This is a genomic window from Mycolicibacterium helvum (assembly GCF_010731895.1).
GTDB classification, from domain to species: domain Bacteria; phylum Actinomycetota; class Actinomycetes; order Mycobacteriales; family Mycobacteriaceae; genus Mycobacterium; species Mycobacterium helvum.
Window position 1 is genome coordinate 3,841,742 of record NZ_AP022596.1, and the last position, 56,683, is coordinate 3,898,424.

Below are 56,683 nucleotides of genomic sequence, written 5' to 3' on the forward strand. Positions count from 1 at the left end.
ACCGTCCCTATCGGGCGGATCAGGTGCTCAGCGTTTCCAACGGCACCTTGAACTTCTTTCTGCACAACGTCGACGGCAAACCCGCCGGTGCCAATCCCTCCCCGGTGCTGCCCGACGGTACCCAGTATCAGACGTACGGACGCTACTCGGCGCGGTTGAAGGTGGACACCCCCACGCTGAGCGAGTACCACATCGCCTTCCTGCTGTGGCCGAAGTCCGAGCTGTGGCCGAACGACGGCGAAATAGATTTCCCGGAAGGCGCACTGTCGTCGACGTCGCACGCGTACGCCCACTACGCCCGATCCACCGGCGGTCAGGACGGCGTCGACACCGGGGTGTCATTCACAGACTGGCATGTGTACACCCTCGAATGGCTTCCCGGTCACGTCCGGTTCTATCTCGACGACGATCTTGTGCTGGACAGCACCAAGTACGTACCGAGCAAGCCCATGCGCTGGCAACTGCAAACCGAAACCGACGGGAATGGGACAAACACCGGTCATCTGCTGGTCGATTGGGTTTCGATATGGTCATACGCGGGTGGCTAGCGCCACAAGAACTCGCGTCAGCTAATCGGTAGGCTGGCTCGATGTTACAACGCCTCGAAAGTTCCCCGGCGCCGCCGGGGAGCTCCAGACGGCGTGCCGCGCGACACCTCCTCGCCAGCCGAAATCTCCCGGTCTGGACTCCGCTGATAGTCGCGGCCTCGGCAGCGGTGGTCGCCGCATCGTTCACGGTGACCGTGCTGTCCTCCTACGGCGCCGCGGAGGTGCTGCCCCCGGCGATACGCGCCGTTGTCGGCGTGCTCGCGGTCCTGACAATGCCCGGCCTCCCTATCGTCGCGCTGCTGAGACTGCCGACTAACGGGGTTTTCGCCAGCGTTGCGATATCGCTGTCGCTAGCTGTCAATGTGCTTCTGGCCCAATTGAACTACGCCGGATCTTTGCATCAGCCCTACCTGGTGCAGTACACGGTTCTGGCGATCGGCGGTGTCGCCGCCGGCGCGTTGGCGCGCCGATGGCGTCGCGAGAACCAGGAACGTGACGGCCCGCCGAACTCGACGAGGGCCGCCATGTCGGCGGTGCTGCGCTGGACGCGACGCCAACTGGCGTCGACCGGCGGCCGCAGGGTCAGCGTGAGCCTGCTGGTCGCCGCGGCGCTGCTGTTCTTCTCCGCGGTCCACCGGCTCGACGTCGACGCGGCGGGCAGCCTTGGGCTAGTCGGCGTGCTCGGAATGGACTATTTCGCGGGATTAGCGGTGCTGTCCGCGCTGCTGGTGCTCGAGTACCGGCGCGCAGCGCTCGATCGGCCCGTGATTGCGCTCTCCAACGTCGCCCTGACCACCTACATCACCATGCCTGTCGCATGGTCGATGGGCACCGCACCGTTCGTGACGGCCTACGTGCACCGCATGATCACGAACTGGCTGGTGCAGCTGGGCGGTCTACCGCCGCCGGTCGATGCCCGGATCAGTTGGGCGGGGTTCTTCTCGGCAGGAGCGAACCTGGCGACGACCACCGGCGTGAACGATTCCGCAATCTTCCTCGTCAGCGCGTCGTTGGTGATGGGCATTTGCCTCATGTTTCCGGTTCATGCGGTTGGGCTGGCCATCACCGGAAGCCGGCGCATCGCCTGGCTGGGCGTCACGATGCTCACCCTGTTCAACTGGTACCAGCAGGACTACTTCGCGCCCCAGGCCGTCGCGATGCAGTTCTACGCAACGATTTTGGCCGTATTGTTCTGGCAGTTACGGGTTTCCAATGTTCCGCAGCTTTGCGGCGGCCGCCTGAGGCGACTGAGGACCGCATGGATGCGGATACCGGGCCGGGTGCCCGGGCGGGACGCGTCCTCCACGCTGGCCATCGAGCTCGTGCTGGTGGTGATCCTGGCCGCGATGGTGGTCGCCCACCAGCTGACCCCATTGGCCTCGATCGGGGCACTGCTGATCTTTGCGATCTGCGGGCTGACTCGCTACAACCTGCTGTGGCTGGCCGCGGCGGTGCTGTTCATCGCGTGGTTCTGCTACGGCGCCTACCCCTACTGGCAGGGTCACCTCGGTCAGGTCATCGCCGACATCGGTGGCGTCGATCAGAATCTGAATTCCAGTGTGTCGGAAAAGATCACCGGCGATCCCGTCTACAGCCGAATGCAACTGCTCCGCATTGTCGCCGCGCTGGTGCTGATGGGTATGGCCGGTATCGGGTGGCTCCGATTGCGTCGAATAAGCGGAAGCAGGCCGATATTGGCGGTGGCCGTCGCGTTGGCTCCGTTCGGCCTCGTCTTGCTGCAAAGCTACGGCGGGGAGGTGGCGATTCGGGCCTTCCTGTACGCCTCGCCGGTGCTCTCACCGCTGGCGGCGCTATCCGTCATGCCGCTCCTGCGTCCACGCACCGCACGAATCACGTGGCGTCGGCTGACCGGTGCGGCTTCCTGGTGTGTGCTGTTCGCGTTGGCCTTGTTGGTGATCGCCAACCGCGGCCTGAACATCTCGTTTGAACGAACGATGCCGCACGAGGAGAAGATTGCCAGCGAGCTCGTTGCCCAAATTCACGACTACGGGTTGGGGTACTGGGGACAGGGCGCGCTCTACGGGGTGCCGAGAACCTTCGAACTGGAGGACCGGTGCTTTGTCTCAGCCGAGGAACTGGCCAATTGCACGGCAACGCCTGATGTGGAGTTCTTTTCCAACACCGAACAAGACGAGAATTTCATCCATTACAGCCTCGGAGTCAGTCGTGCGATGGCCGACAAGGCGATCGACCTTCTTCGGACGGAGAAGGGGTATCAGACCATCTATGACTCAGGCGGCATCGTGGTGCTCAAGCGGCCCGAAGCCCCATTCGTCAGGTTGGGAGTCGACGGATGATTGCGATCGCGTTGTTCGTCACCTCAGGCGTGCTGTTCCTGTTGGCCGCATACCGGCGCGAACAGGGGATCCCTGAAGCTGGGGCTCGGCGACCCGACCACACCACCGCATTCCTGCGACTGCAGGCATTGTGCGCGGCCGTGGGTGCGATCGCGGTCTCGGTCGTCCATATGATCACTGTCGTCTCCTAAGGCCCGCCCGCCGCGGCATCCGGATTAGCTACGTTGCGCGATTAAGAGGCCGACACGATGCGTGGCATCGGCCCACACGCGGTTTGTTCAGGTAACTTTTTGATTGCAAGTGCGGGATTAGCGATCGCAGTGACGGCCAGATCGAAGGCCACGCTAAGCCGCTGTTTTTGCCGAAATTTTCGGGAAAGGGCAATCGGGACATGGGTGCTCATGCCCGTGACAGCAGATCCGAGGTTATCTGCGTCAACGGCCATGGGAATCCCGACGGCAATTACTTTTGCGGCGAATGCGGTGTGCTCGTTGAATCGGGAGTCGTCGTCTGCCTGGCCGGCCACGCCAACGCCGACTATCAGCGATTCTGCGGAGAGTGTGGTGCGCCGCTGGCGGCACCGCCCGGGGTCGAGCCGGTGGCGTCGACCGCACGCTGGTCCTTCGATCCCACCGGGCGGCACCAATGCCGTTACTGGGACGGGGTCAAATGGACCAACAACATCGCCGACGTCGGTGGGCTCGGCACTGATCCGTACAGCAGGGGAGCGAACCGGCTCGCCGAGACGTGGGTAGGGCTGGCCGCGGGATTGGTCACCGTGGCGCTGCTCGCCGGCGCGGGTGCCGACGTCTGGGTGCAGCTGTCCCGGGACGCAGCGAAACAGACCGCAACCACGCAGGTCTCCACGACGACATCGACGCCCACGACCACTGACTCCGCTGCGGCATCGTCGTCCGCCGCGCCCCCGCTGCCCCCGCCCCCGGAACCCCCACCCGTCGTGCGTGGAACGGCTGTCATTGCGACCCCGTGTCTGGCAGGCAGCACCAACGGCACTACCGCTGACAATTCGGTCGCCTATTGCGAGCGTCTCCAAGGCACCGAGACGTTCATGTGGTCGCTGAATCCTGGTGAGATTCCGACTCCCGCGATCGGCCAGGGCCAGGATCCGGCAGTGGCGGTGTGCATGGTGCAGACCGAGCGCACCGAGTTGGACTGCATCGAGTACCTCAAACGCCCCAGTGACCCCGGAGAGCCTGGTCCGCCCGCGTGACCACGAGCTAGTCGATAGGGTTTGCGGCATGGGCTATCCCGAAAACGTGCTGGCCGCCAACGAGCAGGTCGTGTTGCATCGCCACCCGCACTGGAAGCGCTTGGTCGGCCCGATCCTCGTGCTGCTGATCGCCACCGTCGTTGCGTCATTCGTGGCCGCACTGGTCAACAACACCAACTGGGACACCACCGCCAAGAAGGTGCTCTTCGGCGTCATCGCGGCGATCTGGCTGATCCTGGTCGGCTGGCTGACGTTGTGGAAGTTCTTGAATTGGCTCACAACACATTTCGTGATCACCGACCGGCGGGTGATGTTCCGCCACGGGCTGCTGACCCGCTCGGGCATCGATATTCCGTTGGCGCGCATCAACAGTGTGGAGTTCCGGCACGGTTTGCTCGACCGCATGCTGCGCACCGGCACCCTGATCATCGAGTCGGCGAGCCAAGATCCCCTTGAATTCCACGACATTCCCCGCGTGGAGCGGGTGCACTCACTGCTGTATCACGAAGTTTTCGACACTCTGGGCGCCGAAGAGTCGCCCAGCTGACGCGGTGTCCGACGCCGCCGCAGCGGCGTTACAGTGCCGCCGGCCTCGTACTCTTCCTCCAGCGCTTCGGCGATACCGCCACCGGTGAGCGTGGACTCCAGCGCCTTGTCATGGCTCGGACCGAACTCGTCGGGGAACACCCAGCGGCGGAACGCCCAGAAACGGAACGCCATCTGCAGCAGGTTGCCGACGAGATAGGCCGAGAGGAAGTCGGCGATGTTCTCGACGGTCAGTGAGACGTGCGGTACGCGCAGTTCCAGCACATAGCTGGAGAACCACAGCGGAGCCATGCTCAACAGCACGCCGACACCGCTGACCGCGAAGAACAGCAGCGCTTCGTGGTGCCGCTCGCGGCCGCCGCGGTTACGGAAACTCCATTCCCGGTTCAGCACGTAGGAGGCGATCACCGCGACGATGCCCGCGATCACCTTGGCGGTGACCGGCTTGGGCTCGAGGATCGTCAGCTTCAGCGTGTAGAAGATCGCCGAGTCGATGATGAACGTCGTCGCACCGACGATCGCGAACTTGATGAGCTCGTGATGCCGCTCGGCGAACGGCCGGATCGGTCGGGGCAGCCGAGCGATCGTGGCATCAGCAAAAGACACAAGGAACAAGTCTACGGAAGTCACCGCACGTGTGCGTACTCGCGCAGGTCTGACACCATGATGGCCGTGTCGAACAGCCCCAAACCCCCTATCGTCGCCATGGTCGGCGGCGGGCAGCTGGCCAGGATGACCCACCAGTCGGCGATCGCGCTGGGCCAGAGCCTGCGGGTACTGGCGGTCAGCCCTGATGACCCCGCTGCCCAGGTGACTCCCGACGTGGTGATCGGTTCTCACACCGACCTCGAAGCGCTGCGCAGCGCGGCTGCGGGCGCCGCCGCGCTGACCTTTGATCACGAGCACGTGCCGACCGAGATGCTCGACACGCTGATCGCCGAGGGCGTGGCGGTCTTTCCGCCGCCCGAAGCCCTGATACACGCCCAGGACAAGCTGGTGATGCGGCGCAAGTTGGCGGCCCTGGGCGCCCCGATCCCGCGGTTCGCCGCCGTGACCAGCCTCGACGACGTCGACGCATTCGCCGCGGAGATCGACGGACCGGTGGTGATCAAGACCGTCCGCGGTGGATACGACGGCCGCGGCGTGGTGCTCGCCAGGGACCTGGCACACGCCAGGGAGGCCGTCGCGGGCTATCTGGCCGACAACGTGCCGGTGCTGCTCGAGGAGCGGGTGTCGATGCGCCGCGAACTCTCGGCGCTGGTGGCCCGCTCACCGTTCGGTCAGGGCGCGGCGTGGCCCATCGTGGAGACCGTGCAGCAGGACGGGATTTGCGTCACGGTTGTCGCTCCCGCACAGGGCCTGTCCGAGGACCTGGCCGGGGCAGCCGAGCAGCTGGGCCTGCGACTGGCCGACGAGCTGGGAGTCGTCGGTGTGCTGGCCGTCGAACTGTTCGAGACGACCGAGGGCACGCTGCTGGTCAACGAATTGGCGATGCGTCCGCACAATTCCGGGCACTGGACCATGGACGGCGCGGTGACCAGCCAGTTCGAGCAGCATCTGCGGGCCGTCCTGGACTATCCGCTGGGCGACACCCGGCCGATCGCGCCGGTCACGGTGATGGCCAACGTGCTGGGCGCCCCTTCGGCGCCGGCGATGGGCGTCGACGAGCGGCTGCACCACCTGTTCGGCCGGATTCCGGAGGCGAAGGTCCACCTGTACGGCAAGGAGGAACGCCCGGGCCGCAAGGTGGGCCACGTGAACGTTGTCGGCGCGGGCGACTGTGACCCGAATCGGGTGCGTGAACGTGCCGAGCGGGCGGCACACTGGTTGTCGCACGCAGAGTGGACGGACGGATGGGATGGGCATGCCTAACAGCACTCCTCTGGTCGGCTTGATCATGGGGTCGGATAGCGACTGGCCGGTGATGGAGGCCGCCGCCGAGGCGCTGGCCGAGTTCGAAGTGCCGTTCGAGGTCGGCGTCGTGTCCGCGCATCGCACGCCGGGCCGGATGCTGGACTATGCGCGCGGGGCGGCCGCCCGCGACATTAAGGTGATCATCGCCGGGGCCGGCGGTGCGGCCCATCTACCCGGGATGGTGGCCTCGGCCACACCGCTTCCGGTGATCGGGGTGCCCGTGCCGCTGGCCAAGCTCGACGGATTGGATTCGTTGCTGTCGATCGTGCAGATGCCGGCCGGTGTGCCGGTGGCCACCGTCTCGATCGGTGGCGCCCGCAACGCCGGGCTGCTGGCGGTGCGCATCCTGGCCGCATCGGACGACGCGTTGCGCAAGCGCATGGAGAGCTTTCAGGAGGACCTGGAGGCCCTGGTCCTGGAGAAGGATCGGGCGTTGCGGGAGCGATTACTCGGTGAGTGAAGCCCCGGGTAAAGTTACCGACGAGTAGCAAGGAGGCTGTGATGGCGGGAAATCTGGATTTCGACGTGTTCAAGTTGCCCGAGGAGCATGACGAGCTGCGGGCGGCGATTCGGGCGCTGGCCGAGAAAGAGATCGCGCCGTACGCGGCCGATTGCGACGAGAAGTCGCGTTTCCCCCAGGAGGCGTTGGATGCGCTGAACGCCTCGGGCTTCAACGCGGTCCACGTGCCCGAGGAGTACGGCGGCCAGGGCGCCGATTCGGTCGCGGCGTGCATCGTGATCGAGGAGGTCGCCCGGGTCGACGCGTCGGCCTCGCTGATCCCGGCGGTGAACAAGCTGGGCACGATGGGGTTGATCCTGCGCGGATCGGAGGAGCTGAAGAACAAGGTGCTGCCCTCGATCGCCTCGGGTGGGGCGATGGCGTCGTACGCCTTGTCCGAGCGGGAGGCCGGCAGCGATGCGGCGTCCATGCGTACCCGCGCCAAGGCTGACGGCGACGACTGGATCCTCAACGGCGCCAAGGCGTGGATCACCAACGGCGGCAAGTCATCCTGGTACACGGTGATGGCAGTGACCGATCCGGACAAGGGTGCCAACGGCATTTCGGCGTTCATGGTGCACATCGACGACGAGGGCTTCACGATCGGGCCCAAGGAGCGCAAGCTCGGGATCAAGGGTTCGCCTACCACCGAGTTGTATTTCGAGAACTGCCGCATCCCCGGGGACCGGATCATCGGCGATCCGGGAACCGGGTTCAAGACCGCGCTGGCCACGCTGGATCACACCCGCCCGACCATCGGTGCGCAGGCCGTCGGTATCGCGCAGGGCGCGGTGGACGCCGCGATCGCATATACCAAGGACCGCAAGCAGTTCGGCACATCGATCAGCACCTTCCAGGGTGTGCAGTTCATGCTCGCCGACATGGCGATGAAGGTCGAGGCCGCCCGGCTGATGGTGTATTCGGCTGCGGCCCGCGCCGAGCGCGGTGAACCCAACCTGGGGTTCATCTCGGCGGCGTCGAAGTGCTTCGCCTCCGATGTCGCCATGGAGGTCACCACCGATGCCGTGCAGCTCTTCGGCGGCGCGGGGTACACCGTGGACTTCCCGGTGGAGCGAATGATGCGCGACGCCAAGATCACTCAGATCTACGAGGGCACCAACCAGATTCAGCGGGTCGTGATGAGCCGCGCGCTGCTGCGCTAGTCGGCGGGCCGAAGGTGGGTGATATCGCCCGCCGAAACCGTCGTGACCCCGGTGCCGGTGTCGATGACCAGGCGTCCCTGGGCGTCGATTTCCGTTGCGGTGCCGAAGATCTCGTGATCGCCCGGGAGAATCGCCCGAACCCGGCTGCCCAGTGTCAGGCTGCGCTGCCGGTAGTCGGCCACCAGTGCGGGGTCGGGGCCTTTCGCGGCCTGCCAGCGCCCGATGCGGGTGGTCAGTTCACGCAGGATCGTTGCGGCCAGGGCGTCGCGGTCGAGCATCGTGGCGCCCAGCATCTGCAGTGAGGTGGCGCGGGGGTCGGGTGCCTCCTGGGCGGTCAGCGTGACGTTGAGTCCGAGGCCCACCACGATGACCGGGTCGGGGGCGGCCACCTCGGCCAGGATGCCGGCGAGCTTGCCGGTTCCCACCAGGACGTCGTTGGGCCACTTCACGCCGGCCTCGACGCCGGTGCTGTCGCGGATCGCGTCGACCAATGCCACGCCGGTGAGCAGCGGCAACCAGCCCCAGTTCTCGGTCGGGACGCCGTTTGCGGCAACTCCGACAGACAGGGCGATCTGCGAGCGCGGGGGAGCAGACCAGCTGCGGCCATGGCGGCCGCGCCCGGCGCTCTGATGTTCGGCGAGCAAGACTGCGCCGCGAATGTCCTCGCCCGCGGCATGGCGGGCCAACAGGTCGGCGTTGGTCGAGCCAGTCTCGGCGACGACGTCGACGCGGCGCAGCGGGCCGTCGGGGCCGACGAGGCCGCGGATGGCAGCAGCGGTCGACAATGGCGGGCGATCAGGCTGCGGGTTCACCCCGAGCAGCCTAGCGGGGCTGGGCCGATTCGCGTTGGCGCCGACCCCAACGCAGTTGCGGGCGTTGGGGTCTCATGCGGGTGTGGGCGTCGGCGCACCCAGTAACTCGGCGTTGAGGATGCTAATGAGGCTGGCTCTGGCCGTTTCTACCCTGGAAGGCCTGGCCTGTGAGTGCGGTGGCGGTTCCGCCTCTGCCGCCAGAGGACACCGGCAGACCGCCGTTGCCGCCGTCGCCGGCGAACGCGTTACCGGTGATGATCGTTGCATCGCCCCCGTTGCCTACCGCCGGGACCTCCCTCCGCGCGCGGGGTCGCCGTGCGGCCGCTCGACGACTGGGCTGACCTGGAGCTGGTCGTGTCGGCAAAGGCCATGGGCGCGGCGGCGATCATCGTGCCCACGCCCAACGCCACGGCAAGCACACCCAAGCGACCGATGTAGCGCCCGTAGCCGCGCCGAGGTCAGCGGAAACGCGGTTCCGCAAAGTTTCGAGACGATGTCATCGCGGTGTCATGTAGTCGGCGTTGCATGAATAGGGAACTCACTGAACACCAGCGTGAGCCGGATGGGCCCGATGCGGTTACGGAGTTCGGCGAACGTGCGTGCCCGCAGGTGGTCCTGCTCCTCGACGGTCATCGTGCCGGTGTAGGACACCCGCAGGTCTATCTCGGTGGTCTTTCCCCGGCTGATCGCCAGCACGTCGACCAGGGTCAGTTCATGGTCGAGTTCGTCCGCGTGCTCCTCGGACACGGCGGTGATCGCCGCACGCACCGCGCTGTCGAGAGCGGGGTCGGCCCGCCGCCCGGAGAGCCGCCCAAACTCAAGGCGGATCTGCCGGATGGGCTCGCCGACCAGCAGGGCGCACAGGATCAGCACGATGATGCTGTCGGCGATGTCTTTGATGTTGAAGTTCGCCGACGTCAGGAACGTTCCCTCGGGCAGGATTGCGACGAGAATCAACGAGGCGCAGATGCCGCCGCTGATGAGCGCCTCCATCTTCGCGGCGGTGGCTTCGACCCGCAGCAGGGCAGACGCTCCGTTCACTGAGCGATTGTTGCGCTCGTGGTTCCATTTGAGGCCGAAGCAGATCACCACACACGCGCCGGTATAGACCGCGGCGAGTCCGAACTCCGGCTCGCTGCCTTCGCGGGTGACCAGGTAGTCGATCACCTTGATCGAGTTCGTCACCACGCCGACGATCACCACACCGAGGATCATCAGCGAACGGAACAGCGCGTAAAGATTCTCCAATGCCATTCGCCCGTAAGGGCTTTCGGCGTCAGGTTGCTTGGACGACGTCACTGCAAGGCGCGCCGCGATGAACGCGGCGGCGGCGTTGATCAACGAGATGACGCCGTCTAGCTGGGTGGCAGACACTCGGGTGATGGCGTACACGGCAAAGCCGAGCACCGCCAGGCCGATCATCGTGACCATATAGGTGAACAGGCTGCGCCGCTCGGCTCGAAGAACGAGAGCCTCCGAGGCGTCGGTCATCGCGTCAGCCTAACGGTTGCATTCGGCCACCACCTGCTAGCTCAGACCAGGTCCCGAGTCACCTTTTCAGTGACCCGGCGCCGCCCCAGTGACGCCGGGTCGGGATTGGCCACCTGAACCAGCGACGCGCCTGCGGCGAACACCGCCAACAGATTCGCCACCAACTCGTCCGGGGTGGACCACGGCAGCGACGACATCACCCGATCGCTCGCGCTCACCCCGGCCGCGGCCGCCGATTCCGAAGCAGACGCCAGCACCTCATCGGCTGACCGGCCGGACAGCGCCGGACCGGGGTTGGGCTCGGTAATGAACTGGTCGCCGTGCACCCGCACCGCGGTCGCGTAATCGGTGACGCCGATCGGAAGGTCAGCGACGGGCTTGCCGAAAGGGTCCAGCGATAGCACCGCGACCTCACCTCCGGCCACCGCCTCGTCGGCCTCATCGAGGCGCTCGGCCGTGCACAGTGCGAGATCGGTGGGACCGCTGAGCACCACCTCGGCGCCGATCCACCACACACCCAACAGCACCGCCGCGGTCTGCCAGTGTGCCGGCAGCAGCACCGCCACCCGGCTACCCGGCCCGGCGCCGAGCTCGTCGCGTAACAGGTTGGCGGTCTTGGCCGCCCAGTTGGCGAGCGTCACCGTCGACAGCTCGATCCGCTCGCCCGTCGCGTCGTCGTAGTACGTGATCCGCGGGCCCATCGGGTCGGACTTCAACAGCGGATTGAGCAGCGCCGCAGTCAGGTTCGCCATCAGTTGACGCACTTGGGGTCATCAGACCCCGCAGTGATGATCGGTGACGGCGGGGGAGCGGTGCCGTCACCAGCCTGGCCGGCGGCCTGGCTAACCGCAGCGGACGTCGGCAGCGATCCCTCCAGGCCCGAACCCGGCCCGCTGTAGTCGCTGGACAGCACCACCCGCACAGTGCCCGCCGGAATACCCTCGGTGGCCACCACGGGCAGCCCGCCGAGCTCCTTGGCGACGGCCTGGGCGCCGAGGTCGTCATCCTTGGCGGCCTGCACTTGACTGCGGATCACATGATCCTTGTCGTTGTTGCCGATAGAGCCAGCACCAAAACCCTTGGTGCTCAGTACGTCTGACACTGCACCGGCCAGGCCGTTGATATCGGTGTCGTTGACTACGTCAACCTTCGTCTGTTCCGGGGTGTAGGTGATCTTTTCGGTCTTGCCCTCGGCCTGATCGTGCAGCAGGCCGGCTACCCACTCCTGCACCTGTGAGGGATCGACCCGGACCACCGACTGCATGCCGTCGTCGCTCCAGCCGGCTTCGTCGAGCACCGGGATCGTCGCGAATGCGACGTTGCCGCCCGCCAGATTCTCGAGCTGCTTGATGAAATCCATGATGTCCCAGCCTGATGAGAGCACAACCGAGCGCTGAATCGCGTCCTGCAGCCGGTTCAGGGTCGACGGGCTGGTCAGCGTCTTACCCGAAATCACCTGGTGGGCCAGGGAAGCCATCACTACCTGCTGGCGCACCACCCGGTCCAGGTCGCCACGCGGCAGGTCGTGACGCTGGCGGACGAAACTCAATGCCTGGGGTCCGTTGAGCTTCTGCCAGCCGGCCGGAAAGTCGGCGCCGGAGAGTGGTTCGTAAACCGCATCTTTCAGGCAGACATCGACGCCGCCGAGCGCATCGGTGATCAGTGAGAAGCCGAGCAGGCCGATCTCGGCGTAGTGGTCGACGGTGACGCCAGTCAGGTCGGCGACGGTCTTGATGAGCGCCTCGCGGCCCGCCTCGACGGCTTTGGGCTCGGCCTCGGCTGGGTCCATGCCCTGCTGCTCGACCAGCTGCTTCATCTTGTCCAGCTTCACCTGGCCGTAGACGCCGTTGATCTTCGTCTTGTCCAGGCCCGGGGCCTTGACGTAGGAGTCACGGGGAATCGAGATCGCCGTCGCCGACTTCCCGTTGTTCGGGATGCGGACCAGGATGATCGTGTCGGTGTTGGTCGACACATCGTCGCCGGCGTGCAGTGTCGCGAGCTCGTCCTCGGACAGCGGGTTGCCGTGCGCATCGGTGCGGCTGTCCATACCGACCAGCAGGATGTCGATCGCGCCGTCCTGTCCGCCGCCGCCGAGCGCGGCGGTGTTGATGTGGAAGATGCCGTTCTCGAAGGAGCGGATCTTGCCCCACGCGACGCCGGTGCCGACCATCACCGCCACCGCGATCAACGCGAGCACGGTACGGGCCACCCGCCGGGCGCCCGTCAGTGCTTCGGAGTCAGCAGGCATCAGCTCAGGCTACTGGCGAGATGGGCGCAAGCCGGGTAGCCGAAACCGGCGTGCCAGACTCGTAATCGTGGCGTCAAGGATCGTGATCACGGGTGCTGGCGGCCAGGTTGGGCGGTTTCTCGCAGGTGAGGCGGCTCGCCGGGGCCGTGAGGTCAGCGCGCTCACCCACCAGCAGTGGGACATAACCGACCCGGCCGCCGCCGAGCGGCACATCGCCGCGGGGGACCTGGTGGTCAACTGCGCGGCGATCGCGAACGTCGACACCGCGCAAGCCGACCCCGACACCGCCTACGCGATCAACGCCACCGGGCCCGAGACCGTCGCGCACGCCTGTGCCCGGGTCGGCGCGCAGCTGATACACCTCTCCACGGATTACGTCTTCGACGGTCGGCAGCGGCACCCCTACGAGGTCGGCGATGACGCCGCGCCGCTGAGCGTCTACGGACGCACCAAGCTGGCCGGTGAGCTGGCCGTATTGGCGGCGATGCCCGATGCCCACGTCGTGCGCACCTCCTGGGTCTACACCGGTGGCTCTGGAAACGATGTCGTGGCAGGCCTGCGCCGGGCGGCCGCCACCGACCGCACGATCGACGCCGTCGACGACCAGACCGGGTCGCCCACCTACGTCAAAGACCTCGTCGACGCGTTGCTCGAAATCGGCGAGGGCCGCGTCAGCGAGCCCGTCCTGCACGTCGCCAACGACGGCGCATGCACCCGTTACGAGCAGGCCAGGGCGGTGTTCGAAGAACTGGGCGCCGACCCGCAGCGGGTGCGACCGGTGAGCGCCACACAGTCCGCTGGCCGGGCGCCGCGCCCGGCGTTTTCGGCACTGGCAACAGCGATGTCGGTGCGGGCTGGATTGAGCCCGCTGCGGCCGTGGCGCGCGGCGTTGGCCGAGGCGCTTGGTCAACCCGTCAACAGCGGACAGTTACCCTCTACGCCGTGACGTCGAGCCGCCCCCTGACCGTGGTGACGGTGACGTACTCCCCGGGCTCACATCTGGATCGCTTCCTGTCTTCGTTGACGGTGGCCACCGACCGTCCGGTGACGGTGGTGCTGGCCGATAACGGCTCCACCGACGGAGCACCCGAGGAAGCCGTCGAGCGCTATCCCGGCACCCGGCTGCTGCGGACCGGCGGAAACCTCGGCTATGGCAGCGCCGTCAACCGCGGGGTGGCCACCGCGCCGGCCGACGACGAGTTCGTGATCGTGGCCAACCCGGACGTGGTGTGGGGTCCGAACAGCATCGACGAACTGCTGGCTGCCGCCGAGCGCTGGCCGCGCGCCGGGACGCTGGGGCCGCTGATCCGCGACCCAGACGGCGCGGTCTACCCGTCGGCGCGCCACCTGCCCAGCCTGATGCGGGGCGGCATGCACGCCGTCGTCGGCTTGGTCTGGAAGCAGAACCCGTGGACGCGGGCCTATCGCCAGGAGTATCTCGAGCCCACCGAGCGGCCGGTGGGTTGGCTCTCAGGAGCCTGTCTGCTGATCCGCCGCGCGGCGTTCGACCAGGTCAGAGGGTTCGACGAGCGGTACTTCATGTATATGGAAGACGTTGACCTCGGCGACCGATTGGGCGGCGCGGGCTGGCTCAACGTGTACGTGCCATCGGCAGAGATCCTGCACGACAAGGGGCACTCAACTGGCCGCGACCCGGCCAGCAACCTGCGCGCGCATCACGAAAGCACCTACATTTATCTATCCGATCGCCATTTTGGCTGGTGGCGGGCGCCCCTTCGCTGGACGATGAGGGGCGCGCTGAAGGTTCGGGCGCGCGCGGCGGTGCGTAAGTCCCGGCGGGAGCTGGCGAGAAGTTAGGGGGCCCTGCGTGAGTGAAGTTGATCCGTCGAAGGTCGATGCGGTGATCCTCGTCGGCGGGAAGGGAACCCGACTGCGGCCGTTGACGGTGTCGGCCGCCAAGCCGATGCTGCCCACCGCCGGGCTGCCGTTTCTGACCCACCTGCTGTCGCGCATCGCCGACGCCGGGATCGAGCATGTCATCCTTGGCACCTCGTTCAAGGCGGCAACATTCGAATCCGAGTTCGGCGACGGCTCGAAGCTGGGCCTGCAGATCGAATACGTCGTCGAAGAGCATCCGCTGGGCACCGGCGGTGGCATCGCCAATGTGGTGCCGAGGCTGCGTAACGACACGGTCATGGTCTTCAACGGTGACGTGCTGTCCGGCATGGATCTGCGTTCGATGCTGGCCAGCCACCACGAGTCGCAGGCCGATCTGACGCTGCACCTCGTGCGGGTGAGTGACCCGCGGGCGTTCGGCTGTGTGCCTACCGATGCCGACGGCCGCGTGCAAGCCTTCCTGGAGAAGACCGAGGACCCGCCGACCGACCAGATCAATGCCGGCACCTACATCTTCAAACGCGAGATCGTCGAACAGATCCCGCGCGGGCGGGAAGTGTCGGTGGAGCGCGAGGTGTTCCCGGCACTGCTGGCCGACGGGGTGAAGGTGTGCGGCTATGTCGATTCCAGCTACTGGCGCGACATGGGCACACCGGAGGACTTCGTGCGGGGCTCGGCCGATCTGGTTCGTGGCCTGGCGCCCTCGCCCGCGCTCGGCGGACGACGCGGCGAGAGCCTGGTGCACGACGGCGCATCGGTGTCGCCCGGGGCGGTGTTGATCGGCGGGACGGTGGTCGGCCGCGGCGCCGAGATCGGGCCTGGGGTCCGTCTGGACGGTGCGGTCATTTTCGACGGGGCGCACATCGAGGCGGGCTCGGTGGTGGAGCGCTCGATCATCGGCTCCGGCGCCCGGATCGGGCCGCGGGCGCTGCTGCGCGACGCCATCATCGGCGACGGCGCCAACATCGGGGCGCGGTGTGAACTGCTCCGCGGTGCGCGGGTGTGGCCCGGGGTGGTGATCCCCGACTGCGGAATCCGCTACTCGTCGGATATCTAGCTCGAGCGCGAGCGGGCGACTGCCACCAGGTGCGCCACCGCCGCGTCGATGCCGTCGGGCAGCGCGTCGACTGGCCACCACCGCAGATCCAGTGATTCGTCACTGATCGTGATGTCGGCGTCCGCGGGCGCATGGGCGATGAATTGCAGATCCAGATGGCGGGTCGGCACGCCCAGTGAGCACGTGAGCGCGTGCACGTGAATGGCGCCCAGCGCCGCGTCGATGCGCAGGCCGTCGATCCCGGATTCCTCGGTCGCTTCGCGCATGGCCGCGGCGACGATGTCGCTGTCGGTCGGCTCGCAGTGTCCTCCGAGCTGAACCCACCGGCCCAGCCGCGGGTGCAGGGTGAGCAGAATTTCATCGCCGGAGTCCGAGACCACCAGGGCGGAGGCGGTGATATGGCCTGGGACGCAGGCGCGCTCGCACGCGTCGGTGCGTGCCAGCAGGAATGCCAGGACGGCTTGGCGTAGTGCGTCCTGTCCGGCGTCGGGAGCGTCCCACGCCGTCAGCAGCTCGATCGCCGAATCCCGCACAGCCGAGTACGTCACCGCCGTACCAGCAGGTCGCCGACGGGCGCCGGATCGCGGGGCCCGGGTGGGTCCACCGGATAGCCGATCGCGACGGCGCCCAGTGGCTCCCAATCCGTTGGCAGCTCGAGGGTTTCGCGCACGAGTTCGGCGGCGAAGATGGTCGAGCCGATCCAGCAGCTGCCCACGCCGCGGACCGCGAGCGCGACCAGCAGCGCCTGCACCGCCGCGCCGACCGCGACGGTGAACATGGTGTGCTCGGCCTCGGTGCGGGCCGCATCCGGATAGCTGTGCGCGCCTTCGGGCACCAGGAAGGGGATCACGACCTCGGGTGCGTCATAGAGGATCTGTCCGCGCCCGATGCGCCGCTCGACCGCGTCGGCGGGCTTGCCGTCGGCGGTCAGGTCAGCGCGCCAGGCATCTTTCATGGCGTCCAGCAATGCGGTGCGACGGTCGCGATCGGCCAACCAGACGAACCGCACCGGCCGGGTATGGTGCGGGGCCGGCGCGGTGAGCGCCTCGGCGACCGCTTCCTCGATGAGCCCGGCGTCGACGGGTTCGGCCGCGAACTGGCGTACCGACCGGCGCAGCAGTTGGGCTTGGCGGCGGCCGAGGTCGATCGACTCGGCGGTGCCCAGCCAGAACAGATCGTCCTCGCCGCCGCGCAGCAGTCGCGCTGCGGTGGATCCGTCGTCGTCGAGTTCGAGTCCGCGGACCACTGCGACGGGCACCGCGGTCAGCTTGCCTTTGACAAGGTCGGCGGCGGCGGCGATTTCGTCGGCGACGGCCACCTCGGTGACCACCAGCTCGTTGCCGTGTCTGTCGACGGCGCCGGCGTAGCCGTAGAGAACCGGCAGCCCGGACGAGCCGATCGCGGCATCGGTTTGCCCGTTTCGCCAGGCACGACCCATGGTGTCGGTGACCAGCACCGCGACGTTCACACCCAGCCGGTCGTGTAGCGCTGTGCGCAGTGCGGCGGCACTTCCGTCTGGATCGATGGGCAGCAGCGCCAATTCGGTTGCGCCCACGTTGGAGCCGTCGACGCCGGCGGCCGCCTGCACGATGCCGTTGCGGTTCTCGGTGATCAGCGTGCGGCCTTTGCGGGCCAGTACTCGTACCGCCTCGGTGTCGATGAGTGTGCGGCGCAGTGCATCTCGCTCTTCCGGATCTGACGGTGCCGCGACGATGCGACCCTCGCATTTCGACATCGCCTTGCTGGTGACGACGACGATGTCGCCGTCGCGCAACCACGGGGCGGCCTCGGCGAGCGCGGCGGCAAGGTCGTCGCCTGGGCGGAATTCGGGAAGCCCGGTGACGGGCAGGATTTCGACGGGTGCGGCACTGCCATGGTCGCCGCTCGGCGGCGCCGTCGGACTCGAGCCGAGGCTCACCGCGTTACCCCTGCCAATTCCAGCCCGGCGCGCACCATATCGGCGGTGGCCGAGGGGTCGGACATGAGCAGGGGTATCGATTTCACCGTCACCCCGGGGATTTCGGCCTGATCGCCCTGCGAGATCAACCAGTAGTCCAGGATTCCGGTCGCCGACCGTGCTCCGTAGTGCCGGGCAACGGCTTGCGAGGAGGTTTCGACGCCGATCACCGACAGGCATTCGTCGGCCATGCCCCGCAAGGGCTTTCCGCCGATGATGGGGGAGTACCCGATCACCGGCGCGGGCGTGGACCGCAGCGCTGCGCGGACGCCCGGGATGGCCAGGATCGCACCGACGCTCACCACCGGGTTCGACGGCGCCAGCATGACGACGTCGGCGTCGGTGATCGCATCGACGACTCCGGGCCCGGCAGTGGCGTTTTCGGAGCCCACGAACGCGAAGCTGTGCGTGGGCACCTGGGCCCGGTAGCGCACCCACCACTCCTGGAAGTGAATGGCCTTGCGGTCGCCGGAGTCTGGATCATCGATAACGACGTGGGTTTCGCACCGGTCGTCGCTGGCAGGCAGCAGCGTGGCGCCGGGGTTCCAGCGGTCGCAGAGTGCCGCAGTCACCTGGGAAAGCGGATATCCGGCTCGCAGCATTTGGCTTCTCACCAAATGTGTGGCCAAATCTCGGTCGCCCAAACCGAACCAGTCCGGTTGCACGCCGTAGGCCGCCAATTCCTCTTTCGCATTCCACGTCTCGTTGCGATGTCCCCAGCCGCGCTCGGTATCGATACCTCCACCTAAGGTGTACATGCAGGTGTCGAGGTCCGGGCAGATTCGCACGCCGTGCATCCATGCGTCGTCGCCGATGTTGACCACAGCCGTCAGTGCGTGATCAAGATCGCCTGTGGCTCCGGATATCTGGCCGGCGAACTGACCAAGCCCGAGCAATCGCTGCACACCCAGCAGGAAGCGGGCACCCCCTACGCCGCCGACCAGAACGGTGATCTTCACACCGACCGACACTAGGCGGTCAGCCCTTTCGGCGGCGCACGCGGTCACAATCGGGTCACTCCCAAGACACGCCGGTGCATCGACTCGCCGAATTGTCCGAGGAAAGTGGTATTAATTTCGGTTCCATCGCTTGACCGGGCAGGCGCGGACGTGTCTAATCACATCAGTGTCATTTCCCGGTCGGACCTGCCGGTTTTGGTGTCCCAGACCGTGATTCGACCAGGTGTTCGAATTGAGTGGGCACACTTCAATAGTGGGCGACATGCAAAGATCTACGAAACCAGGTGAAGGAGGCGGAAATGTCCTATGAGCACGTAATCGGCGCGATGGGGTTGCCGCAGTCCATTACCGGCTCGCAGACGATGGGGGTAATGGCACGCGCTCACCTGAGTTTGGTGCCGGACCCGATCATCGACGCGACGCCGGATACGGCCGAAGATGAAGACCAGTGGCAGGAACGCGCCCTGTGCGCGCAGACCGATCCCGAAGCGTTCTTTCCGGAAAAGGGTGGTTCCACCCGCGAAGCCAAGCGCATCTGCCTGGGTTGTGAGGTCAAGGACGCGTGCCTCGACTACGCCCTGGCCCATGATGAGCGCTTCGGCATCTGGGGCGGGCTCTCCGAGCGGGAGCGTCGTCGCCTCAAGCGCGGCATCATCTGACGCGCTTGCGCGCCTAATCCTCTTCCATACTCGGGTCGATGACTGACGGCTCGACCCCGAGGTAGGTGGCCACCTGTGCCACCAATATTTCGTGCAGAAGATCCGTCAGGTCGATCGAGTCCTTGGCCCGCCGCTCGATCGGCTTGCGAAACACCACAATTCGGGCCCGCGTGGAGTTACCGCGAACATCGACCCCGGCCGGGATCAGCCGGGCCAGTGCGATAGGCCCATCGGCAACCACTTCAGCCGGCCATTGCACACTGTCGGGATCCTTCGGTGCCATGCGCGGGATCTCGTCAACGGCGACGTCCAACCCGGTGAGCCGTTGCTGCCAGCGCCGCTCGATCGGCTCGTAAGCTTCCAGCACCGCCATGTCGAATCGCTCCGCTCGGCTGCGCCAGCCCGGCACCGTCGGCGGGAGCAGTGGCCCCCGCATCTCACGTCCCCGGCGGGATCCCGGGCCGCCGCCGGACCGGCCACCTCGCCGGGAGCTGCGGGAATCGGGCACGACAGTGATCGTAACGGTTGTGAATCGGCGGCCTTGCGGCTGCGCGTGTCCGCGAGTCACCGGTGAATGAACCGCGATAACCTCACGGGCGTGAATGTTCCCCGTCGCTGCTGCCGGCCTGGGTGCCCCCATTATGCGGTGGCGACGCTGACGTTCGTCTATTCCGATTCCACCGCCGTCGTCGGCCCGTTGGCGACCACTCGCGAGCCGCATTCGTGGGACCTGTGCGTCGGTCATGCCAACCGGATCACCGCGCCCATCGGGTGGGATCTGGTTCGCCATGCCGGCCCGCTGCCCGAGTACCCCGACGAGGACGACCTGGTGGCCCTTGCCGACGCTGTCCGGGAGGGCCGTGACGGAATGTCGGCCCGGCCGCCGGTCGCCGGTTTCTCCGATCCCGGGGGTGCGGTACACGCACCGGCGACCAGTGCTCCGATGATGCCGTCGGCCGCGCATCGGCCGGCCGCCGCGGGTCGTCGGCGTGGGCACCTGCGCGTACTGCCGGACCCGACCGACTGACACGATAGCGGCCCGTACCGGGGCGCTGAAACAGATAGGCTGGCGGCCAAAGAGTCCCTCTCGGTCAGGAGATCCGCCATGTCGAGGCCCGCCGCCGCGGTCCGCAGTGTGATCAAGGCATATGACGTGCGTGGCCTGGTCGGCAAGGAGATCGACGAGGACTTCGTCACCGACGTCGCTGCGGCGTTCGCCCGCCTCATCCGGGCCGAGGGTGGCGAGCGGGTGGCCATCGGCTACGACATGCGGGAAAGCTCGCCGGCTTTGGCCAAGGCCTTCGCCGAGGGGGTGACCGCGCAGGGCCTCGATGTCGTGCGCATCGGGCTGGCGTCCACCGATCAGCTGTATTTCGCTTCGGGATTTCTGAGCTGCGCCGGTGCGATGTTCACCGCCAGCCACAATCCCGCCGCCTATAACGGCATCAAGCTGTGTCGTGCCGGGGCCAAGCCCGTCGGCGAGGACACTGGTCTGGCGCTGATCCGCGACGAGGTGATCGCCGGCGTACCCGGCTACGACGGCAAGCGCGGTGAGGTCCGCGATCAGGACGTGCTGGCCGACTACGGCCAATTCCTGCGCTCGCTGGTCGACATGGCCGAGTTGCGGCCGCTGCGGGTTGCCGTCGACGCCGGTAACGGCATGGCCGGGCACACCACGCCCGCGGTCCTGGGAGCGATCTCGGCGCTGACGGTGGAGCCGCTGTACTTCGAGCTCGACGGGTCGTTCCCCAACCACGAAGCCAATCCGCTGGAGCCGTCCAATCTGGTTGATCTGCAGAAGTTCGTGGTCGAGACAGGCGCTGACATCGGGCTGGCGTTCGATGGGGATGCCGACCGCTGTTTCGTCGTCGACGAGCGGGGCGGTCCGGTCTCGCCCTCGGCGGTCACCGCACTGGTGGCGGGCCGCGAGCTCAGTCGAGAGATCGGTGCGACGGTGATCCACAACCTGATCACCTCGCGCGCGGTGCCCGAGCTGGTCATCGAGCGAGGCGGCACACCCGTGCGTTCGCGGGTCGGGCACTCCTATATCAAGGCACTGATGGCCGATACCGGAGCGATCTTCGGTGGCGAGCATTCGGCGCACTACTACTTCCGCGACTTCTGGGGCGCCGACTCGGGCATGCTGGCCGCGCTGCACGTATTGGCCGCACTGGGCGAACAGGATCGCCCGCTGTCGGAACTGATGGCCAACTATGAGCGCTACGAAGCCTCAGGTGAGCTCAACTTCCGGGTAGTGGATGCACCGGCCTGTGTCGAGTCGGTGCTGAAAGACTTTGGCAATCAAGTTGTTTCGCTGGACCACCTGGACGGGGTGACGATCGATCTCGGCGAGGGCGCGTGGTTCAACCTGCGCACCTCCAACACCGAACCGCTGCTGCGTCTCAACGTCGAAGCCCGCAGCGCCGAGGAGGTCGCCGAGATCGTCCGCCGGGTTTCCGAGGATATCGCGGCGCAACCGGACGGGGCGACGTGAGCGCCGCGCACGCCACCCTCGATCTCGACGACACCGAGGGCTTGCTGGAGGCCGACCGCGACGGACTGCTGCGGGCCGCGGCGATGGCGGGTGCGCAGGTGCGTGCCACCGCGGCCGCCGTCGACGAGGGCGGGTTGGCGCAGGTGGCGGGCGGCGCTCGGCCGCGAACGGTGATCTGGGTGGGTGGCCGCGGCGCCGCCGAGAGTGCGGGCGCGATGCTGGCCGCCACGTTGAGCGGGGTTGCGGGCGAACCGATCGTGGTGGCTTCGGAATCTCCGCCCTGGATCGGACCGCTCGACGTTCTCGTGGTAGCCGGCGACGACGCCGGGGACCCGACATTGGTGACCGCGGCAGCGACGGCGGTGCGGCGTGGTGCGCGGGTGGTCGTCGCGGCGCCCTACGAGGGACCACTGCGCGATGCCACCGCCGGCCGCGCCGCGGTGCTGGAACCGCGGTTGTGGGCGCCAGATGAATTCGGGTTGAGCCGCTACCTTGCCGCTGGGCTGGCCGTCTTGCAGGCCGTCGATCCGGCTCTGCAGACCGACCTTTCCGCCTTGGCCGACGAGCTCGACGCCGAGGCGTTGCGCAACAGTGCCGGCCGCGAAGTCGTCACCAACCCGGCAAAAGCTTTGGCCGAGCGGATGTCCGGCCGGCAGGTGGTGCTCGCCGGTGACAGTGTGGCCACGCTGGTGCTGGCCCGGCATGCCGCCGCGGTGCTGCTGCGACTGGCCGGTAAGGCAGTCGCCGCGGCTGGGTTGTCCGACGTTCTCGCTGCGTTACGTACTGGTGTGGCAACCCAATTCGGCGACCCGGTGGACGCGCTGTTCCACGACGATGAGCTGGACGGCCCGCTATCTCGGGGCCCGAGGGTACTGGCGCTGACCCTGGACGCCGAACGTCCGGTGGTCGCCGCGCGGGTGAGCGGATACGACGATATCGATTTGGTGGGGGTCGAAGACATCGGGGCAGCGGGGGCGGTTCCCGTCCCCAGTGGGCGAGCCGAGCAACAGCTCGCGACGCTGGCCGTGCGATTGCAGATGGCTGCGGTTTATTTGAGATTGGTGGGGGGATAACTTCGGCGTGGAATTGCTACGAGGGGCGACGCGCACCTACGCGTGGGGTTCTCGGACGGCCATAGCGGAGTTCACCGGACGGCCGTCGCCGACCGCTCATCCCGAGGCTGAGCTGTGGTTCGGTGCTCATCCCGCAGATCCGGCATGGCTGGAGACCCCGGACGGGGAGCGGTCATTGCTGGACGCCGTGCAGTCGGATCCCGACGGTCAGCTGGGGCCGGCGGTGCGGGGCCGCTTCGGGGACGTGCTGCCGTTTCTGGTGAAGGTGCTGGCGGCCGAGGAGCCGCTGTCGCTGCAGGCCCACCCCAGCGCTGAACAGGCCGTCGAGGGTTATGTGCGGGAAGATCGGCTGGGCGTGCCGCTCAAATCGCCGATCCGCAACTACCGCGACCGCAATCACAAGCCTGAGTTGCTGGTGGCCCTCAGCGAATTCGACGCCCTCGGCGGCTTTCGGCCGGCCGCTCGGTCGGTTGCGATGATGCGAGCTCTGGCGGTGTCGGACCTTGATCCGTTCATCGCGCTGCTGTCCGGCCAGTCCGAAGCCGACGGGCTGCGAGCGCTGTTCACCACCTGGATCACCGCACCGCAACCCGACCTGGATGTGCTGATCCCCGCCGTGCTCGACGGCGCGGTGGCTTATGTGCGCTCCGGTGATACGGAATTCGCCGCCGAGGCCAGGACCCTGCTGGAGCTGGGGGAGCGCTATCCCGGTGACGCCGGCGTGCTGGCCGCCATGCTGCTCAACCGGATCACGCTGGCCCCGGGCGAGGCGATCTTCATGCCCGCAGGCAACCTGCACAGCTATATCCATGGTGTGGGCATGGAGATAATGGCCAACTCCGACAACGTGCTTCGTGGCGGTCTGACCCCCAAGCACGTGGACGTCCCTGAGCTGCTCCGGGTGCTGGACTTCACTCCCGCCGACGAGGAGACGCTGCGCACGCCCACCCATCGGGACGGCATCGCACTGGTTTACGACGCCCCGGCGGTGGAGTTCGCCACGTGCGTCCTCACGCTCGACGGGGACGACCTGGGCCACGAGATCGACGCGCCGTCTCGTCATGACGGTCCACAGATCCTGGTCTGCACCGAGGGCTCGGTGGTGGTGCGCGCCAAATCCGACGTGGTGGTATTGGACCGCGGGTCTGCGGCCTGGGTGGCCGCCGATGACGGCCCGATCCGGCTGGAGGCGGCTGCGCCCGCCAAGCTGTTTCGGGCTACGGTTGGCCTCTAGCTAGGAGGGCAACAGATGTCGACCGAGGGCAGCACCAAGGCGATCCTGGCCGCGCTGGCCGCCAACGCGGGTATTGCGGCCGCGAAGTTCGTCGGGTACTTCATCACCGGCAGCTCGTCGATGCTGGCCGAAGCGGTGCACTCGGTGGCTGATACGTCCAATCAGGGATTGCTGCTGTTCGGTCAGCGCGAGGCCCGCAAGGAGCCTGACAGCCTGCACCAGTTCGGGTATGGCCGCAGCCGGTACTTCTATTCGTTCGTCGTCGCCCTGGTGTTGTTCAGCCTCGGCTCGATCTTCGCCCTGTACGAGGGCTATCACAAGATCAGTCACCCGGCGCCGCTCACCTCACCGCTCGTGGCGATCGTGATCCTGGTGGTGGCAATCGGTTTGGAGTCCTTCAGCTTTCGCACGGCGATGGTGGAATCGCGCCCGCTGAAGGGCAAGAGCAGCTGGTGGCAATTCATCCGCCGTTCGCGCAGTCCGGAGCTGCCGGTGGTGCTGCTCGAAGACACCGGCGCGCTGATCGGTCTGGTCTTTGCGCTCGCCGGCGTCGGCTTGACGGTTCTGACCGACAACCCGGTATGGGACGGCATCGGCACGGCTCTGATCGGTGTGCTGCTGGGTGTGATCGCGGTGATCCTGATGGTCGAGATGCACAGCCTGCTGATCGGTGAGGGGGCCACGGCCGACGAATGCCGGGCCATTCGGGATGCACTGGAGCAGACCGCCAATATCGACCGGGTCATTCACCTGCGCACGCAGTACCTCGGCCCGGAGGAGATGCTCGTCGGAGCCAAGATCGCGCTGGCCGCGCGGACTGATCTGGCCACGGTCGCTGCCACAATCGATGCGGCCGAGGCCGCCATACGCGCGGTGGTGCCCGCGGCGCAGGTCATCTATCTGGAGCCCGATCTGGATCGCGCGCTGGCGCGGTAGCCCGCCGCCGACCCCGATGACGGTCGCGTGTTCGCGTTACGCAATTCCGCCGGGTTGTCCCTCGCCGACCACGTAGCCTGCTGCAACACCGGCTAACTGGGGTACTCGGGGGAGATGCAGATGATCCAAAACTGGCGGACGAAGTCGGTGGAGCAATCGATCCTCGATACCGACGAGCCGGGCACCCGGCTCCGCAAGAATCTGACCTGGTGGGACCTGACGGTCTTCGGCGTCTCGGTCGTCGTCGGCGCCGGTATCTTCACCGTGACCGCGTCGACCTTCGGCAACATCACCGGCCCGGCGATCTCGGTGTCGTTCATCATCGCCGCGGCGACCTGCGGTCTGGCCGCGCTGTGCTACGCCGAATTCGCCTCGACGCTGCCGGTGGCGGGCAGTGCCTACACGTTCTCCTATGCGACGTTCGGTGAGTTCATCGCGTGGATCATCGGCTGGGATCTGATCCTGGAGTTCGCGGTCGGGGCTGCCGTGGTGGCCAAGGGCTGGTCGAGTTACCTGGGCACCGTCTTCGGGTTCTCCGGCGGCATCACGGCCATCGGACCAGTCGACTTCGACTGGGGCGCGATGATCATCATCGCGGTGGTCGCCACGCTGCTGGTGCTGGGCACCAAGCTGTCGTCGAACTTCTCCGCGGTGATCACGGCCATCAAGGTTGCGGTGGTGGCGTTCGTCGTCATCGTCGGGGCCTTCTACATCAGGGCGGCCAACTTCTCCCCGTTCATCCCGCCGTCGGAAACCGGCAAGGGCGGGGCAGGAACCGGCGTCAACCAGTCGGTGTTCTCCCTGCTGACCGGTGCGGACAGCAGCCACTACGGCTGGTATGGCGTGCTGGCTGGCGCGTCGATCGTGTTCTTCGCGTTCATCGGCTTCGACGTGGTGGCCACGACGGCCGAGGAGACCAAGAACCCGCAGCGCGACGTCGCCAGGGGAATCCTCGCGTCGCTGGCCATCGTCACGGTGCTCTATGTGTCGGTGTCGATCGTGTTGTCGGGCATGGTCAGCTATGCCGATCTGCGCGACAAGGGCGGGGACGGCCACGCCAACCTCGCCACCGCGTTCGCGCTCAACGGTGTGGACTGGGCGGCCAAGGTGATCTCGGTCGGGGCGCTGGCCGGGCTGACGACCGTGGTCATGGTGCTGATACTGGGGCTGTCGCGGGTGTTGTTCGCCATGTCTCGGGACGGTCTGCTGCCGCGCGAGCTGGCCAAGACGGGAAGCCGCGGCACGCCGGTGCGGATCACCGTGCTGGTCGCTGTGCTGACGGCGGTGGCGGCCACTGTTTTTCCGATGTCCAAGCTCGAAGAGATGGTCAACGTCGGGACGCTGTTCGCGTTCATCCTGGTTTCTGCCGGTGTGATCGTGCTGCGCCGCACCCGCCCCGATCTGGACCGCGGGTTCCGGGTGCCTTTGGTTCCCCTGCTGCCCATCCTCTCGATCGTCGCTTGCGGCTGGCTGATGCTCAACCTGACGGCCCTGACCTGGATCAGGTTCGTCGTGTGGATGGTCATCGGGGTGGCGTTCTACCTGCTCTACAGCCGCCGGCACTCGGTGCTCGCGCAGCGGGAGGCCGCGCACACTGCCTGATTTACAAATTAGTGTCTTTTGTCTAGACACCCGACAAATTCGCCTCTATAGTCAAGCCATCAACGGTGATGGCACTCACATGGAGGTAACTGTCGTGACGTCTCAACTGGACGCCCCCGCCACCGGCGCGTCGTCGGCGCAATGGCGTGACAAGAAGCGCTACCTGTGGCTGATGGGCCTGATCGCGCCGACCGCGCTGTTCGTGGTGCTGCCGGTCGTCTGGGGTCTCAACCAGCTCGGCTGGACTGCCGCCTCCCAGATCTTCTTCTGGGTCGGCCCGGCCCTGATTTACGTGTTGTTGCCGGCGCTGGACCTGAAGTTCGGCCGTGACGGCCAGAACCCGCCCGACGAGCTGATGGAGTACCTGGAGAACGACAAGTACTACCGGTATTGCACGTACCTGTTCATCCCGTTCCAGTTCGCCAGCCTCATCTTCGGCGCCTACATGTTCACCGCGTCGAACCTGAGCTGGCTTGGGTACGAGGGCAGCCTGAGCTGGTTCGCCAAGATCGGTCTGGCGCTGTCGGTGGGTGTGCTGGGTGGTACCGGCATCAACACCGCCCACGAGCTGGGGCACAAGAAGGACGCACTCGAGCGGTGGCTGTCGAAGATCACGCTGTCCCAGACCTTCTACGGCCACTTCTACATCGAGCACAACCGCGGTCACCACGTCCGTGTCGCCACGCCGGAGGATCCCGCGTCGTCACGATTTGGGGAGACCTTCTGGGAGTTCTTGCCGCGCAGCGTGTTCGGTAGTGCGCGGTCTGCGGTCACACTCGAGGCCGCGCGTATTCGTCGACTCGGCAAGAGTCCATGGGATCCGCGGACCTGGCTGGGCAACGACGTGTTGAACGCCTGGCTGATGTCGGTGGTGCTGTTCGGTGCGCTCATCGCGGTGTTCGGCCCGGCGGTGATCCCCTTCCTCGTCATTCAGGCGGTCTTCGGGTTCTCGATGCTGGAGTCGGTGAACTACCTCGAGCACTACGGGCTGCTGCGCCAGAAGAACGACAGCGGTCGCTATGAGCGGTGCGCGCCAAAGCACAGCTGGAACTCCGATCACCTGGTGACCAACCTGTTCCTGTACCACCTGCAGCGGCACAGCGACCACCACGCAAATCCGACCCGGCGTTACCAGACGCTGCGCAGTATGGCCGAAGCACCCGAATTGCCCAGCGGCTACGCGACATTGATCGGGGTGACCTACTTCCCGTGGGTGTGGCGAAAGATGATGGACCACCGGGTGCTCGAGCACTACAACGGTGACATCACCAAGGTGAATATCGATCCCCGCCGTCGGGCGAAGATCCTGGCCCGTTATGGAGCCGCCGCATGAGTTCCTACCGTTGTCCGGTCTGCGATTACGTGTACGACGAGGCGAAAGGTGCTGCGCGGGAGGGATTTCCGCCTGGCACAGCCTGGAGTGCGGTTCCCGACGACTGGTGCTGCCCCGACTGCGGGGTGCGGGAGAAAGTGGACTTCGAAGAAATGGGAGTAAAGACGTGAGCAGCGGTGAACGCTTGCGCGAAGAGCAGACGGCCGCGTTCCGGCTGTTCATCTGCGTGCAGTGCGGATTCGAGTACGACGAGGCCAAAGGCTGGCCGGAAGACGGCATCGCGCCAGGCACCCGGTGGGACGACATCCCGGAGGACTGGAGCTGCCCGGACTGCGGCGCGGCGAAGTCAGACTTCGAGATGGTGGAGATTGCGAGGCCGTGACCAGTACTCTCCCGCTTGTGAAGAGGTCTCGGGTTCCCTATCCCGAAGCCTCTCGCGCGCTGTTGCGGGAAACGGTCCTCGACGCGATGCGGGAAGAACTGCTGACCAAGGACTGGTCGGCGATCACCCTGACCGACGTTGCGCGCACCGCCGGGATCAGCCGCCAGACCATCTACAACGAGTTCGGCTCCCGCCAGGGGCTGGCGCAGGGTTATGCACTGCGGCTGGCTGATCGCCTGGTGGATGCCATCGGTAACGCGATCTCCTCGAATGTCGGCGACGTCCTCGCCGCGTTCACCGAGGGATTCCGGGTGTTCTTCACCGAATCGGCCGCCGACCCGCTCGTCATTTCGTTGCTGTCTGGTGTCGCGAAGCCCGACTTGCTGCAGATGATCACCACCGACAGTGCGCCGATCATCACCCGCGCGTCGGTGCGGCTCACTGACTCCTTCATGAACAGCTGGGTCAGTGCCAGCGAAGAGGACGCGGGTGTGCTTGCCCGGGCGATCGTGCGGCTGGCGTTGAGTTACATCTCGATGCCCCCCGAGGCCGACCACGATGTGGCCCTAGACCTGGCCCGATTGATGACGCCGTTCGCCGAACGCTACGGTGTTATCGATATTCCTTAGCTGTCAGAGCGCCTGAGCGCCTGTCCCGCGAGCCCGCAGGCTGAGGGTGTCGCCAGCGCGCGTGTGCGCGTATATCGGCAATTGAACGAACGAATAGGGGCTCTACATGTCTGAATTGACCGTCGATGTCCGCAATGGCATCGACTACAAGGTCGCCGATCTGAGCTTGGCCGAGTTCGGCCGCAAGGAGATCCGGCTGGCCGAGCACGAAATGCCCGGATTGATGTCGCTGCGCCGCGAGTACGCCGATGTGCTGCCGCTCAAGGGCGCGCGGATCTCCGGCTCGCTGCACATGACCGTGCAGACCGCGGTGCTGATCGAGACGCTGGTTGCCCTCGGTGCCGAGGTGCGCTGGGCGTCGTGCAACATTTTCTCCACCCAGGATCATGCGGCCGCCGCGACCGTCGTCGGCCCGCACGGAACCGTCGAGGAGCCGCAGGGCGTCCCGATCTTCGCCTGGAAGGGCGAGACGCTGGAGGAGTACTGGTGGGCCGCCGAGCAGATGCTCACCTGGCCCGGTGAGCCCGCGAACATGATCCTCGACGACGGCGGCGACGCCACCATGCTGGTGCTGCGCGGTGCGCAGTACGAAAAGGCCGGTGTGGTGCCCCCCACCGAGGAAGACGCCTCCGATGAGTGGAAGGTCTTCATGGCGTTGGTCCGGGCGCGCTACGAGACCGAGAAGGACAAGTGGACCAAGATCGCCGAGTCGGTTCAGGGCGTGACCGAGGAGACCACGACGGGTGTGCTGCGGCTGTACCAGTTCGCCGCCGCCGGTGAACTGGCGTTCCCGGCCATCAACGTCAACGACTCGGTCACCAAGAGCAAGTTCGACAACAAGTACGGCACCCGGCACTCGCTGATCGACGGCATCAACCGCGGCACCGATGTGCTGATCGGCGGCAAGGCCGCCCTGGTGTGTGGCTACGGTGACGTCGGTAAGGGCTGCGCCGAGGCGCTCAAGGCTCAGGGCGCCCGCGTCGCGGTCACCGAGATCGACCCGATCAACGCGCTGCAGGCGCTGATGGACGGCTTCGAGGTCAAGTCGGTCGAAGAGGCGATCGGCTGGGCCGACATCGTCATCACCGCGACCGGTAATCAGGGCATCATCACCCTCGAGCACATGAAGGCGATGAAGCACCAGGCAATCCTGGGCAACATCGGTCACTTCGACGACGAGATCGAGATGGCGCGCCTGGAGCGCTCGGGTGCCACGCGCATCAACATCAAGCCGCAGGTCGACGAGTGGGTGTTCGGCGACTCCGGCAAGTCGATCATCGTGCTGTCCGAGGGCCGGCTGCTGAACCTCGGTAACGCGACCGGGCACCCGTCGTTCGTGATGAGCAACAGCTTCTCCAACCAGGTGATCGCCCAGATCGAGCTGTGGACCAAGAACGATGAGTACGACAACGAGGTCTACCGGCTGGCCAAGCACCTCGATGAGAAGGTGGCCCGCATCCACGTGGAAGCACTGGGCGGCACGCTGACCAAGCTCACCAAAGAGCAGGCGGAGTACATCGGCGTCGACGTCGACGGCCCGTACAAGCCGGAGCACTACCGCTACTAACCCGCTGCGATCGAGGGGCCGTCGGCATGCCGGCGGCCTCTCGGCCGTTAGGCTGCCCGCGTGCTCATCGTCATCGAGGGACTGGACGGGGCAGGCAAGCGCACGCTGACCGTCGGTCTGCAGCGCGCCTTTGAGGCGGACGGCAAATCGGTCACCACGCTGGCGTTCCCGCGCTACGGGCAGTCCATCCACGCTGATCTGGCCAGCGAGGCGCTGCACGGACAGCACGGCGACCTGGCCTCCTCGGTGTACGCGATGGCGACGCTGTTCGCCCTCGATCGGGCCGGGGCGGTCGATGAGATCGCTGCGCTTCGCCGCGAGCATGATGTGGTCATCCTGGATCGCTATGTCGCGTCCAACGCCGCCTACAGCGCAGCCCGCTTGCATCAGGACGCCTCCGGTGAGGCGGTGTCGTGGGTCGGCGAACTCGAATACGGCCGGTTCGGGCTGCCGAGGCCCGATCGCCAGATCCTGCTCGACGCGTCGGTGGAACTGGCCGCCGCGCGCGCCAAGCAGCGCGCCGAACAGGAGGCCGATCGCGCTCGCGACGCCTACGAGCGCGACGACGGACTGCAGCGGCGAACCGGCGCGGTCTATGCCGAACTGGGTGCTGCTCATTGGGGCGGTCCGTGGTCGATCGTCGCCCCGGACGTCGATCCGGTTGCCCTGGCGGGGTCATTCGCGTCCTAGGGGCTTCTCATGCAGCGGAAATGTCGCAACTCGCCCGTGTGGTAGCGGGGGTTTGTCCCAATTCGGTGACACCATGGACACCATGAGGCAAAGGATTCTCGTAGTCGACGACGACCCATCGCTGGCCGAGATGCTCACCATCGTGTTGCGTGGCGAGGGTTTCGACACCGCGGTCATCGGCGACGGCTCTCAGGCGCTGACTGCCGTGCGTGAGCTGCGTCCCGATCTGGTGTTGCTGGACCTCATGCTGCCCGGCATGAACGGCATCGATGTGTGTCGGGTGTTGCGGGCGGATTCCGGCGTGCCGATTGTCATGCTGACCGCCAAGACCGACACCGTCGATGTGGTGCTGGGCCTGGAGTCGGGCGCCGACGACTACGTGATGAAACCGTTCAAACCCAAGGAGTTGGTGGCTCGCGTCCGCGCGAGGTTGCGGCGCAACGAGGACGAGCCGGCCGAGATGCTGTCGATCGCCGACATTGACATCGACGTGCCGGCGCACAAGGTCACCCGCGAGGGCGAGCAGATTTCGCTGACGCCGCTGGAGTTCGACCTCCTGGTGGCGCTGGCACGCAAACCGCGGCAGGTGTTTACTCGTGATGTGCTGCTCGAACAGGTGTGGGGATATCGGCACCCCGCGGATACCCGTTTGGTGAACGTGCATGTCCAGCGGTTGCGGGCGAAGGTCGAGAAGGACCCGGAGAACCCACAAGTGGTGCTGACCGTTCGAGGAGTGGGTTACAAGGCCGGACCGCCGTGATCGGGACGCGGGAGGCGCGCCGCACGTGATCTTCGGCTCCAAGCAGCGCATCCGCGGCCCGTGGGGACGATCTGGTCCCCTGGTGCGGGGTATGAGTGCGCTGAGCCGAGCGCTCGGTTTGATCTGGCGCCGCTCGCTGCAATTGCGGGTGGTCGTGCTGACGCTGGGGTTGTCGGCGGCGGTGATCGTGGCGCTGGGCTTTGTGCTCACCAGCCAGATCACCAACCGGGTGCTCGACGTGAAAGTTCATGCTGCGACCGAGGAATTGGACCGCGCACGCAATACCGTCAGTGGCACCGTCAGCGGTGAAGAGGCACGCTCGCTGGACAGCAGCCTGCAGCTGGCCCGTAACACCTTGATCTCCAAGACCGGTCAGTCGTCCGGTGCGGCGCTGGCCGGCACTTTCGACGCCGTGTTGGTGGTTCCCGGTGACGGCCCGCGCGCGGCTACGGCGGCCGGCCCGGTGGACCAGATCCCGAAGTCGTTGCGCGACTTCGTCAAAGCCGGCCAGGTCAGCTACCAGTACTCGACGGTGCGTACCGAGAGCTTCGCCGGTCCGGCGCTGCTGATCGGCACGCCGACCCCGTCGCATGTGCCGAATCTCGAGCTCTACCTGATCTTCCCGCTGAACAGCGAGGAGAACACCGTCACGCTGGTGCGCGGCACCATGGCCACCGGCGGACTCGTGCTGCTGGTGCTGCTGGCCGGGATCGCGCTGCTGGTGTCGCGGCAGGTGGTCCTGCCGGTGCGTTCGGCATCGCGGATCGCCGAGCGCTTTGCCGAGGGCCACTTGTCCGAGCGGATGCCGGTGCGCGGTGAGGACGACATGGCTCGACTGGCGGTGTCGTTCAACGATATGGCCGAGAGTCTGCAACGCCAGATCACCAACCTCGAGGAATTCGGCAACCTGCAGCGTCGGTTCACCTCTGATGTCAGCCACGAGCTGCGCACCCCGCTGACCACAGTGCGGATGGCGGCCGACCTGATTTACGACCATTCCGAGGAGCTGGACCCTGCGCTGCGCCGCTCCACCGAGCTGATGGTCAACGAGCTGGACCGATTCGAGACACTGCTCAACGACCTGCTGGAGATTTCTCGCCACGATGCGGGGGTCGCCGAATTGTCGGTGGAGGCAGTCGATTTGCGCTCGACGGTCAACAGCGCGCTGGGCAACGTCGGCCACTTGGCCGATGAGGCCGGAGTCGAGCTGATGGTGAATCTGCCTGATCAGGAGGTCATCGCCGAGGTCGATGCCCGCCGCGTGGAGCGCATCCTGCGCAACCTGATCGCCAACGCCATCGACCATGCTGAACGCAAACCGGTGCGGATCCGGATGGCTGCCGACGAGGACACCGTCGCGGTGACGGTCCGTGACTATGGTGTCGGGTTGCGGCCCGGGGAGGAGAAGCTGGTGTTCAGCCGGTTCTGGCGTTCGGACCCATCGCGGGTGCGCCGTTCCGGTGGGACCGGCCTTGGCCTGGCGATCAGCATCGAGGACGCCCGCCTGCACCAGGGCCGGCTGGAGGCGTGGGGTGAGCCCGGCAAGGGCGCCTGCTTCCGGCTGACGCTGCCGCTGACCCGTGGTCACAAGGTCACCACCAGCCCGCTGCCGTTGAAACCGGTTGCTGCAGAGCGCAATGACACCCGCAAGGACCAACGCCCGATGCGCCAACGAGAGCCGGCGGGGGAGAGCGTGTGACACGCTGGCTGCTGGCCCTCGTGATGGCCGGGTTGGTCGCGATGTTGACGGGTGGATGCGCCGGTGTGCCGAATTCCTCGGCGCCGCAGGCGATCGGGACCGTCGAGCGGCCCCAGCCCAAAAGCTTGCCCAAGCCGACTCCCGGCATGGATCCAGATCAGTTGTTGCGCGAATTCCTCAAGGCCACCGCCGATCCTGCCAACCGGCATCTGGCCGCTCGACAGTTCCTCACCGGGTCGGCTTCCAGCGAGTGGGACGACCAGGGCAGTGCGCTGCTGATCGACAACGTCGTGTTCGTCGAGACCCGAACTCCGGACCGCGTTGCGGTCACCATGAAGGCCGACATGCTCGGGTCGCTGTCCGATGTGGGCGTCTTCGAGACCGCCGGGGGACAGCTCCCTGACCCCGGGCCGCTGGAAATGGTGCAAACTCCGGATGGGTGGCGGATCAGCAAGCTGCCCAACGGTGTGTTCCTGGATTGGCAACAGTTCCAGGCGACCTACAAGCGCAACACGTTGTACTTCATCGACCCGACCGGTAAGACCGTGGTGCCCGATCCGCGTTACGTGGCGGTGTCGGATGCCGATCAGCTGGCCACCGAACTGGTCACCAAGCTGATCGCCGGTCCCCGGCCGGAGATGGCGCGGACCGTGCGCAATCTACTGGGGCCGTTGAAGTTGATCGGTCCGGTGACCCGCGCCGATGGCGGCAAGACCGGTATCGGGCGCGGCTACGGAGGTGCGCGCATCGATCTGGAGAACCTGACTACCACCGATCCGCATAGTCGGCAATTGGTTGCCGCCCAGATCATTTGGACGCTGGCGCGGGCCGATATCAAGGGCCCCTACGTGATCAATGCCGACGGTGCGCCGCTTGACGACAGGTTCAAGGACGGCTGGAACACCACCGATGTGGCGGCCACCGATCCGGGTGCGGTCGACGGTGCTTCCGCCGGTGTGCACGCGCTGATCGACGGGTCGATGGTGTCGCTGGACGGGCAGCGGGCCACGCCGGTACCCGGCATGTTCGGCCAGATGCCCGCTCAGGTGTCGGCCGCGCTGTCACGCAGCGGTCAGGACATCGCGTCGGTGACCGTGTTGCGGCCCGGCGCGCCGGACGTGGTGTCGTCGTTGTGGATTGGCCCGAACGGTGGGGCGGCCGCGAAAGTCACCGACGCACGGTCGTTGACCCGGCCGTCGTGGGCGTTGGACGACGCGGTGTGGGTGGTGGTCGACGGCAACAGCGTGGTGCGGGTGATCCAGGAGCAAGCCTCTGGGCAGCCCGCGCGGATCCCGGTGGACTCCGCGGCGGTGACGTCCCGCTTCCCCGGTGCGATCACCGAATTGCAGCTGTCCCGCGATAGCACCCGCGCGGCGTTGGTGATCAACGGTCAGGTGATCCTGTCCGGTGTGGAGCAGACGCCGGCCGGGGAGTTCTCGCTGACGTATCCGCGTCGGCTCGGTTTCGGCCTCGGCTCGTCGGTGGTGTCGCTGTCGTGGCGCACCGGCGACGATATCGTCGTCACCCGTACCGATGCCGCCCATCCGGTGTCGTATGTGAACCTCGACGGCGTGAACTCCGACGGGCCCAACGGGAACATCGTGATGCCGGTGTCGGTGGTGGCGGCCAATCCGGCCGCGGTCTACGTCTCGGACACCCGCGGCGTGCTGCAGCTGTCGGGGACCAGTGCCGAGAACAGTCAATCCTGGTCGGACGTAAGACCTTTCCTGACGCCCGGCGCGGTGCCGGTGCTTCCCGGCTGACAGGAGATCTGGTGTCTGGACCCGTGCTGCCCGGCGTAATTCGCCAAATCGGTTATATCGTGCAGGATTTCGACAAAGCGCTGGCCAACTGGCTCGACCTGGGGGTCGGTCCGTTCTATGTGCTGCGCGGCATCGAGCAGACCGGGATCTATCGCGGCCAGGAGTGCACGGTCACGTTGACGCTGGGACTGGCCAACAGTGGCGATCTTCAGGTCGAGATCATTCATCAGGACAATGACGCGCCGTCGATCTACTCCGAGTTCACCTCGGCCGGGGGCGACGGCTTTCACCAGTTGGCCTACTGGGCGCAGGACTATGACGCCGCGCTGGCGGCCGGGCAGGCCGCCGGATGGCCGGTGGTGTGGTCGGGCGGCGATCCGGGCACCGCGCGCTACGCCTATTTCGAACCGCCGCCGGGCACCGCGGCGACCATCATCGAATTGATGGAGCTCACTCCGGCGACGATCGGGATGGGCGAACTGGTGCGCTCGGCGGCGGTGGACTGGGACGGAATCGACCCCATCCGGTCACTGTTCGGGTAGCCGCGCAATCTCGCATTTCCGCCAGCTGCTTGCCAAGCCTGCTGTTCAGAGGGGTGAATTGTGGGCAGGTTGTCAAGTCGGTAGCGTTCGCTCCTGTGAGTGGGACTGGCGACGGCGGTGTCTTGAATGTGGACCCTGCGGTGTTGCGGGCCGCGTGTGAGGCGTTGACTGCCGGCGCGCAGCACTTGCAAGCAGGTTTGCGCGACCTCGACACCGAAGCCCAGCAGGTGCTGGGGTCCTGGGAGGGATCCGCGGGCGGTGCTTACGGTGCCGCATGGCGGCAGTGGCATGACGGATCGCTGAAGGTGCAGCAGGCGTTGGTAACGATCGCCGAACGACTCGGTGCGGCAGGACAAGCGTTCGCGGCCAATGAGCAGGCCTCCGCCGCAGACTTGGGCGGCCTCCACCGTGGCTGATGCATTCGCAGTGGACTTGGACCGGTTGTCCGACATCATTGAGCGGATGGCTTCGTATCAAACAGTCGTCGACTCGATGTTGGAAGAGTGTGACGCCGTGGTGGCGAATCTGCATGCGAACTGGCACGGGATTGCCAGCGAGTCCCATGCCGCTGTGCATGAGCAGTGGAAGCAGGGGGCGGACATGATGCGAAATGCCTTGGCGCAGTTGCGCTCGGCCGGAGCGCATGCCCACACCTCGTACAGCGGCGCGATCGAAGCGAATCTGAAAATCTGGGGCTAACCGCTATGGGTGAACCGTTGCGAGTCGACCCTGTGGGGCTTTCGGCTGCGGGTTCCGCGGTCGCTGAGCTGAGTAACGGGGTGACTGCCGCGGTGGGCTCGCTGACTGCGTCCTACAACGCCAATACCGGTCAGGATGCGGCAGGTACCGCGTTCGGATTCGCGTATCAGGACTCGGCCAAGGCATTGGTTGACGGTGTGGCCAAGGGAGTCAACGCGTTACGTCACATCGGTTATCTGATTCAGGGCTCGGCGACCAACTATTCCCGGGCGGAGGCGGCCGCCGATATCGGCGGCGGAGCGGCCCCATTGACGGCGCCGGTAGCTCCCGGGCAGTATTCCGCGCCGGGCGGCGAACCAGATGTCAACGGGCCCGGTCGAACTCCGCCCGTGTTGTGGTACCTGGTGGAGTTCCTGGTCGGCGATTGGTGGCCGAACGGTGATCCGGCGCAGCTTCGCGCCGCTGCGACCGCGTGGAACGCGTTGGCTGCGCCGCTCTACGGCGTGACCGGCGAGAATGCCGGGCCGTACGCGGTCATCGATGCACAGCAGATGCCGGACAAAGAACCGATGAAGTCCGCGGTGCGTGATGTCGGCACGGCTATGTCGTCGCTGGCTGGCGAGGCGCAGAAGCTCGCCGGCGAACTGAACCACTTCGCAACCGATGTCGAGAACACCCAGAACGCGATTCGTGACCTGCTCGACAAGCTCAAATCGGTGGTGGGGTCCGTCGTCGACCAAGGTGTCCTCGGCACTGTTTTCGAGCTGATCACCGGCGACGCCGAAGAGAAGATCCAGGAGGTTGCCGACGACATCAAAGCCGTCATCGCCAACCACAAGCGGCAGTCGGCGGCGCGGAAAGAACTGCTTGCTGACCTGGTCAACGGCATCAAGAACTACACGCGCGCAATGGAAATCATCACCCGTGTCGAACTGGTCAACTACCTCGGCGAGGATGCCGGCCGGATTGTGGCCAATGTCAACGACGCCTTCACCGACACCACCACTGGTGTCTCACTTGGCGCGATCAATACCGTCGGCGGTCTGGCGACGGGCTTCGATCCTCTCGGCGACCCGAAAGGCACGTGGGCCACGCTCGAGGGTCTGGGCAAGATGGCCGAGATCTTCAATCCGGTGACTGCCCCGGCGGCATTTGCTAAGGACCCCGAGGGCACCATCGACATGGTCAAGAACCTCACACATTTCGACGACATCTTCACCAGCAACCGTCCTTTCATCGGGGTGGGGGAGCTGGGCTTCGACATCGGCACGGCGATCGTGCCCGGTGGAGCGGCCACCAAGGCAGGTGCCGGTGCGCGAGCGGCGGAGGGGGCGGCCGCGCGAACGGAGATTTCGGCGACCGAACGGGCTGCTGGAGAAGCTGGTGGGATTGCCTCGGCGACAACGGGATTGCGTGGTGTTTCGCGTGAGGTGGAGGGCGCTACAAGCAAGCTCGACGACCTGAGTAAGGCGCCGCTTGTCGGCGAGAAGCCGCCATCAGGAAGCCCTGGCCCGCTACCGAAGCCACCCGAACCCGGCGGGCCGTCGCTGCCTCGTGACCCGGCTCCTCGCGATCCGGGGCCAGCGCCGACGAGTGGGAAGCCGACATCTGCTCCGCCGTCGGGGGATCCTGTTTCGCCGTCGGTCACGCACGCGCCCGAGACTGCCCCGGCACCCAAGGCGGAAGTTCCTGCGGCTCCTGCGGGTTCGGAGGTGGCCGCGCCGGCCTCTGCGACACCGGGTGGGGCCGACCACGCCCCGACTGCTTCCTCCGGCGGGCAGCCATCTGCGCCACCAATGCACGCTCCCAGCGTGAACCATCCTGGCGGTGTGCCGCATGACGGCGGTGCCGGGAACGGCGGTGTCCCGCCGCACAGCGGCGGCGGCCTCCACGATGCGGGCGGCGGCTCACCCCACGACGGTGGACCGCACCACAACGGTGGCGGCTCGGGCGATCAGCAGCCAAACAATCCGCCACACACCGGTCTGCACGACCCGCCCGCCAATCACGGGATTCCCGGTGGACGGCTGCCGGACTTGACGGAGATCGATAAAGAGTTTCGTCTTTCCGACGGCAGCATTGATGCGTCGAGAGTCTCTGAGTGGGCTCAGAGGATATCGGACGTTTACCCGGCCTTGAGCAAAGATCAGATCGAAGCGATCTACCAGTACACAACTGAAAACTATCAGGCAATCAATCCGTACCTGCGAAATATTGACGATCTCAATCTGTTCCAGCAACGAATGCTTGGTTCCCAGTCCATAGAAGCCATGACGCCTGGGCAACGATTGGCCATGGAGACGCAAATTTCGCGGGCTGATGAGGCGCTTGCGGCGCTACCGCCGTACCGCGTCGATCCGTCAGACTTGACGTCTACTACGTGGCGCGGATTGAGAGCACCAGAGTCTCTTCTCGACGAGTTGAAAGCGGGCGACATCTTCCAGGACCCGGGCTACCTCAGTTCATCACTCGATCAGCAGGTTGCTGAGTCCTTTGCGCGTGGAGCGGGCGAAGGCGAAATACCGACGATCTTGAAGGTCGTGGGTGAAGACGGTGTGGATGTGGCACCGCTGTCGCGGTGGTCCTCCGAATCGGAGATTCTGTTTCCGCGTGGCGCGAGTTTCGAGGTGGTATCACGGGAGCTGGGAGGCGACGGAATCATGCGCATAGCGATTAGACAGGTCAAGTAGTGGTGCTCGAAGGGAGCGCGGCGGAGGATACCCTGGATTCCGCTGCCGCAATTGCAGATTGGTTGCGGGCACATCTCCGAAAAGGAGAGGGCCTAACGCATCCGTACGCGCGGAAGTTGGAGATTGCCAACTACGTCCCAACGCATTCGTTGTGGACGACGTGGACGGAGGACCGCCTGCTCACGTTCGGAGCCGGGCTCGTGGCGATTCGGCGCCCAATTCGTACTGCATCTGACGGGGTGAAAGTGGAATTAGCGGGCAGATCGATTATCGTCGCGGCGAACAGAAGTGCCCCGGGCGAGGGCCTGCCCGATGCTTACCTGTTTCAAGCTACGCCCGGGCGCCCCGCCGACTACACAGGGGATTCTCCGGAAGTCGTTATCGAGACAATTCGCGGCCTGCTCGCTCCCGTCCCGCCCCCTGTTGCAGACGATCGAGTGCAGGTTGGATTTCCTGGACGGGAGGCCAGTGCAACGACCTATGTCGGCAGCTGGCAGTGGGATATCCACGGGGAGGCGCGCGGGACGGAGTTCGTCAACAGAGCTGCGGCGGCCACGTTGGCTGCTATCGAGGCTGTCGGAAAGGATTAGCAAGTGGCCGAAGACATTGTGAACACGCTTTCGCAACTGCCGGCGATGGCGGCGATCACCTATCGCGGGATGGCCGGCCCTAAGCCGAACGCATCGTTCACGCTCAGCGGGATCCTGCCGACGTCGATGGATCCACGTGTCGCGAGCGAGAACTTCACAGCGGAGTGGCTGGCGGCGATCGTGAGCATTACCGGCCGGCTCGTAGCACCGTTTGCGCGGTATCGCGAGGAGCAGGAGATCGCCATGCTGCCAGGCACGTTGCTCTTGCTGGCCGGCTCCGTTGAGGTGCCAGGCCTGCCGGATAGCGTGGTGCTTTTAGCCGAATCCGGTGACGCACCCGGGTTGCCTGCCGATTCAACCGCTTTGAAACAAGCTGTGATTGAACAAATCACGAGTGCCCTAGCCCGCCCGGCCGTGACGGTCAATACGCCGGGACGGTTCGCATTCCGCCCGCCGCCTTCGGCTTGAGGATGGCGTTAATGACCGACCCAACGATCCGCCCTAGTTGTCTGGTGGGGCCTTGGGTTCGAAGGGGTGGTACCACTTCCAGTCGGCGCGTTCGCCGGTGGGTCCGGGACACGGTGGAACATCCGGTGGCGGGTGGTTGGGCGGGCGGGCGAGTGACCTGTTGGTGAGTTGTTGTCCGTCGCGGTCGATGACGGTGAGGTGGTCGGCGGGGCCGCTGATGGTGATCTCGCCGCGGTGGTGTTCGCGGTGGTGATAGGGGCACAGCAGGACCAGGTTGTGTAGTTCGGTGGGGCCGCCGTTTTCCCAGTGCTGGATGTGATGGGAGTGCAGTCCGCGGGTGGCGGTGCAGCCCGGTATGGCGCAGGTGGTGTCGCGGTGTTCCAGCGCGCGACGCAGGCGGCGGTTGATGGTGCGGGTGGTCCGCCCGGCGCCGATGGGCTGGCCGTCGCGTTCGAACCAGACCTCGCAGGTGGCGTCACAGGTCAGATACTGGCGATCGCCGTCGGTGAGCAGCGGACCCAGATGCAATGCCGCAACGCGCTGTTCAACATCGACGTGCACGACGACGGTGGTGCGTTGCCCGTGCGGGCGGCGCGCGACGTCGGTGTCCCAGCCGGCTTCGACCAGGCTCATGAACGCATCCACGGTGTTCGGGAACGGTGGTGGATTCTCTGCCGAACCGCTGCCGTGGTCGTTCTGGTACTCGGCGATCAGTGCGTCGCGGTGCGATTGCAGGGCCGCATCGAAGGTCGCAGCTTCGTCCTGGGGCAGGGTGATCTTCCAGCTGGTCGACTCCTCACCCAACGTTTTATGGATCGAGCGAGGCGGGTCGGGCTGCGGACCAGGCTTGGGTGGGCGTGGCTCCAACTTGACCGCGGTACGCAGCTGGCTGACGGAGGCCACCGAGGCCAGCTGCGCGTAGTGCTCATCTGATCCCTCGGCGGCGCGGGCGGCGATGACGCCGACCTGATCGACCGACAGCCGGCCCTCCCGCAGGGCTGCCACGCAGCGGGGAAACTCCGAGATACGATGCGCCACCGCCGCAATCGTCTTGCCGTTGGCCGATGTGGTGCCCAATTTCCAGGCCACCACCGCGGCCACCGACCGCGCCCCGGTCATACCACACAGATTGCCGTGGTCCAGCTCAGCGATAAGGTCCACGATCCGCCCATCAATCGCATTGCGCTGACCGGCCAGCTCCGCCAACTCCTCAAACACCCGCTCAAGACGCTCAATTGGCATCAACTCAGCGGTCGAGGACATAACAACATCATGGCAGCAGCGTCCGACAAAAACGGACCGCTCAAAGATGCCGCAAAACCCGCTCCGCGAACACCCCCGGATGCTCCCGATGCATGAAGTGCCCACCAGGCATTTCCTCAATGACATACGAGCCCAAGAACATCCGTGCGGCACGCCGGTAGTCCGACACCTCGACGACGGGATCGTCGAGCCCGGCGAAGACGACCGTCGGCACCGTGATCCGCGCCCTCAACGACGCAGACGGCAACGGCCACAGCTTGCGGTAATAGCCGAACGCCGCGTCGAGACTCCCCGGGCTTGCGAAGCACTCCCGCACAGCATCGAACTCCTCTGGCGGAGGTCTCCACGTCGGTGACCAACGTCGACAGATCGCGGGCAACGCTTCGAAATTGTTGCGGGCGAAGCGGTTCGCAGCACCTGGCAGCTTGTATGCCGCGAAATGTCGAGCGCCCCAAAGCTTCCGCGGAGACGGCTTCAATGTCGCCGGATGCGGAATCGCGACCGTGATCAGCTTGGACACCCGGTCGGGTTCCAACGCCGCCGCGCCGTACGCGGCCGACGCACCCCAGTCGTGACCGATAACCACCGCCTCGGAGGCGCCCAAAGCGGAGATCAGGGCGAGCGGATCGCGGGCCAGCGTCTCCTGATCGGCATCCAAAGCAGACACCCCGGTCGGGTGATAACCCCGCATGAACGCGCTGACCGCGCGGTACCCCTTCGCGGCGATTCGCGGACGCAGGTCATCCCACGTGTGCGCGGTATCCGGGAAGCCATGGAGCATCAGCACGAGGGGCCCTGAGCCCTCCTCGATATAGGCGAACGTCAGCCCGTTCGCCTCGACGTATCCAGTCGTCGCAGCCATGCCCTGTGGAGAGTACTCCGGATAGTCAGCCACAGCGGCCACACTCAGACCATGGCCGCGGCGACCCGCGCATCGTCACGCCGACGCTGGGATAGCCGACGGGCCACGCTGTTGTGGCCAATGCCGGCTCAGCGCTTGGGGATGGCATCGTTGTAGGGTGCGCTGCTACGGTCGTGGAGCGGGTGAATGACCATGTATACCAAGCCGATTCCCACCACGATCACTGCGGAGAGCGCGACGATCCAGTTGTCGTACCACGGGGCGCCGGGTGTCCGGGGCCAGGCCATGTTGATCATCGCGACGACGCCGTAAATCAGTGCAGCGACGTTGACGGCCACGGCCCACCGTCCCAGCCGGTACTTGCCGCTGGGCACCCAGCCCTTGAGTCGGGCGCGAAGCGCAGCGAACACCACCATCTGGAAAGCCAGGTAGATGCCGAAGGCTGCGAAGCTGATGATCTTGGTGATGGCGTCGGTGGAGAACTTCGAACCAATCACGATCACCGCGGGCACCAGCGCGGCCAACAGCAGCGCATAGGGCGGGACGTGCCGGGTGGGCGAGAACTTCTTGAGCAACGTGCTTCCCATGATCATGCCGTCGCGGCCGTACGAGTACGCCAGCCGGCTCGCGGCCGCCTGCAAGCTCATCGCGCAGGACAGGAACGAGATGAGCACGATGAACAGCACGATGCGGGCGCCCACGCTGCCGAAGGCGTCGTTGAGCAGGGTACTGACCGGGTCGGTCTCGGTGCCGGCGATGACGGCCGGGATATCGGTGACGGCCAGCACCAGTGCCAGGCAGACGAACGTCGCGGCCGCACCACCGACGTAGATGGTGCGGCGCATCGCCTTGGGAATCAGGCGGCCGGGGTTGGGAACCTCCTCGGCGACGTCGCCGCAGGCCTCGAAACCGTAGTACTGGTAGATGCCGATCAGCGCGGCAGCGGCGAAGGCCCATAGATAATTGCCGTCTCCGCCGGCGCCCATCCGATCAAAGATCACCGAGAGGTTGTGCTCTCGGTGCGAGACGAGCAGCCAGACACCCACCACCAGAGCGCCGATCAGCTCGGCGCTGAATCCGATGATGGCCGCGCGCGCAAGGACTTTCGTACCCATGAAGTTGATGATGGTGGCCAGCGCCAGCAGCGCCAATGCGAAGGCGATGGTGTTGTCGACGGTCGCTTCGATGCCGAATGCCGCGGCGATGTAGGGTCCGGCTCCGTACACCACCGACGAGATGGTCACCAATAGCGCGACCATGTAGATCCAGCCGGTCATCCAGGCGTACCTGCGTCCCCACAGCCGTCGAGCCCACGGGTACACCCCGCCGGCCACCGGGAATTGCGCGACGATTTCGCTGAACACCAGAGCCACCAGCAGCTGGCCCAGGCCCACGATAAGGAAGCTCCAAATCATCGGCGGCCCGCCGGTGGCCAGGGCAAAGGCGAACAGCGTGTACACCCCGACAACGGGGGACAGGTAGGTGAAGCCCAGTGAGAAGTTGGCCCACGGGCTCATGTCCCGTTTGAACTCGGACTTATAGCCGAGCGCATGCAGATGCGCCGCGTCGTCCTCGTCGTGGAAGTCGTAGTAGCCCTCGCTGGCCGACGAGGGATTCGATGGTGAGGCCATGGAGCTGCTTTCTGCCGTCGGGGCATGAATTTCGGTGAGCAAAAACTACAGTTCTATTGTTTATCCGGCAACGGGAACGGCAGAATTGATCCAGAATCCGGTAAATTTCTTGCACCGAGCAGGGGCAGGAGGTGGGCGACGGTGTCGTCGTTGTCGCCGCTGGTCGCTGGGGAGGCGCCGATCGGGCGTGCCGACGAGATCGTGCAGCGCATTACCGAAGCGATCCACCTCGGATTGCTCGACGACGCTGAACGGCTGCCAGTGGAAGTCGATCTGGCAGGCCAGTTCGGCGTGGCGCCGATGACCGTCCGCGAAGCGCTGGCCACACTCCGCGATCAGGGCCTGGTCGAGACGCGGCGGGGCCGCAGCGGCGGGTCCTTCGTGTGCCGGCCCGCCGGGCCACCGGTCGAGCAGCTGACCGCCCGGCTGGCCGCCATGAGTATTTCGGACGTGCGCGATCTGTTCGACGAGCACACCGCCATCGCCGGTCAGGCCGCCCGGCTCGCCGCCGAACGGGCGGCGCCTTACGCCGTGCGACGCCTGTTCGCCCTGACTGACCAGCTCGGATCGGCGGTGACGCTGGGGGACCGGATTCGCGCCGACAGCCGGTTTCACATCCAGGTCGCGATCGCTTCGCAGTCGGCTCGGCTGGCCCGCCGTGAGGCCAACCTGCAGGCCGAAGTTGCCGGGCTGATCTGGCTGCCGGTCGAGCCCGTCGTGCAGGTGGACCCCTACGTCGAGGAACTGCATGCGATTTCGGCGGCAGTGGCTGCCGAGAACGCGGCCGAGGCGCGCAGGCTGGCCGAGGCCCACATCATGGGCCAGCTGGCGCGGTTGACGCAGGTCAACGTGAACCTGACTGTCGGGCGGGGTGCGTCGTGACGACCGAGGCGGATCGGCTGGCGCGGCAGGCCTCGGAACGCTTGGAGCCGGCGTACGTGCTGCTGGATCGCATCGCCGGCGAGGTACTTCGCAGCCGCCCGGTCCGCGCCCCGCTCAGCGAGGCGAATCTCAGCGGTCTGCAACGGTTGCTGGCCGATCTGGTTGCCGACGAGCCGCTGGCCTGGGGCATGGGATTCATCGCCGCGCCCTTGATCGTCGACGGCTTGGAGCGCTACCTGGCCTGGTGGCAGCGGCAAAATACCCGGGTGGCGCGCCTGCGGCTGAACTTCGACCCGACCAGTGTTGACGTCTACGACTACCTCCAGATGGACTGGTTCCAGCTACCGCAGCGTGGGCAAGCGCGGGTGGCGTACGGCCCCTACGTCGACTACAGCGGGTCGGATATGTACACCGTCACCGCGGCGGTGCCGGTGGTCGCCGACGGCGTTTTCCTCGGCGTCGCCGGGGCCGATCTGGTGGTCGGGGAGATTGAGCGGCGGCTGCTGGAGGTGCTGCACGGCACAACGGCCGATGCCGTCATCGTCAACACCGAGCGGCGAGTCGTAGCCGCGAACACACCGCGCTGGATCGTGGGGTCGCGGCTGCCCACGATGCCGCAGGCTGGGGATTTTCGTGAGGTCGCCGAGTTGCCGCTCGGTATCGGGTGGGTGCTTGCGCTCGCCGATCCGGCCGCGGGCTGAGCGTTCGTAGGTATCCGGGCTGAACCGTCGTTACGGCGAATTAACGCGAATCGCTTGACAGTAACAATCTAGTTTTAGAGTATTTACAGACTGTTCCTGTGGCTCTGGAGGTAGCGCCCATGTCTTCCGTCTCCTCGACGGCCGCCGACCAGGTGCCTTTTTTCGACGTCGCCGATCCGGCGTTTTCGATCACCTCGCCGGAGGTGCACGCCGCCCGGGAACGTAGCTGGTACGCGACGACGCCGTACGGGATCGCGGTGCTGCGTTACGAACAGATGAACAAGCTGCTCAAGAGCCGCCTGCTGCGGCAGGGCAGCATCGCGTGGCCGGCCCACAACGGCGTTACCGAAGGGCCGTTCGCGCGGTGGTGGGCCAGTTGGATCCTCAACAAGGAGGGCGAGGAACATCGCCGGCTGCGCCGATTGATGACCCCGGCCTTCTCCCAGAAGCTCATCGCCGAGTTGGTGCCCCGGTTCCAGACTTTGGCAGCAGAACTCATCGACAACTTTGCCGAACCGGACCGTTGTGAATTCGTCAGCGAGTTCGCCGAGCCCTACTCGGCCCGAGTCATCGCCATCATGCTCGGTTTTCCCGAAGAGGAATGGCAGGTCATCGCCACCGCGTCCACGACACTCGGCCTGGCAATGGGGGTGACGCTCAAACAGGATCTGCCCGCCATCGAGGCCGCACTGCAGCGGTTGTATGACTACTGCGATGCGCTGGTGGCGGATCGCCGGATCAACCCCCGCGACGATTTCGTCACGGCCCTGGTCAACGCTTCGGAACCGGACGACGGCCGATTGAGTGACGAGGAGCTGCGCGACGGCCTGGTGCTGCTGATCTTCGGCGGCTTTGACACCACCCGCAATCAGCTGGGCCTGGCCATGCAGACGTTCCTGGCCAACCCCGATCAGTGGCGACTGCTCGCGCGGCGGCCGGATCTCGGGGGCAAGGCCGTCGAGGAGGTCATGCGACTCAACCCGACGACGCGCTGGGTGACGCGTGAAGTGATCGAGGACTTCGAATACGAGGGCGTGCAGCTTCGCGCCGGAACCACCGTGCACCTCTACGGTGAGTCGGGCGGTACCGACCCGCGGGTCTTCACGCCAGATTTCGATATCACTGCAGAACGCAAGCCGCACTTTGGGTTTGGCGCCGGTGTGCATTACTGCCTCGGCCACTTTGTCGCGCGAGCCGACATGAGCGAAGCCCTGCCCTTGTTGGCCCGCCGGATGGTCGACCCCCGAGAACTGCCCGGTGCGAGCTGGCTACCGGACTCGGGGAACACCGGCCCCAATCGGCTGCCGATCGGTTTTACCCCCCACCCCTGAGTCTTAAGGACCATCCATGAGCACCACACCGCTGGACGCACACCGGCAAGCCAACGCCGACGGCCCGGCACTGGCCGAGGTACTGGCCACCATTGCCGACCGCAATGTCGAACTGGTCTACTTCCAGGCCGTCACCATCACCGGTCGTGTTGTCGGAAAGGTAGTCCCAGCACGGCATTTCGAGCGGCTAGCGGTCAAAGGGGTGCAACAGCACCAGACGGCGGTGGCCAATCTGCAAGGCACCCGCGACGGCGTACTGCTGGCCGGCGGCGTCAACGCCCCCGAATACACGGCGATGCCCGACCTGGAGACGTTCGCGGTGTTGCCGTGGGACACCAACTTCGCCCGGGCGTTCTGCCGGCTCTACGAACCCGACCATCTGGCCGAGCGGGCCGGTGCCGAATTCTCCTGCGACACCCGCGGATTGCTGCGGCGAATGCACATCGGATTCACCGATCGCACCGGGCTGGAGCTACGTACCGGCTGCGAACCCGAAATGACTTGGCGTGGGGAGGGTTTGGAAGCCCACTTTCGGCCCGGGTCCAGCCCGGCCTACAACATCGAGCACCTCGAGCGGAACCGTCCGATCGTCAAGAAGGTGATCGCATACGCCCAGGAGCTGGGCCTGGACATGGTCGAAGGCGACTACGAGGACGAGTACCAGGTCGAGCTGAACTTCATGTACGACCGCGCCGACCTCACCGCCGACCGGCTGGTCACCTACCGACAGATCTGCAAGCAGGTGGCCCGCGAACTGGGCATTGAAGCCAGCTTTATACCCAAGCCGGCGACCGGGATGATGGGCAACGGCTGTCACCACAACTTCAGCCTGTGGCGCGACGGCGTGAACGTGCTGGCCGATCCGGGGGTTACCGAACTGCATCTGTCCGAGATCGGCAAGTACGCCCTGGGGGGTCTGCTGGCGCATTCGGCGGGTGCCATGCTGATCAACGGTTCCACCGTGAACTCCTACAAACGATATTGGGACGCCGGACAGTTCGCGCCCTCGCGGATCAACTGGGGCCTGGACAACAAGACCTGCACCGTCCGACTGTCGACTGTCGGTCGGCTCGAATACAAGTTGCCCGATGCCGCCGTCAACCCGTACCTGTCGCACGCGGTGATCCTGGCGGCCTGTGAGGACGGGCTGAAGAACTCGACCGATCCCGGTGCACCCACCCAGGGTTCGTCCTACGATGCGCCGGTCGACGACCGCTTCGGTGCCCTGCCACTGACCCTTGGCGAGGCCATCAGCGCGTTTCGCTCCGATGGCGTGCTCGCCGAGGCCCTCGGGCCTGAGCTGTCCGGGCTTCTCGTCGATTTCCACGCCGACGAGTGGGCCCGGTTCTGTGGATATGTGACCGATTGGGAGCGCGATATGTACTGGGATGACCTGCCATGAGCACACCGTTGAGACTGGCCTGCCTGGATGCCGATGCACCGCCGCTTTTTTCGCTGTGGACTCCGCAGAACGGGCGCACCGGCTATGAACCCGCAGTGGCCGAAGCCCTGGGGGACGAACTCGGCCGTCCGGTCGAGTGGATTCGGGTTCCCTGGGTCGACATGATCCCGGCGGTACAGCGCGGCGACGCCGACGCGGTGCTGTGCGGACAGGGCATCACCGCAGAACGTCAGGCGCAAGTCGACTTCACCCGGCCCTATGCCGTCTTTCATGAGGGCGTGCTGGTACGCCGCAGCTCGGGCATCAACGGGCCGGAGGGTCTCGTCGGCCGCAAGGTCGCGGCCATCGAGAACAGCACCAACATGACGCTGGTCGAAACCTTCACCGGCGCAGTGCCAGTCGCTTTCGGGGCCGGTTCCGATGACGTCTACGCCGACATGCTGGCCGCGCTATCGGCCGGTGAAGTCGACGCTGTCGTCGACGACGACGTGGTGTTCGTGCCGTTGGGCGCTACTCATCCGGACTATGAGCTGGCATTCACCGTTCAGACCGCCAACCAGTGGGGCATCGCGGTGGCCAAGGACCGTCCCGACACGCTGGCCGAGCTCAATGACGCGCTCGCCCGGCTTGTCGAGTCCGGGCGGTTGCGCAAGGTGTGGGAGCAGTGGTTGCCCACCTTGGACTATCCCTTCGGGACGTGACTCGGCCGCTGGTGGCGGTGGTTGGGCGTCGCGCCGAACAGGTTGCGATCCTGCGCTTCTCGGCCACCCTGGCCGCCGAAGCGCTGTGTGAGGCGGTGTGGGCGGCAGGCGGCGAGCCGGTGGTGCTGCACGGACCTGCCGGCGACCCGGCGATGGATCTTCCGGACCGGCTGGACCGCTTCGACGGTGTGCTGATGCCCGGCGGCGCCGACGTCGACCCGATCCGCTACGGTGCGCAGGCCGACCCCCGGACCCAGGACACCGTGCCGTTCCAGGACGACTATGACCTAGCCGTCAGCCGGGCCGTCATCGACCTGGGGCTGCCGATGCTGGCGATCTGTCGGGGTATGCAGATCCTCAACGTCGCCGCCGGCGGCACCCTGTGCCAGCACATATCAGAGACGACGACGCCACACCACAACGCGATTCACGATGTTCGCGTACTACGCGAGTCGCGGCTGCACCTCATCGTGGGATCCGATCACATCGATGTGTCGTCCTACCATCACCAAGCGATTGACCGGCTGGGCGCCGATCTCGTGGTGACGGCGGTGGCCGGCGACGGCGTGGTTGAAGCTGTTGAGCACTGCCGCGCCGACATCATCGCGGTGCAGTGGCATCCCGAAGACCGGCACGGCGGCTGCGCTACCGACACCGCATTATTCGCCGACCTGATTGATCGGGCCGGCAAACGAAAGGACTCTTTGTGACCGACCGTGTCACCCGCGCCGACGTCATCCCGCACCGGCCGCCGCCGGCCCGCCCGCAGGCGCGTATCTGTGTGTTGGCCCCCCTGAATTACCCCGACATCACTGCGGCCGACGTCGAGCTGATCACCAGGTTCACCCGCGTCGCACTGACGACCCTGGTCGAACTGGATGTCGAGTACGAACTGTGGGACGGGTCTGTTCCGATCGAAAAGCCCAGCAGTGCAGCGGAGTTCGATGGACTGCTGCTGCTCGGCGGCGGCGACGTGGACGGCTCCTGCTACGGCGTGAACGCTCCGAATCCCAAGGCCTACGGTGTGGACGTGCGCGCCGATCGCGACGCACTGGCCGCAATCGCCGCCGCGCAGAACGCCGGCCGGCCGGTGCTCGGGATCTGCCGGGGTTCCCAGCTGCTCAACGTGGCCCGTGGCGGCACCCTGATCGGCGATATCGAGGATTACGCGCTGCACCACGGTGCACCCGGTGAGCCCGAATTCGTCAACGAGCCGATCGATATCGTGGCCGGCACCCGGCTGGCGGAAATCCTGGGCACCGATCGGGTCATCGCTCGGTCCGGACATCATCAGGCCGTCGACACCGTGGGGGAGGGGTTGGTCGTCGCGGCGCGGGCACTGGACGGCATCGTGGAGGCAACCGAGGACCCCAATCGTTGGTACGTCGGGGTGCAGTGGCATCCCGAGGACGAGGACGGCCCGGCGACCGACCGGCTGGCGTTATTCGGTGCGTTCGTCCGGGCCGCGGCGGCAGTGCGCCAAACCCGGGATGGCACCGCGCGTGTTGGTACGCCTTAGCGCGGCGTGTCGAGGCCGGAAGGACGCGCCCGCGCCAAAAGATTGACGGCATGGCGATCACTGCGCGGGACCTGGCGCACGTCGAGGCGCTGGGTCTGAGGCTTGCCGCTGGCGCCGGGGCGGCCGAACGCGAGATCACCTGGGCGCACGCCATCGAATTGGCTGACCCCACGCCGTATCTGTCGGGCGGGGAGCTGGTGATGACGACCGGTATCAACATTGGCGCCGACGCAGCTGCGCAGACCGCGTACGTCCGACGGCTGGTCGCGGTGGGGATCGCCGCGCTGGCGGTCGACACCGGTACGACGATCTCCGATGTGCCTGCCGCCGTGCTGGCGGCCGGCGACGAGCTGGGCCTGCCGGTGCTGGTGGTCCCGCCGGCGACGCCGTTCATCGCGATCACCCGGGTGGTGATCGATTCGCTGCGCGCCGACGAACTGCGCTCGGTGCAACGCGTGGTCGATCAACAGCGGGTGCTCGCCCGCGCGACATTGCGCGGTGGCATCCCCGGCGCCGTCTCCGCACTGGCCGACTGTCTGGCGGCCGCGGTGGTGGTCACCGATGCCGCAGGCAAGGCCTTGGCCGCGGCCGGCTCCGGAAACCTGGAATTAGTTGCCGCACTGTCGGATTCGCAACCGGATGCATGGCGGCGCACCGGCGGGTACGTCACGTTCGACGGCCAGGCTTACGTATCGGTCACCGGCCTGCGGGCCGCTCGGACCGTGCGAGGCCACCTCGGCGTGCGCACAGCGGAGCCGCTGACCAATTCCGAGCGGCTGCTCGTGGCCCATGCGGTTTCGCTGATCTCGATCGCGGTCGAGAAGCCTGCCCGGGTCGCTGAGGCCGAGCAGCGGCTGCGCACCGCCGTGACGCGCGAGCTGATCTCCGGCTCTGGCAATGTCGACAGCGGGGTGTTGCGCTACTTCGGCTTTGAGCCCGGTGCCGAGGTGGTTGTGCTGGTGCTCAACGGACTGGGGCCGGTACTGGATGCCGAACGGAACCTCGGCGCGGTGCTCGACCACGGTGGTCCCTACCTGATGACCCTGCTGGACGACGAGATCGTGGCGATCCTGCCCACCGGGGCGAGCAGGCGGCGGGTTCAGGCAGTGGCCGAGGCACTTGCCGGCGGGTTCCCGCCGGGCTCTGGAGGCGGCGTCAGTTCCACCGTCCGCTTCGCCGGCCTCGGTCTTGGCATGCAGCAGGCGCGTACCGCCGCGCGATGCAGATCAAGTTCGGTGATCGGCAAATTTGACGATCTGGGCGCATACGGGGTGCTACTCGCTGGTCGCAGCCCCGATGAACTCCGAGTGCTCGCCGGTCTGCTGCGGCCGCTCACCGACGCCGGCGAGGCGGACGAGAACCTCGCCACATTGACGGCTTTCCTGCAGCATCATGGCCAGATGGCGGGCGCCGCCGCCGAGCTGGGCGTGCATCGCCATACCCTGCGCAACCGGATGCGGCGTATCTGCGCCCTACTGTCCGACGACCTGGAATCGGCTGACAGCCGTGCCCAGTTGTGGCTGGCCCTGCAGGCCCGCCAGTTGATCGAGGATCAGCCCAACGCGGGTGGGGCGCAGCGGTAACTGGCGGGAGTAACCGACATCGTCACCGGGTTGGCGACCTGGGCGGTGGCGCTGCCCGGAACCGCAACGGTGGTGGTGATACCGAGCCGGTCGGCGAAGGCGAACGCCTCGGCGACGTCGTTGATCGGTCCCGCGGGCACCCCGGCGGCGGTCAACCGCTGGTACCAATGGTCGGCGCCGGCGGCCTTGAGCGCGGGTTCGATCAGGGCGCACAATGCGTCCCGGTTCGCGACCCGTTGCGGGTTGGTGATGAAACGCGGGTCGTCTGCCAGGTCGGCAAGTCCGAGTACGGTGCAAAATGCCCGGTATTGCTTATCATTTCCGACGGCCACGGTGATCGGCCGGTCGGCGGTGTCGAACACCTGGTACGGCGCGATGCTGGGATGGCGGTTACCCATGATCGACGGCACCACGCCGGCGCCGAGATAACCGGAAGCCTGGTTCACCAGCGACGACAACAGCACCGCCATCAAATTGGTGTCGACGCGTTGGCCCAGCCCGGTGCGGTCGCGGTAGGCCAGCGCGGCCAGGATGCCCGACAGGGCGTGCAGTCCGGCCAGCACATCGACCAATGCCACACCGGCTTTGGTGGGATCACCGGGCTCGGTGCCGGTGACGCTCATCAGACCGCCGACCGCCTGCACCAGCAGGTCGTAGCCCGGCAGTGCGGCACCGCCATCGCGGCCGAAACCGGTGATCGAACAGTAGATCAGGTCGGGTCGCACGGCGCACAGGTCGTCGTAACCCAGGTGCAGTTTCTCCATCGTGCCAGGCCGGAAGTTCTCCACCACGATGTCGGCGCCGGCCACGAGTTCGCGGGCGACACGCTGCCCATCGGAGTCGCTCAGGTCCAGTACGACAGACCGCTTGTTGCGATTGACGGAGTTGAAATACGTTGCAACACCGTCCGAGTCGTACGGCGGACCCCACTGCCGGGTGTCGTCGCCGAAGTCGGGGCGCTCGATCTTGATCACCTCGGCGCCGAAGTCGCCGAGCATCATCGTCGCGTACGGACCGGCCAGTACCCGGCTGAAGTCGACCACGACCAGACCTTCTAGGGCTGCTGCCATGTGTTCACCGCCGCAAGACTCTTCGTCGACCCTTTGGGGCGTCATACTCCGGGCTGCCCACCGCGCAGGTACACCGTGGTGGTGTGGGTGAAGAAATCACGGGCCGCGCCACCTTGCTCTTTGGGGCCGAGTCCGCTCTTTTTCGCCCCGCCGAACGGCACGTGCGGGTCGGCGCCGGCCGATTCGGAGTTTATGTGCAGCACACCGACATCGATGTGCTCGACCGCGGCAAGCGCCCGGGTCAGGTCCTGGGTGAACACTGCGGCGGACAAGCCGAATTCGCTGTCGTTGGCCAGCGCGAACGCCTGGTCGGCGTCGGTGGCGCGTTTGACGGCGAGCACGGGGCCGAACAGCTCCTCGGACCAGATGTCGGCAGGTGCGTCGGACAGTTCGAGGATCGTCGGTGCGACGAAGTAACCGTCCGCGAGCGGGCCGTCGAGATAGGCGGCCCCGCCGGTGAGTACGGTCGCACCCTGTTCGGTGGCGGCGTCGATCCCGGCCTGGACGCAGCGCTGCGCGGCCTGGCTGACAACCGGCCCCATCTGCGTTGCGTCGTGCGCGGGGTCGCCCACCACAATGGCCCGCGCCCGGTCGCTCAACGCGGCGAGGAATCGATCGGCGATCCGCTCGGTGACGATTAATCGTGAGGTGGCTGTGCATTTTTGGCCGGTGGAGCGGAAGGCCCCGAGTATGACTTGGTCGAGCGCTAGGTCGATGTCTGCGTCATCGAGGACGACGGCGGCGTTTTTTCCGCCCATTTCGGCCTGAGCTGGTACCCCGCGGGCGGCGGCCGCGGCGGCGATGCGCCGGCCGACCGTGGTGGAGCCGGTGAAGCTGATCGCGGCGACGTCGGGGTGGTCGGCCAGTGCCGCACCGACTGGCGAGTCGCCGATCACCAGGTTGAGCACTCCCGGGGGCAGGCCGGCATCGGTTAATGCTTCCGCGAGCCGGATTGCCAGTAGGGGAACGGTGCTGGCCGGTTTCCACACCACGGTGTTGCCGTATACCAGTGCGGGCGCGATTTTCCAGGCGGGGATGGCGATCGGGAAGTTGAACGGGGTGATGACGGCGACGACGCCAATCGGCTTGCGGGTCACCAGGATTTGTTCACCGGCGCGGGGAGAGGCGAAGATCTCGCCGCTCTGCCGGTCGCCCTCGTTGCCGTAATACCGCAGGATCTGGGCGGCCCGCCGGACCTCGCCGATACCCTCGGCTGTGGTCTTGCCTTCCTCGGTCGCCAGCTCCAGACCCCAGGACGGCGCATTGCGCTCGACTGCGTCGGCGGCGGCCAGCAGCACCGCACCGCGCTGATGTATGGGCGTGCCGGCCCAGCTCGTGAGTGCCTCACCCGCCGCGGCGACCGCGTGCGAGACATCGGCAACCGTCGCGCAATGTCCCTCGGCGACAACCACACGGGGACGCGCGGGGTTGACGCTGGTCACCATGTCGCCGGCGCCGACGAGCCATTGCCCGGCGATCAAGTGCCGGAGTTCGTTCGGGCTGGTCATCTCAGCGGAACGCTGCTTGTCCGGTCAGGGCGCGTCCGATTGAGAGTAGGTGCATTTCGGAGGTGCCTTCGTAGGTGAGCACCGATTCGAGATTGTTGGCGTGTCGTAGCGGAGAGTATTCGAGGGTGATCCCGCTGCCGCCCAACAGGGTTCGGCACTGGCGGGCGATGGCCAGCGCCTCGCGGACATTGTTGAGTTTGCCCAGGCTGATCTGTTCGGGGCGGGCACCTTCGGCGTCTTTCATCCGGCCGAGGTGGACGGCCAGCAGCATGCCCTTGCCCAACTCCAGGGTCATGTTGGCCAGCTTCTCCTGCGTCAGCTGGAAACTCGACAGCGGCCGGTCGAAGACCTCACGATCCCTGGTGTAGGCGATCGCGGTCTCCAGGCTGTCACGTGCGGCACCGAGTGCACCGAACACGATGCCGAACCGTGCCTCATTGAGGCAGGACAGTGGCGCACCCAGGCTGGTGGCTTCCGGTAGCTGCGCCGAGGCCGGCAGCCGGACATTGTCCAGTACCAGCTCGGAGGTCACCGAGGCGCGCAACGACAGCTTCTTGTGGATGACGTTGGCGGTGAAACCCGGGGTGTCGGTCGGGACCAGAAAGCCGCTGATATCGCCGTCGCCGTCGCCTGTTCTAGCCCACACCGTGGCCACATCGGCGAGATTGCCGTTGGTGATCCACATCTTGGTGCCATCGAGGACCCAGTCGCGGCCGTCGCGGCGGGCGCGCGTGCGCATCCCGGCCGGGTTGGAGCCGAAGTCGGGTTCGGTCAGCCCGAAGCACCCGATTGCCTCGCCGGTGGCCAGCCGGGGCAGCCACTCGGTCTTCTGCTCCTCGGAGCCGTAACGGTAGATGGAGAACATCGACAGCGAGCCCTGCACCGACACGAAGCTGCGGAAACCGCTGTCACCGGCCTCGAGCTCCATACAGGCCAGCCCGTAGCTCACCGCGTTGGTACCCGCGCATCCATACCCCTGCAGGTGCATACCCAGCAAGCCCAGCGCACCGAACTCCCTACCGAGTTCTTTTGGCAGCGTGGCAGATTCGAACCAGTCCCCGACATTCGGGCGGAGCTTGGTATCGACGAACTTGCGCACGGTTGCCGCGATATCCCGTTCGTCGGCGTCAAGCAGACGATCGGTCGCAAACAGCTCCAGCGGTGCGGTCATGTCAGGGCGCCTTTCAGAGGGTGGCGAAGCCGGCGCGCAACACGCCGAAGGCATCGAGCAGCAGCTCGTCGGGGATGGTCAGGGGCGGAAGGAAGCGCAGAACATTGCCGAAAGTCCCTGCGGTTAAGGTTAATACGCCGTTGTCGTGGCAGTACCGGGACACCGCGGCGACGGCGTCGCGGTTGGGTTCGGTGGTGCCGGGGATGACGAGTTCGGCGGCGATCATGGCGCCGCGGCCGCGGATCTCACCGATCACACCCGAGCTGGCAGCGATGGACTGCAGTTCGCGCACCATCAGCTCGCCGATGTCGCGGGCACGGCCGAGCAGTCCATTGGTTTCGATTTCGTCGAACGCGCCGAGGGCGGCGGCGCAGGCCACCGGGTTGCCGGCATAGGTGCCCCCGATACCGCCGGCGTGTGCGGCGTCCATGACATCGGCGCGCCCGGTGACGGCGGCCAGCGGCAGGCCGCCGGCCAGCCCCTTCGCGGTGGTGATGAGGTCGGGTACCAACTTCTCGTGCTCGCAGGCGAACCAGGCGCCGGTGCGCGCGATGCCGGTCTGCACCTCATCGGCGACGAGCAGGATGCCACGCTCGCGGCAGAAGTCGGCCACCATCGTCAGGAATCCCGGTGCGGGAACGATGAATCC

General features: G+C 66.3%; 57 protein-coding genes (2 of these 57 cut by a window edge). 41 read left to right on the forward strand and 16 right to left on the reverse strand.

Annotated elements, in window-relative coordinates; translation table 11 throughout:
* The 5 genes from G6N38_RS18070 to G6N38_RS18090 all read left to right on the forward strand — a co-directional run.
* Positions 1-548: the final stretch of a carbohydrate-binding domain-containing protein gene (locus G6N38_RS18070; protein WP_163749463.1), read on the forward strand. Its footprint begins 679 nt before the window's first position; the window shows 548 of its 1,227 coding nt (coding positions 680-1,227); its start codon lies off the left edge, out of view; it ends in the stop codon at positions 546-548.
* A gap of 41 nt (positions 549-589) precedes the next feature.
* A complete protein-coding gene (locus G6N38_RS18075; RefSeq protein WP_163749464.1) occupies positions 590-2,866 on the forward strand; it encodes a hypothetical protein in 2,277 nt (758 codons plus the stop codon).
* The gene (locus G6N38_RS18080; RefSeq protein ID WP_163749465.1) at positions 2,863-3,057 is read left to right on the forward strand and encodes a hypothetical protein; all 195 of its coding nucleotides are present in this window, start codon (positions 2,863-2,865) and stop codon (positions 3,055-3,057) included. Before G6N38_RS18075 ends, G6N38_RS18080 begins: the two co-directional genes overlap by 4 nt.
* Positions 3,058-3,257: 200 nt before the next feature.
* Positions 3,258-4,097 (forward strand): zinc ribbon domain-containing protein, encoded by an 840-nt coding sequence (locus G6N38_RS18085; protein ID WP_163749466.1) that lies wholly within the window; start codon positions 3,258-3,260, stop codon positions 4,095-4,097.
* Positions 4,098-4,125: 28 nt separating this feature from the next.
* The gene (locus tag G6N38_RS18090; RefSeq protein WP_163749467.1) at positions 4,126-4,644 is read left to right on the forward strand and encodes a PH domain-containing protein; all 519 of its coding nucleotides are present in this window, start codon (positions 4,126-4,128) and stop codon (positions 4,642-4,644) included.
* Here G6N38_RS18090 and G6N38_RS18095 read toward each other — a convergent pair.
* Positions 4,599-5,249 (reverse strand): GtrA family protein, encoded by a 651-nt coding sequence (locus G6N38_RS18095; RefSeq protein ID WP_163749468.1) that lies wholly within the window; start codon positions 5,247-5,249, stop codon positions 4,599-4,601. The two genes, G6N38_RS18090 and G6N38_RS18095, sit on opposite strands and share 46 nt — an antisense overlap.
* A 99-nt stretch (positions 5,250-5,348) precedes the next feature.
* Here G6N38_RS18095 and G6N38_RS18100 point away from each other — a divergent pair, with 99 nt between their 5' ends.
* From G6N38_RS18100 to G6N38_RS18110, 3 genes are read left to right on the forward strand one after another with little or no spacing between them, the layout of a single operon-like run.
* A complete protein-coding gene (locus G6N38_RS18100) occupies positions 5,349-6,515 on the forward strand; it encodes a 5-(carboxyamino)imidazole ribonucleotide synthase (RefSeq protein WP_246228043.1) in 1,167 nt (388 codons plus the stop codon).
* Positions 6,508-7,017: a 5-(carboxyamino)imidazole ribonucleotide mutase gene (purE, locus tag G6N38_RS18105; RefSeq protein ID WP_163749470.1), complete on the forward strand. Its 510-nt coding sequence runs from the start codon at positions 6,508-6,510 to the stop codon at positions 7,015-7,017. The genes G6N38_RS18100 and purE overlap by 8 nt, the downstream gene beginning before the upstream one ends.
* A 41-nt stretch (positions 7,018-7,058) precedes the next feature.
* Positions 7,059-8,219, forward strand: a complete 1,161-nt coding sequence (locus G6N38_RS18110; RefSeq protein ID WP_163749471.1) for an acyl-CoA dehydrogenase — start codon at positions 7,059-7,061, stop codon at positions 8,217-8,219.
* Here G6N38_RS18110 and G6N38_RS18115 read toward each other — a convergent pair.
* Positions 8,216-9,031 carry a biotin--[acetyl-CoA-carboxylase] ligase gene (locus G6N38_RS18115; RefSeq protein ID WP_179968410.1) on the reverse strand — a complete coding sequence of 272 codons (816 nt, stop codon included), beginning with the start codon at positions 9,029-9,031 and terminating at the stop codon, positions 8,216-8,218. The two genes, G6N38_RS18110 and G6N38_RS18115, sit on opposite strands and share 4 nt — an antisense overlap.
* Before the next feature lie 315 nt (positions 9,032-9,346).
* Here G6N38_RS18115 and G6N38_RS31020 point away from each other — a divergent pair, with 315 nt between their 5' ends.
* Complete coding sequence (locus G6N38_RS31020; RefSeq protein ID WP_281357807.1) at positions 9,347-9,469, forward strand: hypothetical protein; 123 nt, start codon at positions 9,347-9,349, stop codon at positions 9,467-9,469.
* Between the two features lie 69 nt (positions 9,470-9,538).
* Here the strand turns inward: G6N38_RS31020 and G6N38_RS18120 are convergent, their stop codons facing one another.
* Genes G6N38_RS18120 through G6N38_RS18130 form a run of 3 tightly spaced genes read right to left on the reverse strand, consistent with a single transcriptional unit; the run spans position 9,539 to position 12,692 of the window.
* Positions 9,539-10,522 carry a cation transporter gene (locus G6N38_RS18120; protein ID WP_163749472.1) on the reverse strand — a complete coding sequence of 328 codons (984 nt, stop codon included), beginning with the start codon at positions 10,520-10,522 and terminating at the stop codon, positions 9,539-9,541.
* A 41-nt stretch (positions 10,523-10,563) separates the two neighbouring features.
* Positions 10,564-11,274 (reverse strand): TIGR03089 family protein, encoded by a 711-nt coding sequence (locus G6N38_RS18125; protein ID WP_163749473.1) that lies wholly within the window; start codon positions 11,272-11,274, stop codon positions 10,564-10,566.
* On the reverse strand, positions 11,274-12,692 hold the full coding sequence (locus tag G6N38_RS18130) for an LCP family protein (protein WP_246228044.1): 1,419 nt from the start codon (positions 12,690-12,692) through the stop codon (positions 11,274-11,276). Before G6N38_RS18130 ends, G6N38_RS18125 begins: the two co-directional genes overlap by 1 nt.
* Positions 12,693-12,837: 145 nt before the next feature.
* On the opposite strand from G6N38_RS18130, the gene rfbD reads away from it, so the two are divergent.
* From rfbD to manB, 3 genes are read left to right on the forward strand one after another with little or no spacing between them, the layout of a single operon-like run.
* Positions 12,838-13,716, forward strand: a complete 879-nt coding sequence (rfbD, locus tag G6N38_RS18135) for a dTDP-4-dehydrorhamnose reductase (protein WP_170314172.1) — start codon at positions 12,838-12,840, stop codon at positions 13,714-13,716.
* On the forward strand, positions 13,713-14,588 hold the full coding sequence (locus G6N38_RS18140; protein WP_246227284.1) for a glycosyltransferase family 2 protein: 876 nt from the start codon (positions 13,713-13,715) through the stop codon (positions 14,586-14,588). The genes rfbD and G6N38_RS18140 overlap by 4 nt, the downstream gene beginning before the upstream one ends.
* 10 nt (positions 14,589-14,598) lie before the next feature.
* Positions 14,599-15,684, forward strand: a complete 1,086-nt coding sequence (gene manB / locus G6N38_RS18145) for a mannose-1-phosphate guanylyltransferase ManB (RefSeq protein WP_163749474.1) — start codon at positions 14,599-14,601, stop codon at positions 15,682-15,684.
* On the opposite strand, the gene G6N38_RS18150 is transcribed toward manB, so the two are convergent.
* The 3 genes from G6N38_RS18150 to cofD are packed head-to-tail and all read right to left on the reverse strand — an operon-like array spanning position 15,681 to position 18,600.
* Positions 15,681-16,232 (reverse strand): NUDIX hydrolase, encoded by a 552-nt coding sequence (locus G6N38_RS18150; protein ID WP_163749475.1) that lies wholly within the window; start codon positions 16,230-16,232, stop codon positions 15,681-15,683. The genes manB and G6N38_RS18150 overlap by 4 nt on opposite strands.
* On the reverse strand, positions 16,229-17,602 hold the full coding sequence (locus G6N38_RS18155; protein WP_163749476.1) for a coenzyme F420-0:L-glutamate ligase: 1,374 nt from the start codon (positions 17,600-17,602) through the stop codon (positions 16,229-16,231). Before G6N38_RS18155 ends, G6N38_RS18150 begins: the two co-directional genes overlap by 4 nt.
* Complete coding sequence (gene cofD, locus G6N38_RS18160; RefSeq protein ID WP_163749477.1) at positions 17,599-18,600, reverse strand: 2-phospho-L-lactate transferase; 1,002 nt, start codon at positions 18,598-18,600, stop codon at positions 17,599-17,601. The genes G6N38_RS18155 and cofD overlap by 4 nt, the downstream gene beginning before the upstream one ends.
* A 299-nt stretch (positions 18,601-18,899) precedes the next feature.
* On the opposite strand from cofD, the gene G6N38_RS18165 reads away from it, so the two are divergent.
* Positions 18,900-19,259: a WhiB family transcriptional regulator gene (locus G6N38_RS18165; RefSeq protein WP_163749478.1), complete on the forward strand. Its 360-nt coding sequence runs from the start codon at positions 18,900-18,902 to the stop codon at positions 19,257-19,259.
* A gap of 13 nt (positions 19,260-19,272) precedes the next feature.
* On the opposite strand, the gene G6N38_RS18170 is transcribed toward G6N38_RS18165, so the two are convergent.
* Positions 19,273-19,695 (reverse strand): metallopeptidase family protein, encoded by a 423-nt coding sequence (locus G6N38_RS18170; RefSeq protein WP_163752092.1) that lies wholly within the window; start codon positions 19,693-19,695, stop codon positions 19,273-19,275.
* Between the two features lie 162 nt (positions 19,696-19,857).
* Here G6N38_RS18170 and G6N38_RS18175 point away from each other — a divergent pair, with 162 nt between their 5' ends.
* From G6N38_RS18175 to G6N38_RS18270, 20 genes are all read left to right on the forward strand, one after another.
* Complete coding sequence (locus G6N38_RS18175) at positions 19,858-20,286, forward strand: DUF3499 domain-containing protein (RefSeq protein ID WP_197748094.1); 429 nt, start codon at positions 19,858-19,860, stop codon at positions 20,284-20,286.
* 78 nt (positions 20,287-20,364) lie between these two features.
* On the forward strand, positions 20,365-21,753 hold the full coding sequence (locus G6N38_RS18180) for a phosphomannomutase/phosphoglucomutase (protein ID WP_163749480.1): 1,389 nt from the start codon (positions 20,365-20,367) through the stop codon (positions 21,751-21,753).
* Positions 21,750-22,826, forward strand: a complete 1,077-nt coding sequence (locus G6N38_RS18185) for a TobH protein (RefSeq protein ID WP_163749481.1) — start codon at positions 21,750-21,752, stop codon at positions 22,824-22,826. Before G6N38_RS18180 ends, G6N38_RS18185 begins: the two co-directional genes overlap by 4 nt.
* A gap of 7 nt (positions 22,827-22,833) precedes the next feature.
* A complete protein-coding gene (gene manA / locus G6N38_RS18190) occupies positions 22,834-24,060 on the forward strand; it encodes a mannose-6-phosphate isomerase, class I (RefSeq protein WP_163749482.1) in 1,227 nt (408 codons plus the stop codon).
* Positions 24,061-24,075: 15 nt separating this feature from the next.
* Positions 24,076-24,996 (forward strand): cation diffusion facilitator family transporter, encoded by a 921-nt coding sequence (locus tag G6N38_RS18195; RefSeq protein WP_163749483.1) that lies wholly within the window; start codon positions 24,076-24,078, stop codon positions 24,994-24,996.
* Positions 24,997-25,116: 120 nt separating this feature from the next.
* Positions 25,117-26,598, forward strand: a complete 1,482-nt coding sequence (locus tag G6N38_RS18200; protein WP_163749484.1) for an APC family permease — start codon at positions 25,117-25,119, stop codon at positions 26,596-26,598.
* 79 nt (positions 26,599-26,677) lie between these two features.
* Positions 26,678-27,931 carry an alkane 1-monooxygenase gene (locus G6N38_RS18205; protein ID WP_163749485.1) on the forward strand — a complete coding sequence of 418 codons (1,254 nt, stop codon included), beginning with the start codon at positions 26,678-26,680 and terminating at the stop codon, positions 27,929-27,931.
* On the forward strand, positions 27,928-28,101 hold the full coding sequence (locus tag G6N38_RS18210; protein ID WP_163749486.1) for a rubredoxin: 174 nt from the start codon (positions 27,928-27,930) through the stop codon (positions 28,099-28,101). The genes G6N38_RS18205 and G6N38_RS18210 overlap by 4 nt, the downstream gene beginning before the upstream one ends.
* Positions 28,102-28,115: 14 nt before the next feature.
* Complete coding sequence (locus G6N38_RS18215; protein WP_163752093.1) at positions 28,116-28,313, forward strand: rubredoxin; 198 nt, start codon at positions 28,116-28,118, stop codon at positions 28,311-28,313.
* Complete coding sequence (gene alkX, locus G6N38_RS18220) at positions 28,310-28,942, forward strand: TetR family transcriptional regulator AlkX (RefSeq protein WP_163749487.1); 633 nt, start codon at positions 28,310-28,312, stop codon at positions 28,940-28,942. The genes G6N38_RS18215 and alkX overlap by 4 nt, the downstream gene beginning before the upstream one ends.
* A gap of 106 nt (positions 28,943-29,048) precedes the next feature.
* Entirely contained in the window at positions 29,049-30,509 is a 1,461-nt protein-coding gene (gene ahcY, locus G6N38_RS18225) for an adenosylhomocysteinase (protein ID WP_163749488.1), read from the forward strand.
* A gap of 60 nt (positions 30,510-30,569) precedes the next feature.
* Positions 30,570-31,199, forward strand: coding sequence for a dTMP kinase (locus tag G6N38_RS18230; RefSeq protein WP_163749489.1), 630 nt, complete (start codon positions 30,570-30,572; stop codon positions 31,197-31,199).
* Between the two features lie 73 nt (positions 31,200-31,272).
* On the forward strand, positions 31,273-31,959 hold the full coding sequence (gene mtrA / locus G6N38_RS18235; protein WP_071947075.1) for a two-component system response regulator MtrA: 687 nt from the start codon (positions 31,273-31,275) through the stop codon (positions 31,957-31,959).
* 25 nt (positions 31,960-31,984) lie between these two features.
* Positions 31,985-33,658: an MtrAB system histidine kinase MtrB gene (mtrB, locus tag G6N38_RS18240; RefSeq protein ID WP_163749490.1), complete on the forward strand. Its 1,674-nt coding sequence runs from the start codon at positions 31,985-31,987 to the stop codon at positions 33,656-33,658.
* 23 nt (positions 33,659-33,681) lie between these two features.
* Positions 33,682-35,421, forward strand: coding sequence for an MtrAB system accessory lipoprotein LpqB (lpqB, locus tag G6N38_RS18245; RefSeq protein WP_163752094.1), 1,740 nt, complete (start codon positions 33,682-33,684; stop codon positions 35,419-35,421).
* An 11-nt stretch (positions 35,422-35,432) separates the two neighbouring features.
* A complete protein-coding gene (locus G6N38_RS18250; RefSeq protein ID WP_163749491.1) occupies positions 35,433-35,963 on the forward strand; it encodes a VOC family protein in 531 nt (176 codons plus the stop codon).
* 95 nt (positions 35,964-36,058) lie between these two features.
* Positions 36,059-36,379: a WXG100 family type VII secretion target gene (locus G6N38_RS18255; RefSeq protein WP_163749492.1), complete on the forward strand. Its 321-nt coding sequence runs from the start codon at positions 36,059-36,061 to the stop codon at positions 36,377-36,379.
* A 25-nt stretch (positions 36,380-36,404) separates the two neighbouring features.
* Complete coding sequence (locus tag G6N38_RS18260; protein ID WP_163749493.1) at positions 36,405-36,662, forward strand: WXG100 family type VII secretion target; 258 nt, start codon at positions 36,405-36,407, stop codon at positions 36,660-36,662.
* Positions 36,663-36,667: 5 nt separating this feature from the next.
* Positions 36,668-39,352: an ADP-ribosyltransferase gene (locus G6N38_RS18265; RefSeq protein WP_163749494.1), complete on the forward strand. Its 2,685-nt coding sequence runs from the start codon at positions 36,668-36,670 to the stop codon at positions 39,350-39,352.
* Between the two features lie 593 nt (positions 39,353-39,945).
* Positions 39,946-40,410, forward strand: coding sequence for a hypothetical protein (locus G6N38_RS18270; protein ID WP_163749495.1), 465 nt, complete (start codon positions 39,946-39,948; stop codon positions 40,408-40,410).
* 33 nt (positions 40,411-40,443) lie between these two features.
* On the opposite strand, the gene G6N38_RS18275 is transcribed toward G6N38_RS18270, so the two are convergent.
* The 3 genes from G6N38_RS18275 to G6N38_RS18285 form a co-directional block, all read right to left on the reverse strand.
* The gene (locus tag G6N38_RS18275; protein ID WP_163749496.1) at positions 40,444-41,673 is read right to left on the reverse strand and encodes an HNH endonuclease signature motif containing protein; all 1,230 of its coding nucleotides are present in this window, start codon (positions 41,671-41,673) and stop codon (positions 40,444-40,446) included.
* Positions 41,674-41,713: 40 nt separating this feature from the next.
* Entirely contained in the window at positions 41,714-42,535 is an 822-nt protein-coding gene (locus G6N38_RS18280) for an alpha/beta fold hydrolase (protein ID WP_163749497.1), read from the reverse strand.
* 128 nt (positions 42,536-42,663) lie between these two features.
* Positions 42,664-44,166, reverse strand: a complete 1,503-nt coding sequence (locus G6N38_RS18285) for an APC family permease (RefSeq protein ID WP_163749498.1) — start codon at positions 44,164-44,166, stop codon at positions 42,664-42,666.
* Positions 44,167-44,307: 141 nt separating this feature from the next.
* Between G6N38_RS18285 and G6N38_RS18290 the strand changes: the two genes are divergently transcribed.
* The 8 genes from G6N38_RS18290 (at position 44,308) to G6N38_RS18325 (ending at position 52,285) form a co-directional block, all read left to right on the forward strand.
* Positions 44,308-45,048 (forward strand): FadR/GntR family transcriptional regulator, encoded by a 741-nt coding sequence (locus G6N38_RS18290; RefSeq protein WP_246227287.1) that lies wholly within the window; start codon positions 44,308-44,310, stop codon positions 45,046-45,048.
* A complete protein-coding gene (locus G6N38_RS18295) occupies positions 45,045-45,749 on the forward strand; it encodes a cache domain-containing protein (RefSeq protein WP_163749500.1) in 705 nt (234 codons plus the stop codon). The genes G6N38_RS18290 and G6N38_RS18295 overlap by 4 nt, the downstream gene beginning before the upstream one ends.
* Before the next feature lie 119 nt (positions 45,750-45,868).
* A complete protein-coding gene (locus G6N38_RS18300) occupies positions 45,869-47,080 on the forward strand; it encodes a cytochrome P450 (protein WP_163749501.1) in 1,212 nt (403 codons plus the stop codon).
* A gap of 16 nt (positions 47,081-47,096) precedes the next feature.
* A complete protein-coding gene (locus G6N38_RS18305) occupies positions 47,097-48,482 on the forward strand; it encodes a glutamine synthetase family protein (protein WP_163749502.1) in 1,386 nt (461 codons plus the stop codon).
* On the forward strand, positions 48,479-49,183 hold the full coding sequence (locus G6N38_RS18310) for an ABC transporter substrate-binding protein (protein ID WP_163749503.1): 705 nt from the start codon (positions 48,479-48,481) through the stop codon (positions 49,181-49,183). The genes G6N38_RS18305 and G6N38_RS18310 overlap by 4 nt, the downstream gene beginning before the upstream one ends.
* Positions 49,180-49,893: a gamma-glutamyl-gamma-aminobutyrate hydrolase family protein gene (locus G6N38_RS18315; protein WP_163749504.1), complete on the forward strand. Its 714-nt coding sequence runs from the start codon at positions 49,180-49,182 to the stop codon at positions 49,891-49,893. The genes G6N38_RS18310 and G6N38_RS18315 overlap by 4 nt, the downstream gene beginning before the upstream one ends.
* Positions 49,890-50,702, forward strand: coding sequence for a gamma-glutamyl-gamma-aminobutyrate hydrolase family protein (locus G6N38_RS18320; RefSeq protein ID WP_163749505.1), 813 nt, complete (start codon positions 49,890-49,892; stop codon positions 50,700-50,702). The genes G6N38_RS18315 and G6N38_RS18320 overlap by 4 nt, the downstream gene beginning before the upstream one ends.
* Before the next feature lie 50 nt (positions 50,703-50,752).
* Positions 50,753-52,285, forward strand: a complete 1,533-nt coding sequence (locus G6N38_RS18325) for a PucR family transcriptional regulator (RefSeq protein WP_163749506.1) — start codon at positions 50,753-50,755, stop codon at positions 52,283-52,285.
* On the opposite strand, the gene G6N38_RS18330 is transcribed toward G6N38_RS18325, so the two are convergent.
* The 4 genes in view from G6N38_RS18330 to gabT are tightly spaced (at most 41 nt apart) and all read right to left on the reverse strand, a layout consistent with a single transcriptional unit that may run on beyond the window.
* Entirely contained in the window at positions 52,255-53,355 is a 1,101-nt protein-coding gene (locus G6N38_RS18330) for a CaiB/BaiF CoA transferase family protein (RefSeq protein WP_163749507.1), read from the reverse strand. The two genes, G6N38_RS18325 and G6N38_RS18330, sit on opposite strands and share 31 nt — an antisense overlap.
* A 41-nt stretch (positions 53,356-53,396) precedes the next feature.
* Entirely contained in the window at positions 53,397-54,863 is a 1,467-nt protein-coding gene (locus G6N38_RS18335; RefSeq protein WP_163749508.1) for an aldehyde dehydrogenase family protein, read from the reverse strand.
* A 1-nt stretch (position 54,864) separates the two neighbouring features.
* Positions 54,865-56,034, reverse strand: coding sequence for an acyl-CoA dehydrogenase family protein (locus G6N38_RS18340; protein WP_163749509.1), 1,170 nt, complete (start codon positions 56,032-56,034; stop codon positions 54,865-54,867).
* Positions 56,035-56,047: 13 nt separating this feature from the next.
* On the reverse strand, positions 56,048-56,683 hold the end of the coding sequence (gene gabT / locus G6N38_RS18345) for a 4-aminobutyrate--2-oxoglutarate transaminase (protein ID WP_163749510.1). It continues 717 nt past the right edge of the window; only the last 636 of its 1,353 coding nucleotides appear in the window; the start codon falls outside the window, past its right edge — the gene reads right to left on this strand; the stop codon is at positions 56,048-56,050.

Excerpts from the sequence above, each read along its gene's own strand:
- G6N38_RS18075 (WP_163749464.1), top strand. The coding sequence starts at position 590 with ATGTTACAACGCCTCGAAAGTTCCCCGGCGCCGCCGGGGAGCTCCAGA.
- G6N38_RS18080 (WP_163749465.1), top strand. The coding sequence starts at position 2,863 with ATGATTGCGATCGCGTTGTTCGTCACCTCAGGCGTGCTGTTCCTGTTG.
- G6N38_RS18085 (WP_163749466.1), top strand. The coding sequence starts at position 3,258 with ATGGGTGCTCATGCCCGTGACAGCAGATCCGAGGTTATCTGCGTCAAC.
- G6N38_RS18090 (WP_163749467.1), top strand. The coding sequence starts at position 4,126 with ATGGGCTATCCCGAAAACGTGCTGGCCGCCAACGAGCAGGTCGTGTTG.
- G6N38_RS18100 (WP_246228043.1), top strand. The coding sequence starts at position 5,349 with ATGGTCGGCGGCGGGCAGCTGGCCAGGATGACCCACCAGTCGGCGATC.
- purE (WP_163749470.1), top strand. The coding sequence starts at position 6,508 with ATGCCTAACAGCACTCCTCTGGTCGGCTTGATCATGGGGTCGGATAGC.
- G6N38_RS18110 (WP_163749471.1), top strand. The coding sequence starts at position 7,059 with ATGGCGGGAAATCTGGATTTCGACGTGTTCAAGTTGCCCGAGGAGCAT.
- G6N38_RS18120 (WP_163749472.1), bottom strand. The coding sequence starts at position 10,522 with ATGACCGACGCCTCGGAGGCTCTCGTTCTTCGAGCCGAGCGGCGCAGC.
- G6N38_RS18125 (WP_163749473.1), bottom strand. The coding sequence starts at position 11,274 with ATGGCGAACCTGACTGCGGCGCTGCTCAATCCGCTGTTGAAGTCCGAC.
- G6N38_RS18130 (WP_246228044.1), bottom strand. The coding sequence starts at position 12,692 with ATGGTCGGCACCGGCGTCGCGTGGGGCAAGATCCGCTCCTTCGAGAAC.
- G6N38_RS18165 (WP_163749478.1), top strand. The coding sequence starts at position 18,900 with ATGTCCTATGAGCACGTAATCGGCGCGATGGGGTTGCCGCAGTCCATT.
- G6N38_RS18170 (WP_163752092.1), bottom strand. The coding sequence starts at position 19,695 with ATGCGGGGGCCACTGCTCCCGCCGACGGTGCCGGGCTGGCGCAGCCGA.
- G6N38_RS18180 (WP_163749480.1), top strand. The coding sequence starts at position 20,365 with ATGTCGAGGCCCGCCGCCGCGGTCCGCAGTGTGATCAAGGCATATGAC.
- G6N38_RS18195 (WP_163749483.1), top strand. The coding sequence starts at position 24,076 with ATGTCGACCGAGGGCAGCACCAAGGCGATCCTGGCCGCGCTGGCCGCC.
- G6N38_RS18200 (WP_163749484.1), top strand. The coding sequence starts at position 25,117 with ATGATCCAAAACTGGCGGACGAAGTCGGTGGAGCAATCGATCCTCGAT.
- G6N38_RS18205 (WP_163749485.1), top strand. The coding sequence starts at position 26,678 with ATGGAGGTAACTGTCGTGACGTCTCAACTGGACGCCCCCGCCACCGGC.
- G6N38_RS18210 (WP_163749486.1), top strand. The coding sequence starts at position 27,928 with ATGAGTTCCTACCGTTGTCCGGTCTGCGATTACGTGTACGACGAGGCG.
- ahcY (WP_163749488.1), top strand. The coding sequence starts at position 29,049 with ATGTCTGAATTGACCGTCGATGTCCGCAATGGCATCGACTACAAGGTC.
- mtrA (WP_071947075.1), top strand. The coding sequence starts at position 31,273 with ATGGACACCATGAGGCAAAGGATTCTCGTAGTCGACGACGACCCATCG.
- lpqB (WP_163752094.1), top strand. The coding sequence starts at position 33,682 with ATGGCCGGGTTGGTCGCGATGTTGACGGGTGGATGCGCCGGTGTGCCG.
- G6N38_RS18265 (WP_163749494.1), top strand. The coding sequence starts at position 36,668 with ATGGGTGAACCGTTGCGAGTCGACCCTGTGGGGCTTTCGGCTGCGGGT.
- G6N38_RS18275 (WP_163749496.1), bottom strand. The coding sequence starts at position 41,673 with ATGTCCTCGACCGCTGAGTTGATGCCAATTGAGCGTCTTGAGCGGGTG.
- G6N38_RS18280 (WP_163749497.1), bottom strand. The coding sequence starts at position 42,535 with ATGGCTGCGACGACTGGATACGTCGAGGCGAACGGGCTGACGTTCGCC.
- G6N38_RS18285 (WP_163749498.1), bottom strand. The coding sequence starts at position 44,166 with ATGGCCTCACCATCGAATCCCTCGTCGGCCAGCGAGGGCTACTACGAC.
- G6N38_RS18300 (WP_163749501.1), top strand. The coding sequence starts at position 45,869 with ATGTCTTCCGTCTCCTCGACGGCCGCCGACCAGGTGCCTTTTTTCGAC.
- G6N38_RS18305 (WP_163749502.1), top strand. The coding sequence starts at position 47,097 with ATGAGCACCACACCGCTGGACGCACACCGGCAAGCCAACGCCGACGGC.
- G6N38_RS18310 (WP_163749503.1), top strand. The coding sequence starts at position 48,479 with ATGAGCACACCGTTGAGACTGGCCTGCCTGGATGCCGATGCACCGCCG.
- G6N38_RS18325 (WP_163749506.1), top strand. The coding sequence starts at position 50,753 with ATGGCGATCACTGCGCGGGACCTGGCGCACGTCGAGGCGCTGGGTCTG.
- G6N38_RS18330 (WP_163749507.1), bottom strand. The coding sequence starts at position 53,355 with ATGGCAGCAGCCCTAGAAGGTCTGGTCGTGGTCGACTTCAGCCGGGTA.
- G6N38_RS18335 (WP_163749508.1), bottom strand. The coding sequence starts at position 54,863 with ATGACCAGCCCGAACGAACTCCGGCACTTGATCGCCGGGCAATGGCTC.
- G6N38_RS18340 (WP_163749509.1), bottom strand. The coding sequence starts at position 56,034 with ATGACCGCACCGCTGGAGCTGTTTGCGACCGATCGTCTGCTTGACGCC.